Below are 57,671 nucleotides of genomic sequence, written 5' to 3'. Positions count from 1 at the left end.
ACAAGGGTCAAATCCTAAATCAAATAGCCACTAAGATGATGAAGGAAACTGAAGATCTTGTTCCGAATTGGCTTGTAGCTACACCAGACCCTAATGTTGCAGTAGGACACCTTTGTACTCCCTTTAAGGTTGAAATGGTAATAAGAGGTTATATGTCTGGTCATGCAGCTAGAGAATACAAGGCAGGTAAACGATTACTTTGTGGTGTGCCAATGCCTGAAGGAATGAAGGAAAATGACAAATTTCCTGAACCAATTATTACACCTGCAACTAAAGCAGAAAAAGGTGATCATGATGAAGATATATCACGAGAGGATATTTTAAAACGTGGTATTGTGTCTCAAGAAGATTATCAAGTGCTTGAAGATTATACAAGAAAGTTATTTCAACGAGGTACTGAAATTGCAGCAGAAAGAGGATTAATCTTAGTTGATACAAAATATGAATTTGGTAAAACAAAAGATGGTAAAATTGTGTTGATTGATGAAATCCATACTCCAGATTCATCTCGTTATTTCTATGCAGATGGTTATGAAGACCGACAGGATAGAGGAGAAGCTCAGAAACAATTATCTAAAGAATTTGTGCGTCAATGGTTAATTGCCAATGGATTTCAAGGATTAGAAGGACAGTCGGTACCTTTTATGTCCGATGAATATATTGAAACTGTTAGTGATAGATATATTGAACTTTATGAAAATATAACTGGTGATACTTTTGAAAGAGGAGATATATCTGATATTCAAGGTAGGATAGAGGCAAACGTCCTTGCATATCTAGAAAAGTAATTTTTAGATATAATTATTTTTTAAGGTATTTAGATGATGTTCAACATGATAGGCTGTCCACATTATTAATTCTCGCACAGGCATTTTACCCATAAGAGGATGAGGTAAAACGACATTATCTAAGTTTTTATCACTTATTTTTTTGGTCTTGTACTGTAGCTTTTTATTTTCAGTTTGAAGCCTGTTAACTATATAATGTTTGTCTGCCAAATTGGGTATTTTCATGTTTTGAGACCTTTTGAATGTTTTGCCTTTTGATTGCTCAAGTCTTTCATGGTAACGATTCACTATGGCGTCGTATTCTCTAACAGGTCTATTCGCTTTTCCGAATCTATATTTTAAGAAAAACTTAGGTAAGCTTAAAGCATTGTTTAATGGTTTTATACTCTGTAAAAGGTGTAGTGCTTGTTGCCCTGCTGTCCACTTACCTTCAGGTCCTTCGGTCCATTTTTCATCAGGATGATTTTCTAGCCAAGTAATTAATTCAGAGTATTTGCTTTCTAATAACTCTATGATAGATTCTTTATCCATAAAGGGAAGGTTTGATAAAGAAAAGATAGAAAAAAATGAGCAGACTTAAAATCCTTATCGTGTTTTCAGATAATTAACCGACTTTATTCGTCAGCTTCTTTTTCTTGAACAACAATTTTGTCTTTTTTGAAAATTGGAATTAAATAGGATAGGTTAAAGTTAAATCCAGTACCAAATCTTCCGCTGTCGTACGTGCGATTAAAACCTGGAATATATAGGTTTTCAAAATTATTAGGTGCTGTTTCAGTAATTAGTCCTTTGAGCTGCACATTAAAACCAGCATAGAAGTTATTGAACATTTCTGCCTTTATACCAATTTGAATCTCTATCCATGTCGCAGTGAGACCCTTAAATTCTTCACTTTCATTTATTGAAACCTGTTCGTTCCAATATTGATTATTTATATTATAAACACCATAACTATTCAAAGTTTGACTAAATGTACTTGCTCCGCCTCTAAAACCTGCATAAATCATATTCTCCATGTCTAACCAATTCCTGTAGAAGTTAAGATCGATACCACCTTTAAAATAACTTCCTTTGGTAGTGTTATTTAAAACTTCATTCTCAATTGTACGCTCTTCATTTCCAATTTCCCCAGCTAGGTATATGCGTTTTGTTAAACGATAATCACCCATTACCTCAAACCCTGTATAATTATCATCAACAAATGTTCTGACAATTTTACTTATATCGGCACCTAATCGAAGACCATACTTTTGCTTATAAATAAGCGTGTCTTTAACTGTTTCTGTTTCTTCGCTTTGGGCTGTTGCAACTAATGAAAACAACAGCATAACTAAAACGAATCTAATGGTAGATGCGAACATGAACTGTGTCTTCATCTTGTACTGTTGATTCAACGATTTCAATATTACTTATCCATAAATCACTATCGGCTTCTACATTTAAAGAAAGTCCAATAAATTGACTCTTATATCCACATGCCCTAGATACATAGACATATTCTGTTGTATATGAAATTTCTATTATATCTATGTTTGAATTTGTAGCATCATCTTCATCCAATCTCAAATTGGTATCTTTTTCTAAAATGAACCTACTCGTATTGAGTTCATTCTCATTACCTATTAATAATGGTAATGTTATTTCATTTGTATTTGTATTGAATACTAAGGTCTCATGTACACTGGTCTCAGGATCAGTTACTAAACCTTCACCATAAACTGAAAGTCTAGACACACTTTTAAGATCATCCGTATTAACCACATCATAAAACTCAACAACTAACCTTGGAGTCGTGGAGGTTGTTGCTGCGCAAATATCATCGCGTTCACATGCAAATAGAAGAGTGGCTATACTAAGTATTAAAAATTTTATTCTATTCATATTTATTTTTCAAACAATACCACTGTTTCTATGTGAGCAGTATGAGGAAATTGATCCACTAAGCTTAGCTTTTTAATTTTATAACCTGCTAACATTAACTGCTCCGTATCTCTAGCTTGTGTTGCTGGATTGCAAGATACATAAACCAAACGTTCTGCGTTGAGGTTTATTATTTTTTTAAGGGTCTTAGGAGCAATTCCGGCACGTGCAGGATCTAATATGATGGTCCTTATTTTATTATAGTATTCTGGATGCTCTGTTAAAAATTTACCAACATCTGCCGCAAAGAATTTTAGGTCATCAATTTTGTTCCGTTTTGCGTTTTCTTTTGCATCTTCAATTGCTGATGCAACAATGTCTACTCCAACGATTTGAGCATTATGGGCTTTACTTGCCAATATCTGCCCAATTGTCCCAGTACCACAGAATAAATCTAAAACAATATTGTTATCAATGGAAGCTTTGTTTTCTAGGGCATAGTCAATTACCTTAGAGTATAATTTTTCGGCACATTTTGGGTTGGTTTGAAAAAAGCTTTTCATACTTATTTCAAAGTTGAGTCCAAGAAGTTCCTCAACTATTTTATCATCTCCATATACTAAATTAATTGATCCTGAAGTCGCAATAGTTCTATCACCAATTTCATCATTTATGGTATGGAATAAACCAGCAACTCTCTCTTCAAAAATTTCTACTAAATATTTGGCGAATTCGTCTAAATGAAATTGATCTAAACCATTGGATGTTGTAACTAGATTAAAAAGAAGTCTATTGGTTTTATAGGATTTTCTAACCACAAAATACCGAAAGAAACCTTCTTTTTTTGGGCCATGCCATGGTGGTAAACCGCTTTTCTGGCAATACTCTCGAATATTTTTTAGATTGTCTTCAACTTGTTTGTCAAAGAGTCCCGAATCTTTATTTAAGTTTTCACCGCACCACCAAAGTCCTCTTCTTTTAAAGCCTAGAGTAAACTCATCTACATCGGTTTTCAATTCTCTATCGTATCCAATAGCCGAAAACCCATATTCCATTTTATTTCTATAATGAAAAGTGTTGGGTGAGCTTACAAATTCATCTAGCTTTTCCTCAATATCTGCAACCTTCCCAATACGTTTAAAAAGCTCTAATGTGCTTTGCTTTTTATATTGATGTTGTTTCTCAATGGGTAATTGAATATATGGTGCACCAGGAATGTCTTGGTAAGGCACTTCAATTTCGTCTTCCGACGATTTTAAAATTTCAAGAAGTTTACCTTCTGCATATTTTTTGCTCGATTTTTTTATCTGTGCCTTTACTAATTGGCCAGGAAGGGTATTAGGAACGAATACTACAAATTCTCCATGTTCATTACGAATGCGTCCAATCCCTTTTCCGCCAAAGGCGTAATCTTCAATTGAAATTTCAATGATTTGTCCACGTTTTACAAATTTGTTGCGCTCTCTTCTTGGCATTCATCAGAAAATTAGAGTGCAAATATAGTGGCATTTTAGACTATCTTTAAATAGTTTAAAACAAAATTGAACCTTTTCTATTTTACCTCGTCTTTAGAGTATGAGAGTTAATAATATTCATAAGCGTACTATAAATCAGCCAAAGGAGAGATTATCAGTCTTGATTAGAACATTAGCGACAGAAAATGATTTGATCTGGCCTACTAGGAATTGGCCTTCAATGAGATTTAAAGAAGGCTTTAAAATTGGAGCAAAGGGAGGTCATGGAATCATTAAGTATGAAATTATTAAATTGAAAGATGGTGAAAGTATTCGCTTTAAATTTATAAAACCAGAGGGTTTTATTGGCTATCATCAGTTGCATTTGGTTGGTCTTTCTGAAATAAAAACTGAAATAGTTCACGAAATAAAAATGCGTACAACATTTAAAGCCACATTCTTCTGGTTATTTATTATTCGCTGGTTACATAATGCTTTAATTGAAGAGGCATTTGATAATGTAGAAAATCATTTTAGTGTACAACAAAAGAATCCTCAGTATAATTATTGGGTTAAATTCTTGAGAAGAGCTTATAATAGAAAACCAACTAATGTTAAACTTGTTTAATTGAAGGCAGATCAATATACCGATGAATTTTTAGTTAAGGCTTTTAAAGCAGGTGATGGCATGGCTTTAGCAACTTTAGTTAAACGTTGGCATAAATTGTTTTGTAAAAAGGCGTATTGGTTGGTTAGGGACAAGGATGTTGCAAAGGACATTGCACAAGATAGTTGGACAATTATCATAGATAAAATAGACAAATTAAAAGAACCAAAGCATTTTAAATATTGGGCATATAGAATAATTTGTAATAAATCTACAGATTGGTTAAGGGCACAAACAAGAAAAAAGAGAAATAAGGCGGAATATGAAATAGTAACACAAAACAATTCTATAGAAACTCCTGATAACAATAATTTAAAACAAGTATTACTCAAGGAAATAGAGGAGTTGCCAGAAGGACAGAAAAAGGTAATTAGGCTTTTTTATATAGAATCATATAGCTTAAAACAAATAAGCGAAATACTTGACATTTCAACTGGAACGACCAAGTCAAGATTGTTTCACGCAAGAGAAAAATTAAAAAAATCTTTAAAACATAGAAATTATGAAAACTAATATGGAAGACATTGATAAATTAATCAAAGACACTCTTACAGAAGAAGAAGCTAAGTTTTATGATGAATTAGATGAGCAGAACTTTTTACAAATGGTATTTGGAATTTTTTCAGGTAAAAACAGCTGGATAGTTTATTTGATGAGTATTGTTCAGGTTGTATTTTTTGGACTATTTATTTATTGTGCCATTCAATTTTTTAATGTTGAAGCAACAAATGAACTCATTAAATGGGGAGTTTTTGGGACTTTGTGTTTAATGGCATCAAGTATGTTAAAGCTATTCTCATGGATGCAAATGGACAAAAAAGCAATTATTAGAGAGATAAAAAGGTTAGAACTGCAGGTATCTTCGTTAAGTAGCAAAATATCAGAATAGGATTTTAATTCAACAGGAATATTTATTAATTTGCACACTCCTAGGGATGATTTCTTTCCCACGCTGAATTTTCGGAACTTCTTCGAAAGGATAAAGGTAGATAAGGAATGGTTATTTTTTAATTTAAAAAACGATTTAAAATGGCTGTTTTAGACCACATTTCATCGCAAGAGGCGATGGCACTAGAAAACAAGTATGGAGCTCAGAATTATCATCCGTTACCAGTAGTACTTAGTAAAGGAGAAGGTGTTTTTGTTTGGGATGTAGAAGGAAAAAAGTATTACGACTTTTTATCTGCATATTCTTCATTAAACCAAGGGCACTGTCACCCAAAGATTGTAAATGCAATGACAGAACAGGCGCAACGCCTTACATTAACTTCAAGAGCGTTTTACAACGATATGCTTGGGCGTTATGAAAAGTACGCTACAGAGTACTTTAAATTTGATAAAATGTTACCAATGAACTCAGGAGCAGAAGCTGTAGAAACAGCTATAAAGGTCTGTAGAAAATGGGCTTATGAGGTAAAGGGTATTGATTTAAACAAGGCTGAAATTATTGTATGCAAAAATAATTTCCATGGCAGAACTACAACTATTATATCATTTTCAAACGATCCAGTAGCACGTCAACATTTTGGACCTTATACAGATGGTTTCATTAAAGTTGAGTATGATAATTTAAAGGAATTAGAGCAAGTACTTAGTTCTAATGAAAATGTTGCAGGTTTTTTAGTTGAACCAATACAAGGTGAAGCTGGTGTTTATGTGCCTAGTGATAATTATTTAAAAGAAGCCAAGGCTTTGTGTGATAAGTATAATGTCCTCTTCATTGCTGATGAGGTACAAACTGGTATTGCTAGAACAGGTAGATTATTAGCTACTTGTGGAAATTGCACTTGCAAAAACAAAGACTGCTCAGGGACACCTGATGTTAAACCAGATATTCTTGTTTTAGGAAAAGCACTTAGTGGTGGTTTATACCCTGTATCTGCTGTTATGGCGAATAATGATATTATGAATGTTATACAACCTGGTAACCATGGCAGTACATTTGGTGGTAATCCTATTGCTGCTGCAGTTGCTATAGCTGCTCTAGAAGTTGTAAAAGAAGAAAATTTAGCAGAAAATGCAGATTACCTTGGAAATCTTTTTAGAGCCGAAATGAATAAATACATTAAAGGTAGTAATATAGTCAGTTCAATTCGTGGTAAAGGATTGCTTAATGCGATTATAATTAATGATGATGAAGATAGTGATACAGCATGGAATATATGCTTAAAGTTGAGAGATAATGGTCTATTGGCCAAACCTACTCATGGTAATATGATTCGTTTTGCACCACCACTAATAATGACTGAAGATCAGTTGTTAGAATGCGTTTCGATTATTATAAAATCATTAAAAGAATTTGAATAAGAATTCATTTAAGAATGAACCAAAAAAAAGCGACCAAATGGTCGCTTTTTTTATTTATTTGAAATTCTTATTGATTTTGCATTTCTTCCATTCTTTCCATTAGCATTTCTGGATCTTGTAAGGCTTCCCAACCAACTTGACCGATAAACCATAACATGTAAGCCGCAAATAAAACACCAAGAACTACACCAATAATACCCATTATTTTTCCAGCTTTAACGTTTCCGTAGCCAAGATAATTTTCTGGATTTTCTTTATACAATTTTTCAGATTTTGCAGCTATTATAATCGCTACTATTCCAAAAATAATTCCTGGTAATCCGTAACAACAACAACCTACTATTGATAAAATACCCATAACAAGGGCTAGTGTTGCATTAGGTAACATTTGTTTTTCCATGAGAGTTGATTTTTTTTAAGGTTAAAATGTTTTGATTAGAAAACTTATTACAATAATACTAATATTTAAAATAAAAAGACCGAGTAATATTTTATGGCCGTTCTTAAAATGAAATTTTAAATGGATCAGCAAAAAGGTAAACATGGCAATCAACGTGTAAATCGCTGGATACATGTATAGTGCAGCAACAAATTCGCCTTCAAGAATAAGGGCAATTGACCGTTGCATGCCACAACCCATACAGTCTACATTAAACGTTTTTTTCCACATGCAAGGAAGCATGTATTCATCTATTCCTTTTATTACAAAAAGCATCATGCTAATTTAAGAATTGAAAAATACTTTTAGGTAATTGATTAATAAAAAGTACGTTATCTTATTTTTGTAGCTCTTAATTCTGTAGTAAGATGAACATTTCTAGAATAGTTAATTTATTGGCAATAATTATTGGTGGAGCCATAGCGCTTTATGCTCAGGCCGAAGAAAAACAAGACACGTATTTGTTAATTGGAGGTATCGTTTTATTAATGTTTGGTATTTATAGAACTTCAAGAAATATACCAAGTAAATTTGATAAGCAGGAAGACGAATCTTTTATTAAATCTGAAGATGAAGATTAGTATAGGTGATAGTGTTGAAACTATTGACGATAACATAAAAGGTGTTGTGACTAATGTTTCAGGTTCAGTAGTTACTATTGAAGATGAGGATGGATTTGAAATACAATTTGAAGCTCATGAACTAATTGTCACGGCAACCGATAAAAAGTTAAGACAAGCTGTAATAAATACAGACTTTGATACTGTCAAAAAAGAGAAAGAATCAATAAAGAGAAGACATCAGCCTACGACAAAACCAAAACAAAGACATGCACCAAAGATTGTTGTGGATCTGCATATCCATCATTTAACGGACTCTACAAAGGGCATGACTAATTTTGATATGCTGAATTTGCAAATTGATACAGCCAGAAGGCGATTAGAACATGCAATCACTAACAGAATACCTAAGTTGGTTTTTATTCATGGCGTTGGTGAAGGCGTATTGCGACAAGAATTAGAAACACTTTTCAGACGCTACAATAATGTACAGTTTTATGACGCAGATTATAAAACCTATGGTTTAGGTGCAACTGAGATAAGGATATTTCAGAATATAAATCCTTAATTAATCGTTCTCAATAGTTATATTTTCAATAGGACTTACGTAGCTACCAAGATTAATTATTGTAGCATCAATAATGTCTAGACCAATATCTTCCAAAACAAAAAAGCTTGTTGTTGTTCTGGTGTATGTGTTATCGATAAACCCTGAATCAGGGAAAGCTTCCATAGCTGTTGGGTGATTATAGCGAAACCTGACTACATTGATGCCTTCTTCGTTTGGCACAAAATCATTTAATGGATTCTGATCTTCAGTTGGGTCTTCAAGACGCGTTAAAACACCGTCGTTATCATCATCAGTATCTAAATAATCTGGTTGGTCTTCACCATCTGTATTCCTTGGATTTGTAAATGGATTATTATCACCATCATCATTATCGTCTTCGTTAATGGTTTTTACATTGTCATTATCGTCATCTTCATCTAAATAATTTGGAATTCCATCACCATCAAAATCATCATTTGTAGGATCGCCATCACCATCTAAATCTTCATCCTCTGTTGGTATACCATCATTATCATCATCTACAATTGTAACTGTTACATTAACATTACCACCATCTGTTTCGTAGTAATCTATAACTACTAAACTAGGATCACTCAATTCATCACATAAAACATTATCTCCAATTACATTGCTATATGTTCTATAGTTAAATCTGATACCTGTAGCAGAACCTATTTCTACTGTATGAGGTTCATTTTCAGGAGTCTCATCAGTGAACAAATAATCATAAGCTGGTTTTGGCAGTGATAATATCAAAGCTTCGTTAGGATCTTCACGTGTATCGAATAGTAAATAAAAATTTTCAAAGTTATCACATCGATCTAATTCCTCGTCAAATTCTAATTGTACATTAATAATGTCACCATCATCGCATGAGGATAAGAAGACTAATAAAATAAAAGCAAAAAAACGACGTGTCATAGAATCAATTTTCAACAAAAATAACGGATTTGTGAAATTATAACGCTGAAGTATTTAAATAATTTTATTTACAATATTTTTGCACCATGAAGTCAGTATATTTAGATAATGCAGCAACAACCGCACTGCGACCGCAAGTAATTGATAGGATGACTGAAGTTTTAAAAGAAAACTTCGGTAATGCTTCATCTACACATAGTTTTGGCCGTTCTTCTAAAGCCCTTTTGGAGCAGTGCAGAAAAAACATTGCAAGCTACTTTAATGTATCTGCAGGTGAAATTGTATTTACCTCTGGTGGTACCGAAGCAGATAATTTAGCATTACGAAGTGCAGTAAGGGATCTAGGTGTTAAGGAAATAATCATTTCTAGAATTGAGCATCATGCCGTTTTACATACTGCAGAACAGCTTCATAACGAGTATGGTGTAAGTATTTATTTTGTTGAAGTTGATATTAATGGTTTTATCAATTACGTCCATTTAGAGGAGTTATTAAAAAGAAGTGAGAAGGCATTAGTAAGTCTTATGCATATTAATAACGAAATTGGAAATATATTGGATATCGAAAAGGTGGCAAATTTATGTGAATCCTATGGTGCACTATTTCATTCAGATACTGTTCAATCGATTGGACATTTTAAATTAGATCTAGATAAAATCCCTGTAGGTTTTCTTGCTGCAAGCGCACATAAATTTCATGGCCCAAAAGGTGTTGGATTCTGTTTTATTAGAAAAGAATCTGGCCTAAAACCATTGATTTTTGGTGGAGAGCAGGAGAGAGGTTATAGAGCTGGTACAGAGTCTATCCATAATATTGTTGGCATGGATGAAGCTTTAAGGCAAGCGTACAAAAACTTAGAAAAGGAACATAAATATGTCCTAGGTTTAAAATCATATTTTATAGAAAGACTTCAGCACATAATACCAAGTATAGGTTTTAATGGAGGATGTGACGATTTACAAAATAGCACATATACACTTGTAAACATATGTTTGCCAATTGCACCAGAGAAAGCACCCATGTTACAGTTTCAATTAGATTTAAAAGGAATAGCCTGTTCTAAGGGTAGTGCATGCCAAAGTGGTAGTAGTCAACAATCACATGTTTTAACAGCTATCTTAAATGCAGATGATTTAGTGAAACCTTCCGTTAGATTCTCGTTTAGCATTTTTAATACAAAGGAGGAATTAGATTATGTAATTGATGTATTGAATGAATTTGTCAATTCCTAAAATCTAGCTGAAAGCCTTAGGTTAAAAACACGAGGTGTTAGGAAATTAGGTATTGCAAACTGACGTTTGCTGTAAACGTCTCTCACCCATGTGTTGGTAATTGTATTTTGGTTGTTGAACATATTGTAAATTTCAAAACCAATCGAGAATTCCTTAAATGCTTTTTTCCAATTACTTCTATACCTTCTTTCAGGATTTACGATTTCGTATGAAATACCTAAATCAGCACGACGGTAGTCTCTAAGTCTAATTTGAAAATCATAAGGATCAGCATAACTCGGAGATCCACCTGGAACGCCTGTATTATATACTAAGTTTAAATACATTTTCAAATCTGGCATGTTAGGTACATAATCTTGAAATAAAGCACCAAATTTTAATCTTTGATCGGTTGGTCTTGCTATATAACCTCGATTATCAATATTCTCTTCGGTTTTTAAATAACCAAAACTAAACCATGATTCTGTACCAGGTACAAATTCCCCATTTAGTCTCATATCTAATCCATAGGCATAGGCCTCTGCATTATTTTTGGCTCTATAACGTATTCTCACATTCTCCAAGGTATAAGGATTTACATCTGTCATCCCTTTATAATAGGCTTCAGTAACTAGCTTGAAAGGTCTGTCCCACATCTCAAAACTATATTCGTTACCAACAACAATATGAAATGATTTCTGTGCTTTCACATCGGGTTGTACAACACCAGATGAATCTCTTAACTCCCTATAAAATGGTGGTTGGTAGTATAGTCCTCCTGCTATTCTGAAGAGCATGTCTTTATCCCAGTTTGGTTTAATTGCAAATTGAGCTCGAGGGCTAAAAACTGTTTGTGTGTTTGATTCTATCGCCTCACCGCTTACTGTCCAATTATGTGCTCTTATACCTGCATTGTAGAAAACTTCATTTTCGCCCCAAGTTGTGCGTTTACTGTATTGAGCAAAGGCTTGAATTCTCTGAATTTTCACTCTATTGAGCGCTCTAATATTTTCAAAAGCGGTTAATGGTCCTGAAAATGATTCGTAAGGCTGTAAGTTTGGTTGACTAAAATTAGGTGGTCTTATGGAGAATCCAGCTGAGTCAATCACCTCATATTCAACAAGTCGATCGCGAATATCTTCATCTGTATACTTAATTGACCACTCCAAAGTACTTTCTTCGTCAACGCTGTAATCTCCACGATGTTCAACATTAACAATAAAAGCATCTAATTCATTCCGTGCATGTGTTAACTGAGAACCAATTCCTTCACTAAATTCAACTTCACCTAAATCATCATCTCCAATATTGGTATTTACTTCACCTAATCTGTATTGAGCAAAAATATCGAAGAATTCTTGTTCAACTGTATGGTAGGCAGAACCAATAAGTTTTAGTGTGAGATCATCATTTACAAAATAATTGGCTTTAAATGCTCCAAAATATGTCTGGTATTCATCCTCTTCCTGTCCATCATAAAACACCAAAAGGGCTACAGGTTCTTCTAAAGTGCCAAAATTGGTCTGTCTATTTTCTGGTTGAAAGTTATACTTGTTTAATGAAATATTTCCTAAGAAATTAAGATGAAACTTATCTGAAAAACGATATGTAAGGTAAGTTTGTGCGTCTGCAAAAACAGGTTCAACATTTCCTTCAGTTTCAAGATTGTTTAAGATTAAACTATTGTCTCTATACCTAACACCAGCAATTCCAGAAAATTTCCCATCTTTAGAAACCGTCTCGCCAGCTATACTTCCGCCGAGCAAACTGAGATCAGCCCTAATTCCAAAATCCACGGGATTACGATACGTTATGTCTAAAACTGAAGAGAGTTTATCACCGTACTTTGATTGAAAACCTCCTGCAGAAAAATCTACATTTGCCACTAGATCTGTATTAACAAAACTTAAACCTTCTTGGTTACCAGACCTAATTAAAAATGGTCGGTAAACTTCAATTTCATTAACATAAACTAAGTTTTCATCAAAATTTCCACCTCTCACTGAATACTGAGTACTCAATTCGTTTGATATGTTTACACCTGGTAAAGTCTTAAGTATGTTTTCTACTCCAGGCTGAGCACCTTTTATAGTTCTAATAACCTTTGGGGCAATTGTTGTAACACCATTTACTTTTTGCCTTGTACTGCTGGTCAATACAACAGTCGCTATTTGCTCAGCTTCTAGCTTCATAACAGGATTAAACTCAACTTCCTGTCCATTTTTTAAATTAAATACCTGAAGAACGCGTTTGTGACTAATATGTGTAAATTCTACCGATACTTCTTGACCAGAAGGTATCTTTAATTCGTAAAATCCGTTAACATTCGTAGCAGTTCCTTCTCCGGTACTTGCTTTAATATTTACTTCGCTTATAGGGTAATTATTCTCATCTAATATTACACCTCTAATAGTGGCTGATTGTGAGAAGGACAAAAGACCTATGAAGAGGGTGAAAAATGTTATTAACTGTAAGCGTTTCAATTAGATTAATTTATTTCCTAAAAAATGTTGCCTCAAATGTAGAACTATTTCCAACATTATCCGTAACAATTATTTTTAAATCATTCTTAGTATCCTTTACTACATTATCATTAAAATCATGTATTAGAGAATTTGTTTTGTAATCGTATTCCATTAGGATCCATTTGCCATTAACTGTTGCTCTGTATTTACTAATACCAGATAATTTATCATCAATTTTAACCTTTAGATAACGGTATTTGCTTAACCATTTTTTGTGCTGAAAATTCACCGGTTTAATAGTTGGTGCTATTGTATCCATCGCTAGGGTGTAGGTGCCAAAAACCTTACTACCAGCACTTAGCGTGTTCCCTTTTCTCGTTGTGTAAACGTAGCTGGGCTTTTTGTAATACCCATATAATCTGGCAATAAATAACTTATCCTGATGTTGATTTTTATAGTTACTTATATCATAATTGATATAGAAGTTCTTTTGAAGCGGAATTTTGTCCTCATGCAATTGAAGCGTGTCTGAATTTACACTAAAATCTATCCATACATCATCATATACTGTGTTTTCATAAAAATTCACCTTAACATTACCAGAATTTAAAACGGTACTTTTATCACTAAAGACCAATGACTTTCCACTAATATTTTCTCCTGTTTTTGTTATTGACTTAATGCGTTTACCATTAATTGGGATATTAACCCATGTTTCATTCTGTTTATAATCTCTGATCCTTATTTTATAAACTGATGATGTACTGTCTTCTATTTTTACAAATCCATTGTCATAAGCATCCTTATACAAGCTAAGTGGATTGTTTGGTTCAATAAAAAGTTTTTGTATTCTAGACTTTTTGGTTTTCCAATATTCATAATCAATTAAACGCTTTATGTGTTTAGTTTCACTAAAGCTGAAGCGTTTAAAATCTATCTCAAGGCTTTTGTTGCCATTAAAAAAGGTTTGTATGTTGCTAACGCCGTTATTGTTCGGAGCCAGATCTTGTTTATCATAGGTTGTAACTCCAAAACCAATGTCTCCTTGAGCAGTAATTTTTTCAACTTCGTAATCACCATTTTTCTTAGGTATTAGTCTCAATGGTACGCGCTCATTTTTACCATTAATCAAAGCATCCTTATTTTTCGGATAAGCATAAACTCCAATTACAAAGGGCGCTTTGGTATCTTTAACATCAATACCAAAAAGCATTGGATTCATTGGTCTTTCCTGATTGTCTCTAATTTCAAAATGAAGGTGTGGCCCACCTGAACCACCTGTATTGCCTGAATAAGCAATTATCTCATTGGCATCTACTGGCAACTCTTCAGGTCCGGGAAATACTTCAACCTCATAGCTTTCCTTTTGATATTGGCACATTTTGATGTATTCTTCTAATCGCTTTGAAAACTTTTGCAAATGCCCATAAACAGTAGTATATCCGTTAGGGTGGGTTATATAAAGTGCTTTTCCGTAACCAAAATGGGATATTTTAATACGACTTACGTATCCCTCGGCAGAGGCATATACTTTTAGACCCTGTTTGCGTTGTGTCTTAATGTCTAAACCACCATGAAAGTGTGAAGATCTTAATTCTGCAAAGGTGCCTGAAAGTACAAGTGTAATATCTAGAGGGTTGTTAAAATAATCTTGAGGGTACTCTGATTGCGAATACAAGGAAGTGCTCAAAAAAAGTAGAATCAGAAGTTTTTTCATTAATTATTTCAATAGTAGCTAAATTATTAATTTGAATAAGAATTGCAAACTCAAAAACACTAATATTTTTCTTAACGTTTTTATTTATTGATTGTTATTGTAAGCAAAAATAATTGTAAAAGAATTGTGTTTTTACATTTGGTATGTTAACTTTGTTTAAATAGTATTGAATTACTTTAATGAGTAAAATTGAAGACATTGTTGATGCCTTAGAGAATAAAATCAGTAAGGTTTTGCACAAGCAAGAAGTTTTAAAGCAAACCAATGCAAAACTAACTGAAAGATTGGAACAGCATCAACAAAAACTCTTAGAACAACAGGAGGAAATAGCTTCTTGGAACGAGAAATACGAAACGCTCAAAATAGCAAATTCAATGCTTGGTGGTGACGAAAATAAACGAGATACAAAGCTCAAAATAAATGCACTTATTAGAGATATTGACCATTGTATAAGTCAACTCTCAGAATAAAGTTGTAAATTAGACTAAATGTCAGATCAATTAAAAATTAAGCTGTCTATTGCAAATAGGGTTTATCCATTAACTATAAATCCTAAGCAAGAAGAAGGTTTGAGAAAAGCTACGAAGAAAATTGAAGCTATGATTGGTCAGTTTGAGCAGAATTACTCTGTAAGAGATAAGCAAGATGTATTAGCAATGTGTGCTTTGCAGTTTGCAGCTCAAGTAGAGCAAAAGTCAATAGATAAAGAGTATGTGAATGAAGAAGTTCAGCATAAGTTAGAAGCTTTGAATGAACTTTTAAACGAGCATATTTAACTCGTACGTTCTTTAAAATACAAAAGGTTACTGCCTACATTAGTTATATTTTTTGATAAACTCAACGTTAATTCTTTAAAAAGGGTGAGTTGAAGTTGTAAAATCGTGCTGTTAGTGCTAAACGTGTTTGGTATCTTAGACAGATTTTTGATCAGCTTGTTAGCCCTAAACTTGTTTTTAAGGAGTTTATACAGAATCCAAAACTGATGTAGGCTTTTTTTATACACTAATACTAAACAACAAACATGGACACTAACACAATTTTATATATTGTTGGAGGCGTAGTTTTAGGATTTATAATAGGTTTAATAATTACCAAATCAATGGGTAAAGGAAAAGCGTCTAAATTAATCAAGGATGCTGAAAATGAATCTAAATCAATACTTAAACAAGCCAAAACTGATGCCGAAGCACTGAAGAAGGATAAAATATTACAGGCAAAAGAGAAATTCATTGAGCTTAAGGCAGAGCATGAGAAGGTAATTTTGTCGAGAGACAAAAAAATGGCAGAAGCCGAAAAGCGCATTAGAGATAAAGAATCTCAAATATCAAATGAATTATCTAAGGCCAAAAAATCAAATCAGTCATTAGAAAGTAAAATAAAGGATTACGACTTCAGACTAGAATTTTTAGAGAAAAAGAAAGTTGAAGTTGAAAAAGCTCATAAAAGCCAAATAAAGCAATTAGAGGTAATTTCTCAACTATCTGCTGAAGAAGCTAAGGAACAGCTTGTTGAGTCCTTGAAAGAAGAAGCTAAAACTGATGCAATGGCTTTTGTACAAGATAGACTGGAAGAGGCAAAGCTTACAGCTCAGCAAGAAGCTAAGAAAATCATAATAAATACAATACAGAGAATTGGAACTGAAGAAGCAATTGATAATTGTGTATCAGTTTTTAATATTGAATCTGATGATGTAAAAGGTAGGATAATCGGTCGAGAGGGTAGAAATATTAGAGCAATAGAATCCGCCACTGGAGTAGAAATTATTGTTGATGACACACCAGAAGCAATTATATTGTCATGTTTTGATTCAGTTAGGCGAGAAATTGCTAGACTATCCCTTCACAAATTAGTTACAGATGGAAGAATTCATCCAGCTCGAATTGAAGAAGTGGTTAGAAAAACTCAAAAACAAATTGAGCAAGAAATCATTGAGGTAGGTAAACGAACGGTTATAGATTTGGGTATTCATGGTTTACATCCTGAATTAATCAAGATGGTCGGTCGTATGAAATACCGTTCTTCTTATGGTCAAAACTTATTACAACACTCACGTGAGGTTGCAAAACTTTGTGGAGTCATGGCAGCTGAATTAGGATTGAATCCTAAATTGGCAAAACGTGCAGGATTGCTTCACGATATTGGCAAAGTACCTTCATCTGAAGCGGATATTGAAACTCCACACGCTATATTAGGTATGCAGTGGGCTGAGAAATACGGTGAAAAACCAGATGTGTGCAATGCAATTGGGGCACACCATGATGAAATTGAAATGACCACATTACTTTCGCCAATTATTCAAGTCTGTGATGCTATTTCTGGTGCAAGACCAGGTGCAAGACGACAAGTATTAGATTCTTATATCCAAAGACTCAAGGATTTGGAGGACGTCGCATTTGGATTTACCGGTGTTAAGAAAGCTTATGCTATTCAAGCTGGTAGAGAGCTAAGGGTAATTGTTGAAAGTGAAAAAGTTTCAGACGATAAAGCCGCAAGTTTGTCATTTGAGATTTCGCAAAAAATCCAAACCGATATGACTTATCCTGGGCAAGTTAAGGTTACTGTAATAAGAGAAACAAGAGCAGTTAATATTGCCAAATAATAATAAGATTTTATACAAAATAAAAGCGTTCAATTTTATGAACGCTTTTTTATTTTCTGGGATGAAATTTATTTAAGACATCGCTTAAATGCGATCGATCTACATGCATGTAAATCTCTGTTGTAGTGATACTCTCATGGCCCAACATCATTTGTATAGCTCTTAAATCTGCTCCATTTTCTAATAGATGTGTAGCAAAAGAATGTCTAAAGGTGTGAGGAGAAACATTCTTTTTTAACCCTGATTTTTCAACTAATTTTTTGATAATAGTAAAGACCATTGCTCGCGTAAGTTTCTTCCCCTTGTAGTTTAAAAACAACACATCTTTAGAATCTGGTTGAACTTGTATTTGATTTCTAATGTTTCTCCAGATGTTTATGAATTTCTGTGTGTTTACGCCAATTGGAACGAAGCGTTGTTTATCTCCCTTGCCAGTTACTTTAATAAACCCTTCGTCAAAAAATAAATCAGAGATTTTCAATTCAATTAATTCACTTACTCGAAGTCCACAACTGTATAGCGTTTCAATTATAGCTCTGTTACGTTCGCCAAGATTAATGCCCTGATATTGGTAGCTTAAGTCAATAGTATTAATCAACAAATCAATATCCTCAACTGAAAGCGTATCTGGTAGTTTTCTGCCAATTTTTGGTGATTCTATTAAGTCAAGTGGATTTGTTGTTCTATAATTTTCAAAGATTAGATAGTCAAAGAAATTACGTAGTCCCGAGATAAGTCTCGCTTGTGATCTAGGATTAATAGATTTTGATATGAAATAAATAAACTCTTTTATTGTGTCATTATCTATCGTTATTGGGTTTTTGGATATTGAATTATCATTAAGATAGTTTGTCAACTTTTTTATATCATAACTATAATTCTCTATTGAGTTTTGAGATAACCCTCGTTCAATTTTGAGATAGTGTTGGTAATCAATTAGTGCATTTTGCCATTTCATTATTTAAAAATAAAAAAAACACTTTACCAATAACGCAAAGTGTTTTTTAATTTATTAAAAGAATTTTATTCTAAAAGAAATCATTCTTAAAATTTGCATTAGGATAATTCTCTGTGAAAATATCTATGAGATCAATTACCCACCATACACCTAATCCACCAAGTGTTAAGATGAATAAAATATTCCAGCCAATAGGGCTTTTTAGGTACCATCTGTGTGCGGCTAATCCACCTAAGAAGAACCACAAAATAATAGCAATACCCTTACTTTGTTGCGAAGCTCTAGCTAATGGAGTAGTCATTTCAACAGAATCTGTAATTTCAGTATCTGCTGCAGATTGCTCACTTGTTACTGGTGCTTTTGCACGTTTTACCGGAAAGGAGGCGTAAGCAGAACTAATTGTTAGCATTAAAACTAATGCTGATAAGAATAATTTAATTTTCATAAAAATTGGTTTAAGTTTGTTTAAAGCTATAAAAAAATTCTCACAAATAAAATTGGTTTTTATATTCATAGAGAAATTATGTTTATAGGATTATGCTGTTAACACTGATTTATCTATTAAAAATTTATTCATGAAATACTACCTATTTTCTTTTTTAACGATAATGTTTTTTTACCAAGTTTCTGGTCAAAACAGTAATAAGTTTATGGGTGTCATAAAAATTCAAGATACGCTGATTATCACTTATAAAGTGGATTTTGAAGAGTCAAATGGTATAATTTCTGGTTATAGCTTAACTGATTTTGGTGGTGAGCATGAGACAAAGTCTAGAATTGAGGGAAAATATGATAACGTAAGAAACTTATTGTCTTTTAAGGAGGTGGAACTTATTTATACAAAGTCAACATTTTCAGAGGAAGATTTCTGCAACATACATTTAGAGCCGATAAAATTTAAGATTGGCAGTAACAAACTAATGGGTTCATTTAAAGGTTTATTTAATGATGGGACTGAATGTATTAGTGGAGAGATAGCGATGAATTCTGTTGAACGGATAGACAAGAGAGTATCAAAATTCACAAAACAAATTGAAAAATCTAATCGTGTACCTGATAGTTTAAAACTTAAGTTGAAAAACACAAAATTACTCGATACGATTAATCTGAATGTTTTAAAGAAAAATGAAACTACTTCCATAATAACAAGGGCAAAAACCTTAAGAGTAGCGGTTTATGATGGAGGCCAGATTGATGATGATATAATCACTATTAAAAAAAATGGGAAAACGATATTGTCTAAATATCGTATTACGAGTGAAAGAAAAATTATAGAAGTAAATATGGATGCCCAAAAAGTACAGTTGACAATTCACTCTGACTCAGAAGGATCGATTGGCTCCAACACTGCAATTGTTGAATTTGTGGATGGTATTAATACCATTAAAACAATGACAAACCTCAAAATGGGAGAAATAACTCGCATAGATTTAATCAAAAAGTAAATTGTCTTTTTTTGATTAGACTTTTAATATTCCTAACAATTAATAAATTCTATTATTAACATAGGCTGAATGAACACCTTTTTTATCATTTCACAACTTTAAAACACCTAATTGGCTTGTTAGTAAAGCATTAAAGTTTCTAATACTGACCAATATCATTTCATCTGATTTTTACTGATTATAGTTTTGCAATTGTAATCATAAAATCAAATAATTATGAGAAAGCTATTTTTATTTATGGTAATGGCGTTTTTCGGAACGGCCATCTTGCAAGCTCAAGTAAAATTTGGGGCAAAGGCAGGTGTTAATTTTGCATCTATCACTGGGGAAGACACGGATGATCTTGACGGAATAACATCTTTTCATATTGGTGCAATGGTTGAAATCCCTGTTTCTGAGAAATTTTCAGTGCAACCGGAATTGTTATATTCTGCTCAAGGAGCTACAACGAGTGAGGATGGAATGGATTTAGACTTTAAGGTTAATTATATTAATGTACCTATAATGGCAAAATATTTTGTAGCAGAAGGTCTTAGTTTGGAAGCAGGACCACAATTAGGTTTTTTGATAGATGCTGAAATAGAAGGAGGAGACGTATCAATTGATATTAAAGATCAGGTTAATAGTTTTGATTTTGGTGTTAATTTTGGTCTTGGGTACAAATTAGATAGTGGATTAAATTTTGGAGCAAGATATAATCTTGGTCTCTCAGATGGTAATGATGATCCAGAGTTCTTTGAGTCAGAAGAGGCTTTTAAAAATGGCGTGTTCCAATTTTCAATTGGTTATTTTTTCTAGTGAAATAAAGTGGTAATTGAACAAGCCGGGATTATTAATCCCGGCTTTTTTATAACATATTTTATGTTAAGTTTTTTTAAGAAAAGGATTACATTTGACAAATTAATAATTTCAAACAAATCTTATTTATGAAAACTTTTTCTACGCTGTTTATTTTACTTTTTACAATATGTTTTTTGGATGCTCAAAATGAAAAAGGTGATTTTACATTAGCACCTCAATTAGGTGTAAACTTTGCAACTTATTATGCCGGTTCTTCAGATGTGACTTACGATTCGAGAACGTCTTTAGCTGTAGGTGTAGTTGGTGAATATTATATAAATGACAGATGGAGTTTTAGATCTGGAATTCAGTTTGATCCAATGGGTGTCAAAGATGGTGGTGGTAACATTGACAAATTAAATTATTTGACCATTCCATTAAATGCTAATTGGCATTTTGGCTCTACAAGAAAGTGGTATTTAAACTTTGGTCCGGCAGTTTCTCTATTATTAAGTGCTGAGGGTGATTTATCAGATGGATCTACTATTGATCTGAAAGACGCTGTACCAGGCACGGATTTTGGGTTTATTGCCGGTATTGGGTATAAATTTCAAATTTCTGAAAATTTTCAATTATTCATTGATTATCAAGGATTCGGTGGTTTTACCAACCTTGATGAATTGGGTAATCTTCCATTTGATATTCGTAACTCAAGAAGTTCTTTTAATGTTGGTGGTGTATTTATGTTATAACACCTCAATTAAAACTTTAACTAAACCAAAGCTGATCTGCTTTGGTTTTTTTATACCCTTATTTTAATATCTTTACTTCATGAAGAAACTGATAATAATAAATGGGCCAAATTTAAACTTGCTTGGCAAACGTGAGCCAGAAATATATGGCTCTCAAACATTTGAGGACTATTTTGAAAATTTAGAATCTAAGTATAACGATATTAGTTTAGAGTATTATCAGTCTAATATTGAAGGTGAGCTAATAGATAAATTACAGGAGGTTGGTTTTAGCTATGACGGAATTATTTTAAATGCGGCAGCCTATACACATACTTCCGTTGGAATTGGCGATGCAATAAAAGGTATTGAAACCCCAGTAGTGGAAGTACATATATCCAATACTTTTTCTCGTGAAGAGTTTAGGCACCAGTCTTATATTTCTCCAAATGCCAAAGGTGTAATATTGGGTTTTGGCTTAAAAAGTTACGATCTAGCAATTGAAAGTTTTAATTAGTTGTACATGAATAAGTTTATTCTTTCCATATTCTTTTTGATATTCTGTTTAAATTCTGGTCAAGCACAGACAGAGTTTGGAGTTAAGGGTGGTGTAAATATTACCTTCTTTAAGGTAGATGAAATCAACTTTGGTGAATATCCTGATACAGAAATAGGATTCTACGGTGGTTTTTTTGCTGATTTTGAAATTGATGCTAACCTACATGTTCAGCCCGAATTATTGTATATAGGCATAAGTGACTTTCAATTCTTAAATGCTCCAGTTTATTTAAAGTATGATGTCAACAACGATTTTCACGTACTGATTGGACCTAGTTTAAATTACTTTTTTGATTTCTTTTCGAATAAATTTAAGGTACGTGCAGACTTAAGTTTGGCTTATGATTTATCTTCAAACCTCGATTTGCATATGAAATATACTTTAGGCTTTGAAGAACTTTCACCAAATGTTTTGTTTCTAGGTGTTGGTTATAGGTTATAAAAAAAGCGATTCATTAGAACCGCTTTTAATTGTTTTATATAGATAATTACAAGTGTATCACTTCATCGTAAGCATCCGCAACAGCTTCCATAACAGCTTCACTCATTGTTGGGTGAGGATGAACCGCTTTTAGAACTTCATGACCTGTAGTTTCTAATTTTCTTCCTAATACAGCTTCAGCAATCATATCTGTAACACCAGCTCCAATCATATGACATCCGAGCCATTCACCATATTTGGCATCAAAAATCACTTTAACAAATCCTTCTTTGTTTCCGCCAGCACTTGCTTTTCCAGATGCAGAAAAAGGAAATTTACCAACTTTGATATCATAACCGTGCTCTTTTGCTTGTGCTTCGGTTAATCCTACACTTGCGATTTCTGGAGAACAATAGGTGCAACCTGGAACATTTCCGTAGTCTAAGGCTTCAACATGATGTCCCGCAATTTTCTCAACACAAAGAATGCCTTCTGCTGAAGCTACGTGAGCCAAAGCTTGTCCTGGTGTTACATCACCAATGGCATAGTAACCAGGTATATTGGTTTGATAATAATCATTAACCAGTATTTTGTCTCTATCTACAGCTATACCTACATCTTCGAGTCCTATATTTTCGATATTAGATTTTATCCCTACAGCAGATAATACGATGTCAGCTTCTAATACTTCTTCGCCTTTTTTAGTCTTAACCGTTGCCTTTACGCCTTTGCCAGATGTATCAACAGAAGTAACTTCGGCGGAAGTCATAATTTTAATTCCAGATTTTTTAAAGCTACGTTCTAACTGTTTAGATACTTCATCATCCTCAACAGGAACAATTTTTGGCAAATATTCTACAATGGTTACCTCTGTACCCATTGAATTATAGAAATATGCAAACTCAACACCAATAGCACCAGAACCAACAACTATCATTTTCTTAGGCTGTTTGTCTAAGGTCATTGCTTGTCTGTAACCAATTACTTTTTTTCCGTCTTGCGGTAAACTTGGCAATTCGCGAGAACGTGCTCCAGTTGCAATTATAATGTGGTCAGCTGAATATTCCGTTTCGTCAACGTCAATTTTTTTACCTGGCTTTAATTTTCCAAATCCTTCAATGACGTCAATCTTATTCTTTTTCATTAAGAATTTCACACCATTACTCATACCATCAGCAACACCACGACTACGCTTTACAACAGCATCAAAATCATGTTTTGCATCTTTTACGTTTAAACCATAATCTTCAGCATGTTTAAGATATTCAAATACCTGCGCAGATTTTAGAAGAGCCTTTGTAGGGATACATCCCCAATTTAAACAAACACCTCCTAAACTTTCTTTTTCTACTACAGCAGTTTTGAAGCCTAATTGAGATGCTCTTATCGCTGTCACATAACCACCTGGACCACTTCCTAGTACTATTACGTCGTATTTACTCATGAGTAATTTTTTAGTTGAAATTTAAGGGTACGAATTTACGAAACGAAAATGTAATATTAAAGGTCTTCAGTAAAATGTCTTTGACCTTTATCTTTTGCAAATTTTTCTTGGTTATATGTTTTAGATTCCCCTTTAGGTATAGACAACGATTTCCAATCTTTACTTTTAACAAGTTTACCTATATATACAATCTGACCTATATGATAAGCATAGTGCATCATTTGACGGTTTAAGGCTTCGGTGACTGTATGACCTTGATTTCTAATATAAACAATATGATTTAAGTCATTATTATTAATTGAATCGAGTGCGTTAAAAAGACAGCTCCAGCCTTTGTTCCATGAATTAAACAGATCTTCCTTGTTTGAATAGGTGTCAATGAATTCCTTATCACGTTGACGCCATTCTTTTTCTCCGTCTTCTGTTAAAAAGTTTGTCCAACGACTTAGCATATTGCCAACAAGATGTTTCACAATAATTGATATTGAATTTGAATCATGAGCGAACTCAATTTTTAGTTCTTCAAATGACAGTTGCTCAAAAGTTTTATCTCCTAGGCTTTTATAATACTCAAATTGTTTACTTACGCTATCTAAATAACTAATCATCTTTTTTTTCTGAAGGAACAAAATTTAAGGCAGCACCATTAATGCAATGTCTTTGACCAGTTGTATTTCGAGGACCGTCATTAAAAACATGACCCAAATGCCCACCACACGTAGCACAATGTTCTTCTGTACGTGCATAACCAATGTTGTAATCTGTTGAAAAAGCAACATTCCCTTTTATTTCTCTATCAAAACTTGGCCAACCAGACCCAGAATCAAATTTATGTTCACTTTTAAACAATGGAGTATCGCATGCCGCACAATGATAAATACCATCTTCATAATTCTTGTTCAATGGACTTGAAAATGCCCGTTCTGTGCCAGCTTTCCTTAAAACGTAATATTGCTTATCCGTCAGCTGTTTTTTCCATTCGGCATCGGTCTTGGCAACAGGATAAGTTTCTTTTTGTTTTGTTTCTTTTTTTTGAGCGGAACCATCACAACTATAAAAAATTGCGGCTAAGGTTAAAATCAATATCTTTTTCATGCTATAAAAATATAAAATAAGCTAGTTAAAATGGTCGCAATTAAAGTTAAAAGCTTACTAAACCGTTTTCGGTTATTTTATTGTTAAGAATTACATTTTTTTTGATTATCTTAATTAACTCTTTTGTTCTTTTGTAGTTCAATTTAATCATTCAATAGATTTTTTAATGAAAGTATTGTTTTTAACTCGAGAATTTCCACCTTATGTTTATGGAGGTGCCGGAGTACATGTTGAATATTTGGCTAAGGAATTAGCTCAATTAATGCAAGTTGATGTTAGGGCATTTGGAGACCAAAAAATCGGCAACTCAAACCTTAATGTAAAAGGTTATCCATTTGAAGACGGACTGTTTGCAGATAGTGATGCCAAGTTAAAATCTATTTTTAAAACGTTAAGCACAGGTTTACACATGAATGCGGATATGATTGATGCGGATGTAGTGCATTGTCATACTTGGTACTCTCACTTTGCTGGAATTATGGCAAAATTATGTTATGGTACACCACTAGTTGTAACAACACATTCTTTAGAACCACTTAGACCATGGAAGAGAGAGCAGTTGGGGAGAGGTTACGACGCTTCGTCATGGATTGAAAAAACCGCTATTGAGATGGCTGATTGTTTAATTGCCGTGTCTGAAGAAACAAAAGAAGATGTTATTAAGCACTTTGATGTAGATGAAAATAAAATTGAAGTAGTTTATAATGGTATTGACTTAAAGGAATATGTTGTTGTTAAAGAAACTAATGTTTTAGAATCATATGGTATAGATCAATCCAAGCCTTATGTGTTGTTTGTAGGTAGGATCACTAGACAAAAAGGAATTATTCATTTGGTAAATGCCATAAAATATATAGATCCAGATACTCAAATAGTATTATGTGCAGGTGCTCCAGATACCGAAGAAATTGCGAAGGAAATGGAGGGTGCTGTTGCGGAGGCATCAAAATCTAGAAGTAATATCTTTTGGATTGATAAAATGTTGGATAAGAAAGATGTGATACAGTTATATTCTCATGCTTCTGTATTTTGTTGTCCTTCTATTTATGAACCATTTGGGATAATAAATATTGAGGCTATGGCTTGTGAAACGGCAGTTGTAGCAAGTGCAGTGGGTGGAATAAAAGAAGTGGTAGTAGAAGGCGAAACAGGTTTATTAGTAAATTTAGAACAACAAAAAGTTGCACCTTTTGAACCTGTTAACCCGGATAAATTCTCAAGAGATTTAGCTGATGGAGTTAACAAATTAATTAATGATAAAGATCTGAGAGATAAAATGGCCATGAAGGGAAGAAAAAGAGTAGAAGACTTTTTTGACTGGAAAGCCATTGCAAAACAAACTAAATCAATATATAAATCTATAATACAAGACAAATGATAAATGACAAAGTCTTAAGCATAATTTTGGGAGGAGGACAAGGGTCTAGACTATACCCTTTAACGGAGAATAGGTCAAAACCTGCGGTGCCAATTGCAGGAAAATACCGTTTGGTGGATATTCCTATTTCAAACTGTATCAATTCCAGTATAAAACGGATGTATGTTTTAACTCAGTTTAATTCTGCGTCCTTAAATAAGCATATAAAAAACACTTACCATTTTAGCTTTTTTAGTTCTGCATTTGTCGATGTATTGGCGGCAGAGCAAACTATACATAGTGATAAATGGTTTCAAGGCACTGCAGATGCGGTGCGCCAAAGCATGCATCATTTTTTAGCTCATGATTTTGAGTATGCTTTAATATTATCTGGTGATCAATTGTATCAAATGGATTTTAATGAAATGATTGAAGCACATGAAAAAAGTGGCGCAGAGATTTCTATTGCAACATATCCTGTTAATGCAAAAGATGCAACGTCTTTTGGTATATTAAAGACTGATGAAGATAGTATTATCAAGTCTTTTATTGAAAAACCTAAGTCAGATTTATTACCAGATTGGACGTCACAGGTAAGTAAGCAAATGCAAGACGAAGGCCGTCATTATTTAGCGTCTATGGGTATTTATATTTTTAATAAAAACCTTCTAGTAGAACTAATGAATGAACCAAACAAAGTAGATTTTGGAAAAGAAATCATTCCAGGTGCAATAGCAAATCATAAAACCTTAAGTTATCAATATGAAGGTTATTGGACCGATATAGGAAATATCGATTCATTTTTTGAAGCTAATTTAGGATTAACGGATGAAATTCCAGAGTTTAATTTATTTGATAATAATCAAAGAATATATACGCATGCTAGAGTTTTACCTACTTCAAAAATATCAGGAACGCTCTGTGATAAAACAGTAATTGCAGATGGGTGTATAATACATGCCGCTAAAATAGAACGTTCCGTAATCGGAATCCGTTCAAGAATAGGAGCGGAGTCTACAGTAAATAATTGTTACATGATGGGTAATGATTATTATGAAACGCTCGAAGAAGTTGAGACAAATAAGATTAAAACTCTTATGGGTATAGGAGAACGTTGCTTTATTAAAAATGTAATCCTAGACAAAAATTGCAGAATTGGTGATGATGTTAGAATTAATGGAGGTCCGAAACTCAAGGATAAAGAAACTAAAAATTACCTTATTAAAGATGGTATTGTAGTGGTAAAAAAGGATGCAATTATTCCTTCTGGTACCATTATTCAATAGTAATTACACCTTGAATTATAAATAGTTATACAATTCAAACGTTATAGTTTAATATGCTATATTTTATCTTTTTATTTGTCGATAATGTATAGTACTTTCGTTATATAAATAACAATCAACCAGCATTATGCAAAATCAAAAACGTGTTGTCATAGACGCAGTTTCACCACAATTAAATTGTGGGGAATTTTTTATAAAACGTATTATAAATGAAATTGTTAATGTAGGTGCTCATGTATTAGTTGACGGACACGATGTCATTGCGTCATCTGTTCTTTATAAACACGAGAATGAGCGCAGATGGAGAGAGGCAAGAATGCACCATGTTGAGAATGACGAGTGGAAAGCATCTTTTCAAGTTGAGAAACAAGGTTTCTATTCTTATAAAGTTCAGGGATGGGTGGATCATCCATTAAACTGGCAACATGGAATTGAAAGGAAAATTGATGACAACCAGCATGTTAAATCTGAATTATTAGAAGGGGTTACATATTTAAAGCCATTATTAAAAAAGGTTTCTAAAGAAGATCAAGAATACCTCAAATATTGTATTGATTGTTTTAACAATGATGCTCATTACGACGATGCTATAAAGGAAGCAATATCGAATAAACTTCATGGCATTTTTGTTAAATATCCAGATAAGTTTCACGCAAATGAGTCAGATGAACTTAAGGTTTATGTAGATAGGAAAAAAGCATTGTTTAGTACATGGTATGAATTCTTTCCAAGATCATCTTCTGAAGTAGTTGGTCAGCATGGTACATTTAAAGATTGTGAAAGACTGTTGCCAAGAGTTGCAGAGATGGGCTTTGATACGTTGTATTTCCCACCAGTTCATCCTATAGGTGAGGTAAATCGTAAAGGCCGAAATAACACAACTGAAGCTAATGATGATGATGCAGGATCTGCTTGGGGAATAGGATCAAAACATGGTGGCCATAAAGATTTGCATCCGCAGTTAGGAAAACTTAGCGATTTTAAAAGATTAATCAAAAAGGCTAAGGAGCTCAATATTGAAATAGCTATGGACTATGCATTGCAGGCTGCTCCAGATCATCCTTGGGTAAAGTCTAATCCAGATTGGTTTAAATGGCGACCTGATGGTACCGTTCAATATGCTGAGAATCCACCTAAAAAATACCAAGACATATTACCTATTTTTTGGGAAGGTAAAGAGTATAAATCGCTCTGGAATGAGTGTTTGGATATTCTTCTATATTGGATTGATTGTGGTATTAATATCTTTAGGGTTGATAACCCACATACAAAACCTTATTATTTTTGGAATTGGGCAATATCAGAGGTGAAAAAGAAGCACCCAGACGTTATTTTCTTAGCGGAGGCTTTTACAAAACCAAAGGTAATGCAACAATTAGCTAAACAAGGCTATACACAATCATATACATATTTTACGTGGAGGAACAATAAGCATGAGTTAATTGAGTATATGACAGAATTGACTCAGACGGATCAACGTGAATATATGCGACCTAATTTTTGGCCAAATACACCTGATATCAACCCATATCATTTGCAAGGAGCTAATGAATCAAAATACATCCAGCGCTATGTGCTTGCAGCGACTTTAAGTTCTAATATTGGGATTTATGGACCTGTATTTGAACAACAGTTGGATGAGGCTATACCAGGTAAGGAAGAATATTATATGTCTGAAAAATTTGAAGTAAAGCATTATGATTGGAATGTTCAAAACAAACTTACATCCATTATTTCTAAGGTAAATGCTATTCGTCATGAGCATGAGGCACTGCAGCAGACAAATAATATTAAATTTTGCCATATAGAGAATGATAATCTTTTGGGTTTCTATAAATGGAACGATTCAAAAACAGATGAACTTCTTATTATTATAAGTCTAGATCAATACTACGCACAACAAGGTACAGTGCAACTACCATTGCATGAACTTGGCGTTCATTCAGGACATCAAATTACTGTAAGTGATTTGGTAACAGGAAGTAGTTATAATTGGTATAGTGAATGGAATTTTATAGAGTTGCATCCAACATTGCCATTTCATATATTTAAGATAAATAAGTAGTAATGTCTAAAAAGAAATCCACAACCGTTAATCTTAAGACACCGTACAATTTTAATGTACAGTGGGAGCAAATAATGGAGAATGAGGGTTTCATCAAAATATTTCTCTCTGACGTACTTGAAAATTATATAGTAAAGCAAAGATGGTATGGTGGTAAATCTAGTAAGTTAAAATATATTGAGCTTGCTGAGTATTTTCGTATCCAGCAAAATGAAGAAGTATATTATGGTTTAATACTAGAGGTAAATTTTTATGAGGCATTTTTTCAGCATTATTTTTTACCAATTGCCTTTGTTTCAGACGAAAGTTTTGCAAAGGACGATCGCATACTTCCTATTAGTATCCAAAATCAAGAAGGATTTATTATTGATGCGGTTAATCTAGAAGCCTTCAGAAAGGTTGTTTTTGAGCGTATCTTAACTGCAGTACCAAAAGATAGAACGCGTGTTCAGTATAAAAAGAGCTCAATATTTAAGGATTGCGAATATGAATCATCTCGATTCATGGGAATGGAACAGAGCAATACATCTATAATTTATAATGAAAAGTATGTTTTAAAGTTCTTTAGAAGAATTTACGCAGACCGTAATCCAGATTATGAAATGAGTCGTTTTCTTTCTGAAAAGAAAGATTTTAAAAATACACCGGCCTATTTAGGTTGTGTGCAAATAAAAGATCTTGAAAACACCAATATTACTATTGCATTAATGAATGAAATGGTACCTAATGAGGGTGATGCTTGGGAATATATGCTTAAGGAACTACATAAGGTCTTTTTAAATTTAGAATACAAGAATATAAAGATAGATCGCTTACCACATACTGAAATGTTTGAGCGATTGGACATAAGAGATATTCCACCGCAAATTATCGATTGGGCTGGACTTAATGTGTTCACAAAGATTCAGACATTGGCTAAGCGTACGGCAGAAATGCATATAGCATTGGGTTCTGAATTTGAAGATACCTCATTCACACCAACACGTTTTAATGGTGATTATACGGTTTGGTTAAAAAACAGGTTGTTATATCAATTTCAGAATCGATTAAATGCTGTAGAGAACAACCTTCATAAGTTAGAAGGATTGGCGCTTGAATTAGCTAATGAGTTTCTTGAAAAGAAAAATGAAATTAGAAAACGCTTTGTAAAGTTTGATTGGACTAAGTTAAAAGGTGAACGTTTAAGGGTTCACGGCGATTATCATTTAGGACAGATCTTGATAAAGGATGACGATTTCTACATTTTAGATTTTGAAGGAGAACCAGAGAGTACCATTAGAGATCGTAAAGTAAAACAGCCACCATTAAAAGATGTTGCAGGCTTATTTAGATCGTTTCATTATGCAATATATGCGACAATATTCAACAATATAGATAATTACAAACAAAGTCAAGAAGCACTCTTTGAAGCTGGGGAAATATTATATCAATATTTTATTGGATTGTTTTTAGGTACTTATGTACAAGAAATACAAGATGCAAATATCAATATAGGCTACCAACAAGAACGCATCTTTTTACTCAAATACTCATTGCTTGAAAAAGCAGTTTATGAATTGGGTTACGAACTTAATTCACGCCCAAGATGGGCAGTGATTCCACTTAAAGGAATTTCAAATATCATCAACCACTAATTTTATGGCAGAAGTAATTGCACACAGCTTATTCACTGATTTTGATATAGATTTATTTAAATCGGGCAAACACTATCGCTTATACGAAAAATTTGGTTCGCATATCACTACTGTAAATGGTGTAAAAGGAACCTATTTTGCAGTTTGGGCACCAAGTGCAAAAATGGTATCGGTAGTAGGAGACTTTAATTATTGGTTAGAAGGAGACCACAAACTTAATGTACGTTGGGACGGTAGTGGAATTTGGGAAGGCTTTATCCCAAAAGTAGGTAAAGGAAATGTATACAAGTATAAAATTCACAGTCATCATAACGATATTAAAACAGAAAAAGCAGATCCATATGCAAGACGCTGCGAGCATCCACCAAATACAGCTTCAATAGTTTGGGATGACAACTATAAGTGGAAGGATACTAAATGGATGAAAAAGCGTAAGGATCACAATGCACTAGATGCGCCTTATTCGGTTTACGAAGTTCATTTGGGTTCATGGAAAAAACAGATTGAAGAAAATAGATTTCTTTCTTATAAAGAATTATCTGATGACCTAGTGAAATATGTAAAGGAAATGAACTTTACACATGTAGAATTGATGCCTGTTATGGAATATCCTTATGATCCATCTTGGGGTTATCAACTTACAGGTTATTTTGCACCTACGTCTCGATTTGGATATCCTGAAGAATTTAAATTACTAGTTGATAAACTGCACCAAAATGACATTGGGATTATTTTAGATTGGGTACCATCACACTTTCCAGAAGATGCTCATGGACTTGGTTTCTTTGATGGTTCAGCATTATACGAACATCCGGATAAGAGAAAAGGGTACCATCCAGACTGGAAGAGTTTAATTTTTAATTATGGTCGTAATGAAGTTAAATCTTTTCTAATCAGTAATGCAATTTTTTGGTTAGATCAATATCATGCTGATGGTTTACGCGTTGATGCTGTAGCCTCTATGTTATTTTTAGATTACAGTAGAGAAGACGGAGAGTGGGAACCTAATATGTTTGGTGGTAGGGAGAATTTAGAAGCCATTTCATTTATGAGGGAAATGAACGAAGCTGTTTACTCTACTTTTCCTGATGTACAGACTATTGCAGAAGAATCTACTTCGTTTCCTATGGTTTCCAAACCAACCTTTATTGGAGGATTGGGTTTTGGAATGAAATGGATGATGGGTTGGATGCACGATACCTTACAGTATTTTGCTAAAGAACCTATTTATAGAAAACATCACCAAAATGATTTAACCTTTAGTATGACCTATGCATTTACCGAGAACTTTATGTTACCATTAAGTCATGATGAGGTGGTTTATGGAAAGCGATCCATATTAGGTCGCATGCCAGGAGATGAATGGCAAAGATTTGCTAATTTGAGATTGCTGTACTCGTATATGTTTACACATCCAGGAACGAACTTATTATTTCAAGGTGCTGAATTTGGTCAGAGTGAAGAATGGAATTTTCAACAAAGTCTAGATTGGCATTTGCTTCAATATGCGCCTCATAAAGGTGTGCAGGCATTGATAAAGGATTTAAATACACTTTATAAAAATGAACCTGCACTTTACGAAAAGCAATTTTCAGGTGAAGGATTTGAATGGATTGATTATAACGATTCGGAGAATTCGGTCTTAGTATACATTAGAAAAGGAAACGATGAATCAAATGACTTAGTCATCGCATGTAATATGACGCCCGTACCTAGGGAAAATTATAAAATGGGAGTACCAAGAAAAGGCAAACTAAAAGAAATATTTAATAGCAACCTTAAAAAGTATTTTGGTAGTGGTGAATACAAGAATAAAGTGCAATCTACAAAACCAGAATCTTGGCAATTCAGGGATAATTCAATAGATGTAAATATTCCACCCTTAGGCGCAGTAGTTTTAAAATACACTAGTTAAAATCGTATTTTTTTGACAGAAAAATTGCGAGATAAATAAAATAACTAACCGAAAACGTTATAGTTAACAATTCTGTATAATTAGACTCTTATACACTTTCTTAAGTTCTATTTTTTCCGTTTTTTTACGTGCTTTTTGAATAAAATCATGCTATGATTACAAATACAGAATTAGAAAATAAAGGGAATCAGTTCCCTTCAAAAATAATAGGCTTTGAAAAGGATGTTGATAAATTATATTTCTCAACAGATAATGATGTTATTCTTCAGTTAACAGTAGTTAGAGATAGTCTGCTCAGATTCAGATATACAACAGTAGGTAATTTTGATAATGATTTTTCGTATGCAATTACTAAATACGCTAGTACGGGTTATAATAAACTAGAAATTGAGGAAAACGAAGATTGTTATATTGTAATAACCTCAAAATTACGTTGTGAAATTTCTAAAGAAAGCCTGAGGATATCATTATTCGATGTTAAGGATGGTGTACTTATAAATGAAGATGAAATTGGATTTCACTGGGAGGAAAGTTATCAATATGGAGGTAACATTGTTAAAATGAGTAAAGTCTCAAATGATGGCGAAAGCTATTACGGACTTGGAGACAAACCAAATCATTTAAATCTTAAGGGAAAACGCTATAATAATTGGGTAACTGATTCTTATGCTTATGGTAAGGATACAGACCCTATTTATAAGGCTATTCCTTTTTACACAGGTCTTCATCATGACAAGGCCTATGGTATTTTCTTTGATAATACTTTTAAAACGTCCTTTGATTTTGCGCAAGAAAGACGAAATGTCACAAGCTTTTGGGCACAAGGAGGGGAAATGAACTATTACTTTTTCTATGGCCCAAAAATGAGCGATGTCGTAGAGAGTTATACTGACTTGACAGGAAAACCACATGAGTTACCTCCATTATGGGCACTTGGTTTTCATCAATGTAAATGGAGTTATTACCCTGAGAGTAAAGTAAAAGAAATTACTTCTACGTTTAGAAAACTTGAAATTCCTTGCGATGCTATTTATTTAGATATTGATTATATGGATGGTTTCCGTTGTTTTACATGGAACAAGGAATATTTTCCAGATCCAAAGGGAATGGTGAAAGAGCTTAAAGAACAGGGCTTTAAAACCGTTGCTATAATTGATCCGGGAATTAAAATAGATAAGGACTATTCTGTATTTAAAGAGGCTCTAGAAAAAGATTATTTCTGTAAGCGTGCGGATGGACCGTATATGAAAGGTAAAGTTTGGCCAGGTGAATGTTATTTCCCTGATTTTACAAATCCAGAAGTAAGAGATTGGTGGTCTGGTCTGTTTAAAGAACTAATTGAGGAAATAGGTATTAAAGGAGTTTGGAATGATATGAACGAACCTGCGGTCATGGAGGTTCCTAATAAAACATTCCCAGATGACGTTCGTCACGACTATGATGGCAATCCTTGTAGTCATAGAAAGGCTCACAATGTATATGGTATGCAGATGGCAAGAGCCACTTACCAAGGATTAAAAAAATATAGCTACCCTAAGCGTCCATTTGTTATTACAAGGGCGGCATATTCTGGTACCCAGCGATATACGTCTACTTGGACAGGTGATAATGTAGCCACGTGGGAGCATTTGTGGATTGCTAATATCCAAGCTCAACGATTAGCCATGTCTGGCTTCTCATTTGCAGGTAGCGATATAGGAGGTTTTGCTGAGCAACCACAAGGTGAACTTTTTACGCGTTGGATTCAACTTGGAGTATTTCACCCATTTTTTAGAGTACATTCATCGGGAGATCATGGCGATCAAGAACCATGGGCATTTGATGAGGATGTAACTGATATTGTTAGAAAATTTATTGAAATTAGATATCAGTTATTACCATATCTGTACACTGCATTTTATAATTATGCAGACCATGGAACACCAATATTAAAATCTTTGGTACTCTATGATCAAGAAGATGTACACACCCATTATAGAACTGATGAATTTATTTTTGGCGAGCAAATATTGGCTTGTCCTGTTTTAGAACCAAATGCTAAGGGACGCAGAATGTATGTGCCTCGAGGAAATTGGTATGACTACTGGACCGATGAGATTGTAAAAGGAGGTAAAGAAATGTGGGTTGACTCTGATATTGATAGTATGCCAATCTTTATTAAAGAAGGTACAGTCATTCCTAAATATCCAATACAACAATATGTAGGTGAAAAGAACATAGACGAAATAACATTAGAAATCTATTATAAGAAAGGTAAAGAATCTAGTGAGTTGTATAGCGACGCTAATGATGGTTTTGATTACAAAAAGGGAAGATATAGTCTTAGAACCTTTAAATTAACAGGTAGAACAAAAGAACTTATTATTAATCAGCACAAGGAGGGTAAATTTATTACGCCATACGAAACCTTTAAAATAAAAGTTCATGGTCTACCATTTGAAATTGGTGAAATTCAGATAGATAATGAAAAAATCCCATTGAATCATTTAGTGTCCAATGGAACAAGCTCCTTTGTTGTGGATAAGAATTTCTCAGAGTTGCATATAATTAGTAAATAAATAAGTGACCAAATCATAATTTTCGGGTCAAATTGATGAATTCATTTTTGTAAATTAGTATTCATTATAAAAACCATTAGCTATGCGACTTAAAAAAATATTACTTACAGTTGGTGTTATTGCTGTGATTGCATCATGCGCAACCAATCCATTCACTGGAAAAAAAACGATGGCATTTGTGTCAAATGACCAATTATTCCCATCAGCCTTTGCTCAGTATAGTCAAGTATTAAGTGAAAACAAGGTAATCACGGGTACATCTGATGCCGATATGATAACTAGAGTTGGTCAAAGAATTGCCGTTGCTGCAGAACGCTGGTTAAATGCTAATGGCTACCAAGGATATTTAGACGATTACAAATGGGAATATAAGTTAATCGAATCAGAACAAGTAAATGCTTGGTGTATGCCAGGTGGTAAAATTGCCTTTTACACTGGGATTTTGCCAATTGCCCAAAACGAAACTGGTGTTGCTGCCATAATGGGCCATGAAGTTGCGCACGCTTTAGCTAATCATGGACAACAAAGAATGAGCTCAGGTATACTCCAACAGGCTGGAGGTGTGGCTGTTGCGGTTGCTACCGGAAACGAAAGCCCTGAAAAACAACAAATGTGGATGCAGGCTTATGGACTAGGTTCTACTATTGGCGGTGTTTTACCTTTTAGTAGAGGGCATGAGACTGAAGCTGATAAGATAGGTTTATATTTAATGGCAATGGCTGGTTACAATCCAGATGAAGCAGCCGAGTTATGGAAGCGTATGAAAGCAAATAGTGGAGGTCAAGCACCACCAGAGTTTTTAAGCACACATCCAAGTAATGATACGAGAATTCAAAATTTACAAGCATTAGCACCTAAAGCTAAAGCAGAAGCTAGAAAATTTGGTGTAACCTCATTTAGACCTATAAATTAAGATAGATTTCATATTATTTGATTACATTAGAAGCTGTTCCTCGGAACAGCTTTTTTAATACATATATATGAGCAATCTTAAGAAAGGAAGTAAAAAATTATTGCATGCTTGGGCATTTTATGATTGGGCAAATTCGGTTTATCCTTTGGTGATTTCATCAGCAGTATTCCCTATATTTTATGGAGCACTAACCATTATTAAAGACGAAGAAACTGGCAGAATATTAGATGATACTGTCACTTTTCTAGGATATGAGTTTAATAATGATTCCCTAATTAGTTATGTAACAGCTTTCAGTTTCCTAATTGTTTCATTTCTATCTCCAATTCTTTCAGGTATTTCAGATTATGTCGGTAACAAAGAATCATTTATGAAGTTCTTTTGTTATTTAGGTGCTTTGTCTTGTATTGGTTTGTATTGGTTTTCTTTGGAGAATATAGTTTTTGGAATGCTTTGTTACGTGTTTGGTTTAGTAGGATTTTGGGGAAGTCTTGTATTTTATAATTCATATTTACCAGATATTGCTTATCCCGAACAGCAAGATAAGGTTAGTGCAAAAGGCTTTTCCTTAGGTTATATAGGCAGTGTGATTTTACTCCTTTTAAACCTTGTTATGATATTAAAATACGAATGGTTTGGTTTTGAAAGTGAAGGGCAACCAACTAGGATAGCTTTTATTTTGGTTGGAGTATGGTGGATATTATTTGCACAGTATACTTTTAAATATCTACCAACCGGAACGCATGAAGGTCATAAGGTCACTAAAACTGTATTAATGTCTGGCTTCAATGAATTAAAGAAAATATGGATTGCTCTAAAGTCTAACAAAATTTTAAAACGATACTTGTCTGCTTTTTTCATCTATAGTATGGCAGTTCAAACTATAATGATAGCCGCAACATATTTTGCTGTAGAAGAATTAGACTGGGGAAAGCAAGATTCTACAACAGGGTTGATTATTAGTATACTTTTAATACAATTAATTGCAGTGGTTGGTGCCAATTATACTGCGAAATTATCCAAAAAGATTGGGAATATTAAAGCCTTGATTTGGGTAATATGTATTTGGATTCTTATTTGTGGTTTTGCTTATTTTGTAACTACACCTACTCATTTTTATATTACCGCTGCTTCGGTTGGTTTAGTAATGGGTGGCATTCAAGCTTTATCTAGATCAACATACAGTAAATTAATACCTCTAGGTACTGAGGATACGGCATCCTATTTTAGTTTTTATGATGTTGCCGAGAAAATAGGTATAGTAATAGGTATGTTTATGTACGGTTTTGTTGCAAGTATAACTGGTAGTATGAGGTATTCAATATTGTTTTTAATTACCTTTTTTGTAATAGGATTAGCTATTCTTAGTACTATTAAGAATGTTTATATTGTCGAAGAGTAATCTGTACCATATTTATTTATAAAAATATTCTTAATTTTATCATGCTATGATAAGGAGAATATTAATACTGTTTTCGTTCATGTGGCTATTTATGGCAATTACTTGTGATAATGAACCATATGAAGGAGATGTTGTTGTCGATGAAATTGACAATTGCCTAAGCGCTACTGAATTAACTGCTCAAGCCTTAGTTGACTTCGCCAATACTGATGTTGATAGTTATAATTTATTATGCCAAGCTTACCGAGATGCGCTTGAAGATCAGATTGAATTTTGTGGTGATGAAAACGGAGATTTACAATATATAATTGAGGGATTAGGCGACTGTGTAATTGATGATAATACAAATACTACAGAATGCGAAATGGCAGCAGAAGCATCAGCAATTGCTCTAGAGAATTTAGAGGATGCTATTACTGTAGAGTACACGGCAGCATGTATAGCATATCGTGAAGCGCTTGAAAATCAAATTTTTAATTGTGGAGATGATGGTACTTTGTTAAATCTAATTTTGGAATTAGGAAACTGTGAACCTGAAATATTTAATGTGGTTGGTGATTGGAAGCTTATAGTCTGGCAATCTGATATTCCGAGGGATATTGATAATGATGGAATAGAAACTAGTGATTATTTAACAGAGATTGATTGCTTTAACAATGAAACCGCTTCATTTAATTCTGATGGTACAGGGACATTGTATTACAGAGAATCCATGGAAGTAGAGGTTAGCTCTCCAACAAATGATCCTACTGATCTTGAATATAGTATAGAATGTTTTGAGGATATTAGAACATTTGGATTTACTTGGACACAAGAAGGTGATTCAATTACCGTTACATTAGACAGCGATGGAACTGTATTGGATTTTTTTAGAAATGGAGATGTAATATTCATAGCTATGAGAGACTTTTTTGTAGCAACAAGTACGAGCTCAAATGTTGATGATATTGTTCAGGACATTATTTGGGCGTACGTACAGTTTTAATAAAAAAACCACGATTATTAAATCGCGGCTTTTCTTTTTTGGTTGGACTTTTTTAATTGCTAATATCTCCAGAACCAGAGACTTTAGTGTCTTTACTCGTAGGTTTACCACTATATGAAATATCTCCAGAACCGGAAACTCTCGCTTTTAATTTTCCATTGCAAACTACACTAATATCACCTGAACCAGAAACTGCAGCATTTACGTTTGTACTTTCTAATCTACTACCATCAAAATCTCCAGATCCGGCAACTTTAGTATCTAAATTGTTGGTGCTTCCTTTTAAAACTATATCTCCCGATCCTGCTAAACTACTATCTGTTGATCCGGTAGAAATATTTAATACTACATCACCAGAACCAGCCAATGCAACTTTAAAGTCATCTACATTAATAGTACCTTCATTATTGACGTCTCCTGAGCCTGCAAGAGATACAAAGGATATATCCTTATAAGGAATTGTTATTATTATAGTTTTAGTTGGTTTTAAGTTAATTCCATCTTTAACCTTTACAACAAGTTTATTGTCTTTTACCTCAGTCTTTATGTATTCCATAAGATTTGAGTCTCCTTTGATAGAAATTTCACCTTCATTACCAGGTACAAGTTTAAAATCCATTGGGCCTGCAGCCTTAAGACCATCATAAGAGCTCGTTGATCTGGTTATGGTTGTTATCTCTCCATTACCTTTGATTTTTTTCCATTTTCCCCATTGCGCACAGGATAGAGTGGTGCTAAGTAATAGTGCAACTAATGCAATTGATTTAATAGGTTTCATAATTTGTCTTTAATTGGTTTATAATTTTTTGAATGTTACGCTTCCGTATTCAGATTCTATTTTCACGTTATTACCAGAATTTTGTTTGCCACTATATCCACTATAGTATTTCTCTGATCCATCGACTACTTTATTTACGAAGTTAAAATCATCACCACCGCGTAAAGAAGCATATTCTAGGTCGATATCAAAATCAAAATTGTAACCCGAATCGTAGCCTATAGTAATCCCAACAAAGTCAGAATTAATCATAACATTATTGGCGTTAGATGCCAGTCTTTCGATTTTAATAGCACCATAATCTGCTTTTAAGCTAACATTTTTGTAAACTGTTCCTAGTCTCAAGGTTAAATAGTCTGCATTACCCTCTATATTGTTTACATTGTCAACTTTCAAGGATCCATAATCACAATTGTATTTTATGTTCTCAGAAATCTCAATTACTGATTTTGTGTAATCGGCATTAAGTTCAATATTCTTTGTTTTTGCAATTGTAAAGCCACTATAATCTGCTGATATTTTACCACTATTAATGTATTCGAAATAACTGTTATTGGTGTAATCGAAATTTATAACATTGTTTTCTGCCATCAATTCTTTAGTGGTGATTTTACCATAATCGCAGTTAATTTCAGCACGTCCTTCTAGCTTGTCTAAGTTGATAGAACCGTAGTCATTGTTAAGCTTAACGTTATTAGTCATAGGTAATTTAACACGGTAGTTCACTTCAACTTTTAGTCTATTGTTATTTCCCCAATTCCACCAAGATTTATTCTTTTTACCAAAAAGAGTTTCAGCGGATACCCACTCACTTGAAGAGGAAAACTTAACGTCGATATCATTTAATCGATCTTGTACTTTCTCACTGTTATTACCAGTTACTTTTATGGTAATATCAAATTCAATTCTATTTTCATCCCATGTAACAATGTCGATGTTTCCATAGCTATTATTAATTTTTAATGTCGCATCAGAATTTACATTAAATGATTTTTGTATTTGCTTTTCTTTTGTTGATTTAGCTATTTCTGGGCTTATGTTGTTCCCAAAAACAGTTAAGGGCATTAAAAGTAGCGCAAATGCTAATTTAAATTGTATTAGTGTTTTCATCATTGTTGGATTTTAGTTGTTTTACATTCTCTATTTGTTCAAGAACAGTCTTTAGGATATCAATTCTATTTTGAAAATTTGCAATCATTGCATAAATAACTCGCTGATCTTCATTACTCTCTGTTAGGTCGATTTTTAAATTTTGATATTCATCATCTAAAAGCTGAAGCTGTTTTAACGCATCATCAATAATTTGCTCAGTTAAAGGCGTTCGTTCCTTGTTTATTTTTTTAAGCTCATTATCAATTGTAGTGGTAAAGAAATCTTGTGTATTAGATAACTCTGGCGAAACACTAGCTAAATCCATTAATTCTGGATCGTTAGGAAGTGCAACAAATACGCTTAGGCAAATTATAATCGAGGCAGCAATTGCCATAAGCGGTTTCCATTTTAAATAAAAGATAGATGTTGTCTCCTTTTCTAGTTGACCTCTGTCATTTAACTTGTCTAGAAATCGTTGCTGATGACCTAATTTAGGCACCTCAGTGTCGAATTTGCCTTTTAATTCATCAAATAACTCATTTATAGGGTCCTTTTGCATAATTCTAATTTTTGTTAAACCGACTGCGTTAATTTTTTTCTTAGGCTTTCTTTGGCCCTAGAAATCATTGTTCTGCAGTTTGCATATGAGATATTCATAATCTCACAGATTTCTTCATAGTCATAGCCTTCAATAAGATGTAATGATAATCCTAGGCTGTAATTGGGTTTTAAGGATTTCATTGCTGTCATTATTTCTTTTACTTTTTGACTATTTTGATTACTTTCTTCTATACCAATGTTGTCTTCTACCTTATACATTATGTTATCTAAAGGAACTTCTTTTTGTCTAGTCGATTTATTGTAGTAAGCTATACTATTATTAACTACAATTCGTTTTAACCATGCGCCAAAAAGTTGAGAATCCTCAAGAGTTTTCAGTTTTGTAAAAGCGGTTAAGAAAGACTCTTGCATTATGTCCTCAGCTTTATAAGAATCCTTTACAATTCTTATTGCTGTATTATACATTGCCTTGTTATATCTGTTGTAAACTTCCAACTGTGCACGTTGGTTTCCAGAATTACACTGCAATAGTAACTGTTCGATATCTTGATTGGTTGATGTCAAAAAAACAATTGCTTTGGTATATAGATGATACTAATCATTCAGTGTTACAGTTTAACTAAAAAAAGTTTTAATATTTATAAAGGTAATGGCACAACAATTGAATTTATATAGTTGTGAATAACTTTGAATATCCCGTAATTGCTTGATATTCAACATAAAGTTAATTATTAATATCTTTAATAAAATGCTGTTCTCTATTTTTTAATGACAGAATGGCTTATAAATAATATGAAAAAATCAAATTTTTTAAGTCTTGACAGTTTGTCATTTCAGGATTTTGATGAAAACTCAGAATTAATTCCTTTAATGACTCCTGAGGATGAAGAACTTATAAATAAAGAATCATTACCCGAATCTTTACCAATTTTGCCACTCCGGAATACTGTTTTATTTCCTGGAGTAGTAATCCCAATTACTGCTGGACGTGATACATCAATAAAGTTAATTAATGATGCAAATAATGCTGGTAAGGTAATCGGTGTTGTTGCACAAAAGGATGAAGCTGTAGAAAATCCTTCAGCAAAGGATATTTATAAGACAGGTACCGTGGCGAGAATATTAAAGGTCCTTAAAATGCCAGATGGTAACACTACGGTTATTATTCAAGGTAAAAAAAGGTTTCAGATTAATGAGATTATATCAGAAAAGCCTTATTTGTCCGCAACAATATCAGATCTGCCTCAAACAAAACCTTCAAGCGATAATAAAGAATTTGCTGCGATTATAGATTCCATTAAAGACTTATCTTTAGAAATTATAAAGGAAAGTCCAAATATTCCTACAGAAGCAACATTTGCCATTAAGAATATAGAAAGTAGTTCATTCTTAGTCAATTTTGTGTCTTCTAACATGAATCTCAAAGTTGCTGAAAAACAAAAACTCCTAGAAATAAATGATCTTCAAGAACGTGCTTTAGAGACTTTACGTTTCATGAATATTGAATATCAGAAGTTGGAGCTTAAAAATGATATTCAAAGTAAGGTTCAGAGCGATATGAATCAACAGCAACGTGAATATTTTTTACATCAACAACTTAAAACTATACAAGAAGAATTAGGTGGTGCAGCTTCGTCTGGACAAGAAATTGAAGAGATGAAGGCTCGAGCCAAAGATAAGAAGTGGGATGATAAGGTGAAAACCCACTTTGATAAGGAATTGGCCAAAATGCAGAGAATGAATCCTCAGGTTGCTGAGTATTCTATTCAAAGAAATTATTTAGATCTATTTTTAGATTTACCTTGGAATGAATATAGTAATGACCAATTCGATTTAAAACGTGCAAAACAAATCTTGGATCGCGATCATTTTGGTTTAGATGATGTGAAGAAACGTATCATAGAATACTTGGCTGTTCTGAAGTTGCGTAACGATATGAAATCTCCAATTTTATGTCTTTATGGACCTCCAGGTGTAGGAAAGACGTCGTTGGGTAAGTCAATTGCTGAAGCATTAGGCAGAGAATATGTGAGGATATCTTTAGGAGGATTACGTGATGAAGCTGAAATTAGGGGTCATAGAAAAACTTATATAGGAGCTATGCCTGGAAGAATCATTCAGAGCTTAAAAAAAGCAGGTACTTCAAATCCTGTCTTTGTTCTGGATGAAATTGATAAATTATCATCAGGTCATCAGGGCGACCCATCATCGGCAATGTTAGAGGTTTTAGACCCAGAGCAAAACAATGAATTTTATGATAATTTTCTAGAAATGGGCTTTGACCTTTCAAAAGTAATGTTCATTGCCACTTCAAATAGCTTAAATACCATTCAACCAGCATTAAGGGATAGAATGGAAATAATTAATGTCACTGGTTATACTATAGAGGAGAAGGTAGAAATCGCTAAACGCCATCTTTTACCTAAGCAATTGGAAGAGCACGGTTTAGATTCTAGCGCATTAAAAATTGCAAAACCGCAATTGGAAAAAATTGTTGAAGGATATACACGAGAATCAGGAGTAAGAGGATTAGAAAAGCAGATTGCAAAAATGGTACGCTATGCGGCCAAGAATATTGCAATGGAAGAGACTTACGATGTAAAGGTATCTAATGAAGACGTTATAGAAGTTCTCGGAAGCCCAAGGTTAGAAAGAGATAAATACGAAAATAACAATGTTGCAGGCGTTGTTACTGGACTTGCTTGGACACGAGTTGGTGGCGATATATTATTTATCGAATCTATTTTGTCCAAAGGAAAAGGAAGCTTAACAATTACGGGTAACTTAGGAAAAGTGATGAAAGAGTCTGCGACCATAGCAATGGAATATATTAAGGCCAACGCAGATAAATTAAACGTTAATCCAGAAGTGTTTGATAAGTATAATGTTCATATCCATGTACCTGAAGGAGCAACACCTAAAGATGGTCCTAGTGCTGGCGTGTCAATGTTAACATCTTTAGTATCTTTGTTTACGCAACAAAAAGTAAAGAAGAGTTTGGCAATGACTGGTGAGATTACCTTACGAGGAAAAGTTTTACCTGTAGGTGGAATTAAGGAAAAAATATTAGCTGCTAAACGAGCAAGAATAAAAGAAATTTTACTTTGCGAGGATAATAAACGTGATATTGATGAAATTAAACCTGAATATTTAAAAGGTTTAACCTTTCATTACGTAAAGGAAATGAGTGATGTCATTGATATTGCGATTACAAATCAAAAGGTTAGAAATGCTAAAAAGTTGTAAACTATATATTGCATTATCAGTCTTCATTCTAAATGTATTTTTATCATTTGGTCAAGAGGTTGAGTATAAGGATGTATTATTAGACGGTAAACCGGCTAAACTTAACGTTGCAACAGGAGAAATTACTCTTGTAAAGCCAAAGGAGGTATTAAAGGTCAAAGACTCTAGTGCACAAAAACAAGATTTTCAAAAAGATTTTCATATTGTAAATGAAGGAGAAACCTTATTAGATATTTCAGAAAAGTATGGTGTACCCATTAATGTCCTTAAAAAGGCCAATGGCTTAGAAACTACACTCATTGACGCTGGAGAAAAAGTAAGGATAAGAAATTTTGATGATTATAATCCTCCAACCAGTAAACCAATATCAAGAGGCGTTCATAATTTTAATTCAGATTTCCATACAGTTAAAAATGGTGAAACCTTATATGGTATTGCCAAGCGTTATGAGATTGATCTAATTACTCTAAAGCAAGAGAATAACTTAAATTCAAACACCATTAATGAAGGTCAAAAGCTTCAAATTAGAAATTTTGACCTTTCAAAGGATATAAATTCAACCCAAGTCTGGGTTGTAAAAGTAGGTGATACATTGTGGAGCATAGCATCTAAAACTGGAACAACCGTGAGTAAGCTTAAACGTATTAATGGTCTTCAAGGCGATGTAATTAAAGTAGGACAAAAACTAGTTTTAAAATAGAATTCCATTCATCCAAAAAATAAAAAATACATACTCTCGTTTTAAGATAGATTTAGTTATTTTGCAAAATCTATGATGAAAGGGATTTCTAGCTTGTTATTGATGCTTTTTGCATTGCCATTATTTGGCCAATTAGGTGGTGAATCTACTTATCAATTTCTAAATTTAGTATCCTCTCCAAGACAGGCCGCATTAGGTGGTAAAATCATAACAAATTTTGACCATGACGTTACAGAAGCGTTATATAATCCTGCGTCTATTAACGGCGCCATGAGTAATCAGTTAGCAGTTAACTACTCAAGTTATCTTGGAGGAATAAGCTATGGGACAGCGGCATATGCCTATACTTGGGACAGGCACGTTCAAACCTTTCATTTTGGGGTGACCTATATTAACTATGGCAGTTTTGATGGTTACGATGTTAATGGTGTATCTACTGGGACATTTAATGGTAATGAAGCTGCAATATCATTGGGTTACAATTACAATATACCGTTTACGGATTTTTACGTAGGCGCAAACCTTAAGATTATTACCTCTTTATTGGAACAATATAATTCAATTGGTGGCGCGGTTGATTTAGGTGTTATGTATATAAATGAAGATTTAGATTTTCATGCAGCTCTAACTGTAAGGAACTTAGGTACTCAATTCACAACATATGCTGGTCAAAATGAACCACTACCTTTTGAGGTTAATTTTGGTATGTCTCAAACATTGGAGAATGTACCATTAAGATGGCACCTTACATTAGAGAATTTGCAAGAATGGCCTATAGGTGTTGCTAACCCCTCAAGAGCAACCACTGATTTAGATGGAAATCAGACTCAAGAAGAAGTGAGTTTTTTTAATAATGCACTAAGGCATTTAATTTTGGGAGCAGAATTATTCCCGGAAGGCGGCTTTAATTTAAGATTAGGTTATAACTTTAGAAGGTCTGAAGAATTAAGAATAGTTGACCAAAGAAACTTTTCTGGTATTTCTGTTGGAGTTGGCATACAACTAAATAAAATGAGATTTAGCTATACTCATGCAAGATATACTAGTGCTTCAAATACCAGTTTTTTTGGATTACAGATAGATTTAGAATAATGAATAAAATAGTTATTGCCATAGATGGATTTTCCTCTACAGGAAAAAGTACAATTGCAAAGCGTTTGGCTAATCAACTAAATTATATTTATGTTGATACTGGTGCAATGTATAGGGCCGTAACTTATTTTGCATTAAAAAATGATTTCATCAAAAACAAGAAGTTAGATTCTGAGGCACTTATTAGTAGCTTAGAGGCTATTAATATATCATTCAAGTTTAATGATGAACTTGGTTTCGCTGAGGTCTATCTAAATGGTGAAAATATAGAATCAGAAATTCGCACATTAGAAGTTTCAAGTTATGTAAGTCCTGTTGCCACTCTTTCTGAAGTCAGAAGAAAATTAGTAGAACAGCAACAGCTTATGGGAAAAGGGAAGGGGATTGTGATGGACGGAAGAGACATTGGTACGGTAGTCTTTCCGGATGCAGAGCTGAAAATATTTATGACGGCTTCAGCTGAGACAAGAGCTAAGAGAAGGTTTAAAGAACTTTTAGAGCGTGGCCATAACTTGAGTTATGATGAAGTTTTAGAAAATGTCACAACACGAGATAGAATAGATTCAACTAGAGAAGATTCACCTTTAGTTATTGCTGATGACGCTATTGAGATTGATAATTCTGATCTTACCATAGAAGAACAAGTTGAAACTATTTTAAAACTTGTAAACAAGGCCATAAAAAAAGACCTTACTTAGTAAGGCCTTTGATAAATTTGTTATTTCGATTATAAATTCGGTATAATCAATTCTTGATCTGGATAAATCAAATCAGGATTTTTTAATATATCAGAATTAGCTGCGAATATTTCTTTATACTTCATTGCATCACCATAATAGTGCTTAGCAATCTTTCCTAAAGTCTCACCTGAAGCAACCGTATGCCTTGCATAAACAGTTTCATCTGCAACTTTAATGTCTGCCATAATATCACTTGGGCTATCTCCACCAATTTCCTTGATTTTATCCCAAAGAAGATTCTTTTCATATTGTGTTGATGCAGTACCCCAAACTTTTAGTTTACCGTCAGATTCTTCAACCTTTCCGTCTTGAATATTTAATTGTTGTCCTAAGTCTAATACATCTTGGTATTTTGCCTTTACCATAATTATAAGATTTTTATTTGTTAATAGTTCTGTAAATATATCAATTTAATTACCAAAAAATAAGTTCTTTAGCATCAAATTGATGTTCTATTTTTAAGACACAGTTAAATTAATTACGTCACAAAAAACAGCGTTTTTTTGGTCAGAAAATAAAAACCGATTATTGTGGAATTTTTATAATTGGATTATATTTGAAGTAATTCCAGCTATCAGAAAAATTGAAGATATGAAAAAGCCTATTTACACATTAATTATACTTAGTTTATTGTTAACAGCCTGTTCCTTTGGTGATGATGATGGAGGTAACCAAGAACTACCTTTTGAGGTTACTATCATACCAGATATAACGGTACAGGTAGATGAAGTTCTAAATAGACCACCAGGTTCTGATATTACAGATTTGGTTGATTTTGGTCAACCAAGCGGAGTATCTACATCCGATTTTACTTTAGAGGTTCAATTTGGTCAACGCATAATTTTTGATCAACCTACATCTGGATTAGGTTTAAATCAAGGAATTTTATATTCTAGACTCGCATTTTTTGAGGAAAACCCTGCTGATCCAGGTGTTTTTGATGTGCCAGTTGATACATTAGATTTGTATGGTTCTCTATTTGATAAGTCAGTTGCAGATCCTGGATCAGGTAATGCAGTTGAATTTCCAGGAGATAATAATAGAAGTTTATCTAGTTTTTTAAACCTAGAAGTTATTGGTCAAGACAATACCGAAGAACTAGAATATAAATACGAAATTGAAGTTGCTATATATGATGATGAGACTGTAGTTGGTTATTATGTGATTGATCCTAAACTAATTGTTAGAGCTAACAATTAAATAATAAACACAAAATTTTATATAAAGCCTTAAAAGTAAATTAGATACGCGCTTTTAAGGCTTTTTATTTCTATTTTTTCGAACTATTTAAATAAATCGCTAGTGGTTTTGTAAAAGTCTGATTTTATTGTACTTTTGCAGACCTTTTTGGTGGACAATTGGAGAGTAAAAAAGGAAATAAGACAAACAAAAATAACTTCTGTAGCTTTTCCACCATTCTTTCAAAAGATACAGAATACAAATTTTAATCAGCACAATGGCTGAAAAGAAAACAAAAAAAGCTGAAGTTGAAGCAACTGAAGCTACTACAGTTGAAGCTCCAGTAGTCTCTGAAGCTCAAGCAAATCCAGAAAAATTCTTAAAGGAGTTCGATTGGCACAATTACGAAGAAGGAATTGAGCAAGTTGCGGACAAAAAGTTAGAAGAATTTGAAAAATTAGTATCAGAAAACTTTGTAGACACTTTAGATGATGAAGTTGTTGAAGGAGAAGTAATACACATTACAGATAGAGATGCTATTATTGACATCAACGCAAAGTCAGAAGGTGTAATCTCTCTTAATGAGTTCCGTTACAATCCAGATTTAAAAGTTGGTGATAAAGTTGAGGTATTAATTGACGTGCGTGAAGATGCAACCGGTCAATTGGTATTGTCTCACAGAAAAGCTCGTGTAATTAAAGCATGGGATAGAGTTAATAACGCACATGATACTGGTGAAATCGTAAACGGTTTTGTAAAATGCAGAACTAAAGGTGGTATGATCGTTGACGTTTTTGGTATTGAAGCTTTCTTGCCAGGCTCTCAAATAGATGTTAAGCCAATTAGAGATTATGATCAGTATGTAAATAAAACTATGGAATTCAAGGTGGTTAAAATTAACCATGAGTTCAAAAACATAGTTGTTTCTCATAAGGCACTTATTGAGGCTGATATTGAAGAACAAAAGAAAGAAATCATTGGTCAGTTAGAAAAAGGTCAAGTATTAGAAGGTGTTGTTAAAAACATTACTTCTTACGGTGTATTTATCGATTTAGGTGGTGTAGATGGTTTAATCCATATTACAGATCTATCTTGGTCTAGAATTAACCATCCGAATGAAATTGTAGAATTAGACCAAAAACTTAATGTTGTAATCTTAGATTTTGATGAAAACAAATCAAGAATTCAATTAGGTCTTAAGCAATTATCTAAGCATCCTTGGGAAGCTTTAGGTGAAGAAGTAAAAGTTGGTGACAAAGTAAAAGGAAAAGTAGTAGTAATTGCAGATTACGGTGCTTTTGTTGAGGTTGCTGAAGGAGTAGAAGGATTAGTTCACGTAAGTGAAATGTCTTGGTCAACTCATTTACGTTCTGCACAAGATTTTGTTGCTGTAGGTGATGAAATAGATGCGGTTATCTTAACCTTAGATAGAGAAGATAGAAAAATGTCTCTTGGTATTAAGCAATTAACACCAGATCCTTGGACTGATATTACTTCTAAATATCCTGTAGGTTCTAAGCATTCAGGTATAGTACGTAACTTTACGAATTTTGGAGTATTTGTTGAATTAGAAGAAGGTATCGACGGATTGATTTATATCTCTGATTTATCTTGGACTAAGAAAATTAAGCACCCATCAGAATTCTGTAACGTAGGTGATAAGTTAGACGTTGTGGTATTAGAGTTAGACGTTGAAGGACGTAAATTATCTCTTGGACACAAGCAAACAACTGAAAATCCTTGGGATAAATATGAAAAAGAATTCGCTTTAGGAACTTCTCATAATGCAGCGGTGACTGAAATCGTTGATAAAGGTGCAACTGTTAAGTTTAATGAAGACATTGTTGCCTTTATACCATCTCGTCATTTAGAGAAAGAAGACGGTTCTAAACTTAAGAAAGGTGAAGAAGCTGAATTTAAGATTATAGAATTCAATAAAGAATTCAAGCGTGTTGTAGCTTCTCATACAGCAGTATTTAGAGAAGAAGAAGCTAAGATCGTAAAGAAAGCTGTGAAAAGAGCTGAGGCTCAAGCAGCAGAAGCTAAGCCTACATTAGGTGATGCAAACGATGCTTTACAAGCACTTAAAGATAAAATGGACGGGAAGAAATAATTCTCTCATTATATTTTAAAAAAAGCCTTTCATTATGAAAGGCTTTTTTTTGTTAGGAAAAGTTTCTTTTGAACCTAGTTGAATAATTCCTTATAATATTGGTCAGCCATACGGTGGCTCGAAAATTCTGGTAATACATCTTCAATACCATTGAAAACTATTTCTTGCCATTTCTTTGGCTTATCATAATATGTTGGTATTACCTTTTTCTCCAGTATTTCATAAAGATTTTCAGCATCCAAACGATCTTGTTCATGTACCGGAATCCTATGGTCTTGTTCTGGTAAAACAAAACTGTTCTTATTGTTTTTTTCAAATTCAGGAATCCATCCATCATTTATTGAAACATTAACAGAGCCATTCATAGCGGCTGTCATGCCGCTTGTTCCAGAAGCTTCACGCGTAATTCGAGGCGTGTTAAGCCACACGTCAGACCCTTCTTTTAACCTTCTAGACAAGTCCATTTCGTACCCTGTTAATACTGCAAGATTTGGCTTGTATTTAGAATAGTTTACCAACTTGTTAAATATTTCAATTCCATAATTATCATGTGGATATGGTTTACCTGCCCAAATAATTTGAATGGGATATTTTTTATTAGAAATTAAACGTTCAAAACGTTCTATATCATAGAGTAAGAGGTCAGCTCGTTTATATCCAGCAAATCGTCTTGCCCAAACAAATGTTAAAACCTTTGGGTCAAAAATCCTTTCAGTTTGATTTAGCACCTCCTCGAAAAGATTCGATTTTAATTCTAATTTTCGCTTATTAAAAGCACTGTCTTTTTTGTTTTCCCAAACTTTTTTGAGCTTAAGATCCTGCCAAAAATTTTGGTTCTGTGCATTTGTAATTGGTATAATCTTACAAGTATTCTTATAGCCTTTCCACATGTCCTGTGATACCTTGGCATGAAGTTTTGACACTGCATTGGCTTTTTTAGCCATACGTAGAGATGAAACCGTATAGTTAATATTTCCGTTATTAACGGATTCCATTTCTAATTCTTCAGCAGATAATGTACGTCCAAAGAAACCACATTGATTCAAATAATTTGCATCACGTTCCTCGTTACCTGCCTTTTCAGGCGTATGTGTTGTAAATACAAAATTGTTCTTTTTAACACCCTTGTCTCTTAAATAATAAAAGGCAGGTAGGGCATGACCTTCATTAAGATGGTAAGTATCGGCTCCACCAAGAGCTTCAACAACCTTAGCGCCACCAATGCCAAGTACAATACTTTGAGATATTCGAGTATCCTCATTAGCATCATATAGATTATTGGTTATTGTACGAGATAAATAGTCATTACCTTCTACGTCGGTGCTTAATAGATAAATAGGAACACTTCCAAATATTTCTGGTTTTAATACGAAAGCCCTGACTTTAACATTTGGATTGTCGTGTAATTTAATTGACACCTCTATTCCCGTATCTTCAAGAAAGTTATAGGTCTTTTCAACAAAATCTGGCTTTAAGGTCTTGTCCTTATTTCTAGATTGGTCATAATATCCATATTTCCAAAGCATACCAACTCCAATAACATTTTGTTTTAATTCATAGGCAGACCGCATATGCGAACCTGCCAAAAAGCCTAAACCTCCTGAGTAAATTTTTAAGCCTTGGTGAATACCAAATTCCATACTAAAATAGGCTACCTTTTTCTCATATTTTTTGTTTGGTTTATAGGGATGGTACCACTTGTTATAGTCGCTGTTCATGAAAATTCTAATTTAATTTTAGGTGCGTAAAGATAGTCATTAGTATACCATACTTTGTGTGATAAATGTCATTAAAATCAACATATTTGAAGAATTATGAAAGTCTTAATTTCATATCTCCTTTTATGCAGATTCTTTAATTTGATTCTCAAATTATTTAACTTAACTTTGCAACCCAGCATTGATTGGATAAAATATGAGTCAAAAAGTTTTACTTAACTCTAAAGAAGTCAGCATTACACTCCACCGATTGGCTTGCCAACTCATTGAAAACCATGATGATTTTACTGATACAGTTCTTATAGGAATTCAACCAAGAGGGAAGTTTTTGGCAAACCGCTTGGCAAAAATGCTTAAAGAAGATTATAAGATTAAAAATGTAGAAATTGGTCACCTCGATATTACATTTTTCCGTGATGACTTTAGAAGAGGCGAAAAACCACTTGAAGCCAATACTACCGAAATAGATTTTATAGTAGAAAACAAGAATGTGGTGTTTATTGACGACGTGCTTTATACTGGTAGAAGTATAAGATCTGCATTGACCGCAATTCAATCTTTTGGGAGACCTAATAATATTGAATTACTAACGCTAATTGATAGAAGATTTAGCCGTCATTTACCAATACAGCCTAATTATAAAGGACGACAAGTAGATGCAATCGATGATCAAAAGGTAAAAGTGAATTGGGTAGAAAATGAAGGAGAAGATGCAGTGTATTTGATAAATAAATAAAAGTGACTGCAAAAAGTAGATATATATGAGTGAATTAAGTGTTAACCACTTATTAGGAATTAAGTATCTCAAAAAGGAGGATATAGAACTGATTTTTGAAACAGCAGATCAGTTTAAAGAAGTCATTAATAGACCAATTAAAAAAGTTCCTTCACTAAGAGACATTACCATAGCAAATTTATTTTTCGAAAACTCAACTCGAACAAAATTGTCTTTTGAACTTGCTGAAAAGAGATTATCTGCAGATGTAATCAATTTTTCCGCTTCACAATCATCAGTTAAAAAAGGAGAAACTTTGGTGGATACGGTTAATAACATTTTATCAATGAAGGTTGATATGGTTGTTATGAGACATCCAAATCCTGGCGCTGGTGTTTTTTTGTCAAAGCATGTTAACGCAAGTATTATTAATGCTGGAGATGGTGCTCATGAACACCCAACACAGGCCTTATTAGATTCATATTCAATAAGAGAAAAGCTAGAAACGGTAAAAGGAAAAAATGTTGTTATTGTTGGTGATATTTTACACAGTAGAGTGGCGTTATCTAATATTTATGCCTTGCAACTTCAAGGTGCCAACGTCATGGTTTGTGGCCCTAAAACATTAATTCCTAAATATATTAAAGAACTTGGCGTAATTGTTGAAACGAATTTAAGAAAGGCATTAGAATGGTGTGATGTGGCCAATATGCTTAGAGTACAAAATGAACGAATGGATATCAGCTATTTTCCATCAACTAGAGAATATACCCAGCAATTTGGTGTAAATAAAGATATATTGAATAGTTTAAATAAGGATATAGTAATAATGCACCCAGGACCAATAAATCGTGGAGTAGAGATAACCAGTGATGTGGCAGATTCTAAGCAAGCTATAATTTTAGACCAGGTAGAGAATGGTGTCGCAATTAGAATGGCAGTTATATATTTATTAGCATCAAAAATTAAGCAATAAGATATGATAATCGATAGAGACGGTAACGTAACTATTATAACACAAGAAAAAGCTTCGGTAAAAACACTTGTAAACAATATTGAACAGGGTTATGATAAGTTCAAAAATTATCATTTAATTGTTAATCTTACAAGTATTGAAAAAATTCAATTAGAAGATATTATTGAGTTTCTGCGCTTAAGCAATAAACATAGAGGTGATAAAAAATCATTTGTTATTGTTACCGATATGGTTGATTTAGATGAGATGCCCGATGAAATAGTTGTGGTACCAACTACACAAGAAGCATACGATATTATTGAGATGGAAGACATTGAGCGAGATTTAGGATTTTAATAAATGAAACTCACCATATTAGGCTGTCACAGTGCTACACCAAGGACCAATACAAACCCAACTTCTCAAGTGCTGGAAATTAAAAACCACATGTTTCTTATTGATTGTGGTGAAGGTACTCAGGTGGAGCTAAGGCGACATAAGATTAAGTTTTCCAGGATTAAGCATATTTTTGTTTCTCATCTTCATGGAGATCATTATTTTGGTTTAGTTGGTTTAATAAGTACGTTTAGACTTTTAACTCGTGAAACTGAGCTTCATATTTATGCTCCAAAAGGATTAAAAGAAGTAATTACACTGCAAATGAAACTTTCGGATTCTTGGACTAACTACCCTTTGATTTTTCATGAGCTGGATTCCAAAAAATCGGAATTAATTTTTGAGGATGACAAGGTAGAAGTACATACCGTTCCGTTAGATCATCGTGTATACACCAATGGCTTTTTATTTAAGGAAAAACCTGATGAGCGTAAATTAGACATGAAGGCTGTATTAAAAGCCAATATAAATATGGCTTATTTCAGAAAATTAAAACAAGGTGCGGATGTTGTTAATGATGATGGAGAGCTAATTAAAAATGAAACTGTAACACTAGACCCAAGGCCAACAAAAAGTTATGCCTATTGCAGTGATACAAAGTATAGTGAAGAAATAATTCCGATTATTAAAAAGGCTGATGTTTTATATCATGAATCAACGTTTTTGAATAAGAATGAAGACTTATGTGAGGTAACTAAGCATAGCACAGCAAAACAAGCTGCGACAATTGCTAAAAAGGCATCAGTAAAAACTTTGGTCCTAGGACACTACTCAACAAGATATAACGGATACGGCTTATTTAAGAAAGAGGCTCAGGAGGTTTTTGAGAATGTCTTGCTTGCCAAAGATGGAGTTTCCTTTGAGTTTTAGTTAAAGCTTTATTTTACTTTAAAACTATTATTCGCATATATGGAAGCTATAATCACTCCCAAAACAATAATCGTACAATTCACTAAATAAATATAGTGTGCTTTAATATCTAAATTAGCTAGAATTATACAAAGCACTAGTGTTGTTAATCCTATTACAATTAAAACAGTCATGAGAAATTTAGATAGGCTTTTAATGTCAATTTTGGCTTTTTCTTCTGCACTTAAAGAGTTATAACCCGCTATTAAATTAGGGTTTCGATTAATAAGGAGAGCACATACTATGAGAATAGTACTTAATATAAATTGACCAATAAACATTTGTTTAATTTAGCCTTAAAAATAATCAATTTACTAATTGAAATAAAAATTTGAATTATCTTAGTAATACTATGGAAAAAGACTTAGGTGATTACAGAAAATCTTACGAAAAAGGGGAATTATTACTTGAAAATGTACCTGAAAACCCTCTAGAACTTTTTAGGGATTGGTTTATAGAAGTGGATACTCATTTTAATATTGACGAAGCAAATGCCATGACCATTTCTACAATTGGTTTAGATGGATACCCAAAGAGTAGAGTAGTACTACTTAAAAAATACACATATGAAGGGTTCATTTTTTATACTAATTATGAAAGTGAAAAAGGAAAAGCCATTAAATCCAACCCTAATGTGTGCTTATCCTTTTTTTGGCATTCAGCAGAGCGTCAAATAATAATTAAAGGTAAAGCAGAAAAGATATCGGAAAATTTAAGTGATGGTTATTTTGAATCTCGTCCAAGGGGTAGCCAATTAGGTGCCATAGTATCAAACCAAAGTGAACCAATAGCCAATAGAAATATACTGGACGAAAAACTAAAAATTCTAGAAAAGAAGTACGAGGGTAAAGAAATAGAACGACCTGATTTTTGGGGTGGTTATATTGTTAGACCGATAGAATTAGAATTTTGGCAAGGCAGGCCAAACCGACTTCATGATAGGATTAGATACAAACTTCAAGAGGACTACAATTGGAAGGTTGAACGTCTCTGTCCTTAAGTTTTAATAATCGATTAACGGCAAAAAAAATCGCTGTAAAACATAAAAAATTAGATTTTGGATGCATTTCATCGATGTTTTGCAATAAAATTCGATGAAATACATGTTTTTAATCGATTTTAACATTTGTTTAACGGAAATTACCTAAGTAGGCTTATAAATTAGTAATCCCAAACTAAAATAACCTACTTATGAAAGTATCTAGAATCTTGCCTGCCCTGGCTCTGATTATATTTTTAGGCTTAACATCATGTTCTACAGAGAGCGTGGCAGAAGATAGTATTAATTCCATTGAGGTACCAGTTGCACCAGTAGCAAAGCAGATTGAAATTGAGATCATGGAGTTGATAAATCAGCATAGAATCTTGGAAGGATTAAATCCATTAAATGATCATAGAACAGTTAAAGCGGTTGCTTATACGCATACTGATTATATGATAGAGGTGGATAACGTATCTCACGATAACTTTTTTCAAAGAAAGCAAAGTTTACAAGCTAATGCTTCTGCTGCAATAGTATCAGAAAATGTAGCATATGGTTTTAGTAATGCAGAATCAGTAGTTGGAGCTTGGTTAAATAGCCCAAGTCATAAAGATAATATTGAAGGCGATTTTACAGATTTTGATATCTCAGCCGAACAAAACAATGAGGGTAAGTGGTACTTTACCAATATCTTCATAAAGCGTTAAGCCGCTCAAAAAGTTGATTAATAGCAAGATTTAAGCCACAGAAATGTGGCTTTTTTTTATGCCTATTATTTAGTTAATGAATGATTGTAAAATAATTTTTTAATACTTTATAAATTCTAATGCTTTATAATTTAGGTTTAATCCTTCAGTAAGTACTACCATGTAGCTTTGTTTAATCATGTACACTCTATTTAGGATAGGTTAATTAAGAGATGTTTCCAACTACTTAAGTTAGATGGAAGGCTTAGTCTTTTCATGAATAGTTAAGTATGTCTATTCATCAAGCAGTGTTTGATGTTATCCTAAAAAAAAGAGCAAGTATATAACTTGCTCTTCTTAACATAATTTGAGGGTTGAATTATTCTTTTATAATATAGAAGTAAGATCGTCTGTTCATTTGATGTTCTTCCTCTGTACAATCAACTTTATTAGCACATTTATTTAACAGTTGAGTTTCACCATATCCTATGGCACTTTCTATTTTATCTTTGCTGATACCTCTAGAAATTATATAATCTCTTGTGGCCTTTGCGCGTCTATCCGAAAGTTTCATATTATATCGGTCTCCACCACGACTATCCGTGTGAGATTCAATTTTAATGACCATTTCAGGGTGTTTTCTCAAGACATCAACAATATTTTCCAATTCGTATTGAGCATCGGTTCTAATATTCCATTTATC

59 protein-coding genes and 1 other RNA gene (1 of these 60 running past the window's edge) are annotated in these 57,671 nt (G+C 33.3%); 38 read left to right on the top strand and 22 right to left on the bottom strand.

What is annotated here, in order from left to right; genetic code table 11:
• Nucleotides 1-788: the 3' portion of a phosphoribosylaminoimidazolesuccinocarboxamide synthase gene (locus LBV24_RS11620; protein ID WP_224478833.1), read on the top strand. 163 nt of this gene lie to the left of the window's left edge; the window shows 788 of its 951 coding nt (coding positions 164-951); its start codon lies off the left edge, out of view; it ends in the stop codon at nucleotides 786-788.
• A gap of 3 nt (nucleotides 789-791) precedes the next feature.
• Here the strand turns inward: LBV24_RS11620 and LBV24_RS11615 are convergent, their stop codons facing one another.
• The 4 genes from LBV24_RS11615 to rlmD all read right to left on the bottom strand — a co-directional run bounded on the left by LBV24_RS11615 (nucleotide 792) and on the right by rlmD (nucleotide 4,123).
• Nucleotides 792-1,319, bottom strand: coding sequence for a DinB family protein (locus tag LBV24_RS11615; RefSeq protein WP_224478832.1), 528 nt, complete (start codon nucleotides 1,317-1,319; stop codon nucleotides 792-794).
• Between the two features lie 83 nt (nucleotides 1,320-1,402).
• Nucleotides 1,403-2,164, bottom strand: coding sequence for a DUF6048 family protein (locus LBV24_RS11610; protein ID WP_224478831.1), 762 nt, complete (start codon nucleotides 2,162-2,164; stop codon nucleotides 1,403-1,405).
• Nucleotides 2,130-2,669 carry a DUF6452 family protein gene (locus tag LBV24_RS11605; RefSeq protein ID WP_224478830.1) on the bottom strand — a complete coding sequence of 180 codons (540 nt, stop codon included), beginning with the start codon at nucleotides 2,667-2,669 and terminating at the stop codon, nucleotides 2,130-2,132. Before LBV24_RS11605 ends, LBV24_RS11610 begins: the two co-directional genes overlap by 35 nt.
• A gap of 2 nt (nucleotides 2,670-2,671) precedes the next feature.
• The gene (rlmD, locus tag LBV24_RS11600; protein WP_224478829.1) at nucleotides 2,672-4,123 is read right to left on the bottom strand and encodes a 23S rRNA (uracil(1939)-C(5))-methyltransferase RlmD; all 1,452 of its coding nucleotides are present in this window, start codon (nucleotides 4,121-4,123) and stop codon (nucleotides 2,672-2,674) included.
• A gap of 100 nt (nucleotides 4,124-4,223) precedes the next feature.
• Between rlmD and LBV24_RS11595 the strand changes: the two genes are divergently transcribed.
• From LBV24_RS11595 to rocD, 4 genes are all read left to right on the top strand, one after another.
• The gene (locus LBV24_RS11595; protein WP_224478828.1) at nucleotides 4,224-4,730 is read left to right on the top strand and encodes a hypothetical protein; all 507 of its coding nucleotides are present in this window, start codon (nucleotides 4,224-4,226) and stop codon (nucleotides 4,728-4,730) included.
• A complete protein-coding gene (locus LBV24_RS11590; protein ID WP_224478827.1) occupies nucleotides 4,731-5,282 on the top strand; it encodes an RNA polymerase sigma factor in 552 nt (183 codons plus the stop codon).
• The gene (locus tag LBV24_RS11585; RefSeq protein WP_224478826.1) at nucleotides 5,272-5,658 is read left to right on the top strand and encodes a DUF6768 family protein; all 387 of its coding nucleotides are present in this window, start codon (nucleotides 5,272-5,274) and stop codon (nucleotides 5,656-5,658) included. The genes LBV24_RS11590 and LBV24_RS11585 overlap by 11 nt, the downstream gene beginning before the upstream one ends.
• A 140-nt stretch (nucleotides 5,659-5,798) precedes the next feature.
• Complete coding sequence (gene rocD, locus LBV24_RS11580) at nucleotides 5,799-7,076, top strand: ornithine--oxo-acid transaminase (protein ID WP_224478825.1); 1,278 nt, start codon at nucleotides 5,799-5,801, stop codon at nucleotides 7,074-7,076.
• A 67-nt stretch (nucleotides 7,077-7,143) separates the two neighbouring features.
• Here rocD and LBV24_RS11575 read toward each other — a convergent pair whose 3' ends face one another.
• A complete protein-coding gene (locus LBV24_RS11575; RefSeq protein WP_224478824.1) occupies nucleotides 7,144-7,476 on the bottom strand; it encodes a CCC motif membrane protein in 333 nt (110 codons plus the stop codon).
• Nucleotides 7,477-7,497: 21 nt separating this feature from the next.
• Nucleotides 7,498-7,791 (bottom strand): DUF2752 domain-containing protein, encoded by a 294-nt coding sequence (locus LBV24_RS11570; protein ID WP_224478823.1) that lies wholly within the window; start codon nucleotides 7,789-7,791, stop codon nucleotides 7,498-7,500.
• Nucleotides 7,792-7,883: 92 nt separating this feature from the next.
• Here LBV24_RS11570 and LBV24_RS11565 point away from each other — a divergent pair, with 92 nt between their 5' ends.
• Complete coding sequence (locus tag LBV24_RS11565) at nucleotides 7,884-8,096, top strand: hypothetical protein (RefSeq protein ID WP_224478822.1); 213 nt, start codon at nucleotides 7,884-7,886, stop codon at nucleotides 8,094-8,096.
• Nucleotides 8,086-8,643, top strand: a complete 558-nt coding sequence (locus LBV24_RS11560; RefSeq protein WP_224478821.1) for a Smr/MutS family protein — start codon at nucleotides 8,086-8,088, stop codon at nucleotides 8,641-8,643. Before LBV24_RS11565 ends, LBV24_RS11560 begins: the two co-directional genes overlap by 11 nt.
• Here LBV24_RS11560 and LBV24_RS11555 read toward each other — a convergent pair whose 3' ends face one another.
• Complete coding sequence (locus LBV24_RS11555; RefSeq protein WP_224478820.1) at nucleotides 8,644-9,567, bottom strand: hypothetical protein; 924 nt, start codon at nucleotides 9,565-9,567, stop codon at nucleotides 8,644-8,646.
• An 86-nt stretch (nucleotides 9,568-9,653) separates the two neighbouring features.
• On the opposite strand from LBV24_RS11555, the gene LBV24_RS11550 reads away from it, so the two are divergent.
• Complete coding sequence (locus LBV24_RS11550; RefSeq protein ID WP_224478819.1) at nucleotides 9,654-10,799, top strand: cysteine desulfurase family protein; 1,146 nt, start codon at nucleotides 9,654-9,656, stop codon at nucleotides 10,797-10,799.
• On the opposite strand, the gene LBV24_RS11545 is transcribed toward LBV24_RS11550, so the two are convergent.
• Entirely contained in the window at nucleotides 10,796-13,261 is a 2,466-nt protein-coding gene (locus LBV24_RS11545; RefSeq protein WP_224478818.1) for a TonB-dependent receptor, read from the bottom strand. The genes LBV24_RS11550 and LBV24_RS11545 overlap by 4 nt on opposite strands.
• A 10-nt stretch (nucleotides 13,262-13,271) precedes the next feature.
• Complete coding sequence (locus LBV24_RS11540) at nucleotides 13,272-14,960, bottom strand: M23 family metallopeptidase (RefSeq protein ID WP_224478817.1); 1,689 nt, start codon at nucleotides 14,958-14,960, stop codon at nucleotides 13,272-13,274.
• 179 nt (nucleotides 14,961-15,139) lie between these two features.
• On the opposite strand from LBV24_RS11540, the gene LBV24_RS11535 reads away from it, so the two are divergent.
• From LBV24_RS11535 to rny, 4 genes are all read left to right on the top strand, one after another.
• Nucleotides 15,140-15,430 carry a hypothetical protein gene (locus LBV24_RS11535; protein WP_224478816.1) on the top strand — a complete coding sequence of 97 codons (291 nt, stop codon included), beginning with the start codon at nucleotides 15,140-15,142 and terminating at the stop codon, nucleotides 15,428-15,430.
• An 18-nt stretch (nucleotides 15,431-15,448) separates the two neighbouring features.
• On the top strand, nucleotides 15,449-15,736 hold the full coding sequence (locus LBV24_RS11530) for a cell division protein ZapA (protein ID WP_224478814.1): 288 nt from the start codon (nucleotides 15,449-15,451) through the stop codon (nucleotides 15,734-15,736).
• 59 nt (nucleotides 15,737-15,795) lie between these two features.
• A non-coding RNA gene (gene ssrS / locus LBV24_RS11525) (6S RNA) lies at nucleotides 15,796-15,924 on the top strand.
• Between the two features lie 57 nt (nucleotides 15,925-15,981).
• The gene (gene rny, locus LBV24_RS11520) at nucleotides 15,982-17,559 is read left to right on the top strand and encodes a ribonuclease Y (protein ID WP_224478813.1); all 1,578 of its coding nucleotides are present in this window, start codon (nucleotides 15,982-15,984) and stop codon (nucleotides 17,557-17,559) included.
• Between the two features lie 49 nt (nucleotides 17,560-17,608).
• Here the strand turns inward: rny and xerD are convergent, their stop codons facing one another.
• Together xerD and LBV24_RS11510 are read right to left on the bottom strand one after the other, a co-directional pair.
• Entirely contained in the window at nucleotides 17,609-18,517 is a 909-nt protein-coding gene (gene xerD / locus LBV24_RS11515) for a site-specific tyrosine recombinase XerD (protein ID WP_224478812.1), read from the bottom strand.
• 70 nt (nucleotides 18,518-18,587) lie between these two features.
• On the bottom strand, nucleotides 18,588-18,962 hold the full coding sequence (locus LBV24_RS11510) for a TM2 domain-containing protein (RefSeq protein WP_224478811.1): 375 nt from the start codon (nucleotides 18,960-18,962) through the stop codon (nucleotides 18,588-18,590).
• Nucleotides 18,963-19,092: 130 nt separating this feature from the next.
• Here LBV24_RS11510 and LBV24_RS11505 point away from each other — a divergent pair, with 130 nt between their 5' ends.
• The 5 genes from LBV24_RS11505 to LBV24_RS11485 all read left to right on the top strand — a co-directional run bounded on the left by LBV24_RS11505 (nucleotide 19,093) and on the right by LBV24_RS11485 (nucleotide 22,473).
• Entirely contained in the window at nucleotides 19,093-19,962 is an 870-nt protein-coding gene (locus LBV24_RS11505; protein WP_224478810.1) for a hypothetical protein, read from the top strand.
• Between the two features lie 216 nt (nucleotides 19,963-20,178).
• A complete protein-coding gene (locus tag LBV24_RS11500) occupies nucleotides 20,179-20,760 on the top strand; it encodes a porin family protein (RefSeq protein ID WP_224478809.1) in 582 nt (193 codons plus the stop codon).
• Between the two features lie 128 nt (nucleotides 20,761-20,888).
• Complete coding sequence (locus LBV24_RS11495; protein ID WP_224478808.1) at nucleotides 20,889-21,494, top strand: porin family protein; 606 nt, start codon at nucleotides 20,889-20,891, stop codon at nucleotides 21,492-21,494.
• Nucleotides 21,495-21,573: 79 nt separating this feature from the next.
• Nucleotides 21,574-21,990: a type II 3-dehydroquinate dehydratase gene (gene aroQ / locus LBV24_RS11490; RefSeq protein ID WP_224478807.1), complete on the top strand. Its 417-nt coding sequence runs from the start codon at nucleotides 21,574-21,576 to the stop codon at nucleotides 21,988-21,990.
• Between the two features lie 6 nt (nucleotides 21,991-21,996).
• On the top strand, nucleotides 21,997-22,473 hold the full coding sequence (locus tag LBV24_RS11485) for a PorT family protein (protein WP_224478806.1): 477 nt from the start codon (nucleotides 21,997-21,999) through the stop codon (nucleotides 22,471-22,473).
• Nucleotides 22,474-22,519: 46 nt separating this feature from the next.
• On the opposite strand, the gene lpdA is transcribed toward LBV24_RS11485, so the two are convergent.
• The 3 genes from lpdA to msrB are packed head-to-tail and all read right to left on the bottom strand — an operon-like array spanning nucleotide 22,520 to nucleotide 24,991.
• Nucleotides 22,520-23,896 carry a dihydrolipoyl dehydrogenase gene (gene lpdA / locus LBV24_RS11480; RefSeq protein WP_224478805.1) on the bottom strand — a complete coding sequence of 459 codons (1,377 nt, stop codon included), beginning with the start codon at nucleotides 23,894-23,896 and terminating at the stop codon, nucleotides 22,520-22,522.
• A 56-nt stretch (nucleotides 23,897-23,952) separates the two neighbouring features.
• Nucleotides 23,953-24,504 carry a DUF1572 family protein gene (locus LBV24_RS11475; protein WP_224478804.1) on the bottom strand — a complete coding sequence of 184 codons (552 nt, stop codon included), beginning with the start codon at nucleotides 24,502-24,504 and terminating at the stop codon, nucleotides 23,953-23,955.
• Nucleotides 24,497-24,991 carry a peptide-methionine (R)-S-oxide reductase MsrB gene (msrB, locus tag LBV24_RS11470; protein ID WP_224478802.1) on the bottom strand — a complete coding sequence of 165 codons (495 nt, stop codon included), beginning with the start codon at nucleotides 24,989-24,991 and terminating at the stop codon, nucleotides 24,497-24,499. The genes LBV24_RS11475 and msrB overlap by 8 nt, the downstream gene beginning before the upstream one ends.
• A gap of 166 nt (nucleotides 24,992-25,157) precedes the next feature.
• Between msrB and glgA the strand changes: the two genes are divergently transcribed.
• The 9 genes from glgA to LBV24_RS11425 all read left to right on the top strand — a co-directional run bounded on the left by glgA (nucleotide 25,158) and on the right by LBV24_RS11425 (nucleotide 39,106).
• On the top strand, nucleotides 25,158-26,369 hold the full coding sequence (gene glgA, locus LBV24_RS11465; RefSeq protein ID WP_224478801.1) for a glycogen synthase: 1,212 nt from the start codon (nucleotides 25,158-25,160) through the stop codon (nucleotides 26,367-26,369).
• Nucleotides 26,366-27,634 carry a glucose-1-phosphate adenylyltransferase gene (locus LBV24_RS11460; RefSeq protein WP_224478799.1) on the top strand — a complete coding sequence of 423 codons (1,269 nt, stop codon included), beginning with the start codon at nucleotides 26,366-26,368 and terminating at the stop codon, nucleotides 27,632-27,634. The genes glgA and LBV24_RS11460 overlap by 4 nt, the downstream gene beginning before the upstream one ends.
• Nucleotides 27,635-27,761: 127 nt before the next feature.
• Nucleotides 27,762-29,699 (top strand): alpha-1,4-glucan--maltose-1-phosphate maltosyltransferase, encoded by a 1,938-nt coding sequence (locus LBV24_RS11455; protein WP_224478797.1) that lies wholly within the window; start codon nucleotides 27,762-27,764, stop codon nucleotides 29,697-29,699.
• Between the two features lie 2 nt (nucleotides 29,700-29,701).
• Nucleotides 29,702-31,333 (top strand): trehalose synthase, encoded by a 1,632-nt coding sequence (locus LBV24_RS11450; RefSeq protein WP_224478796.1) that lies wholly within the window; start codon nucleotides 29,702-29,704, stop codon nucleotides 31,331-31,333.
• Nucleotides 31,334-31,337: 4 nt separating this feature from the next.
• On the top strand, nucleotides 31,338-33,248 hold the full coding sequence (glgB, locus tag LBV24_RS11445) for a 1,4-alpha-glucan branching protein GlgB (protein WP_224478795.1): 1,911 nt from the start codon (nucleotides 31,338-31,340) through the stop codon (nucleotides 33,246-33,248).
• Nucleotides 33,249-33,400: 152 nt separating this feature from the next.
• Nucleotides 33,401-35,806, top strand: a complete 2,406-nt coding sequence (locus LBV24_RS11440) for a glycoside hydrolase family 31 protein (protein WP_224478794.1) — start codon at nucleotides 33,401-33,403, stop codon at nucleotides 35,804-35,806.
• Between the two features lie 82 nt (nucleotides 35,807-35,888).
• A complete protein-coding gene (locus tag LBV24_RS11435) occupies nucleotides 35,889-36,719 on the top strand; it encodes a M48 family metallopeptidase (protein ID WP_224478793.1) in 831 nt (276 codons plus the stop codon).
• Between the two features lie 67 nt (nucleotides 36,720-36,786).
• On the top strand, nucleotides 36,787-38,121 hold the full coding sequence (locus tag LBV24_RS11430) for an MFS transporter (RefSeq protein WP_224478792.1): 1,335 nt from the start codon (nucleotides 36,787-36,789) through the stop codon (nucleotides 38,119-38,121).
• Nucleotides 38,122-38,167: 46 nt separating this feature from the next.
• Entirely contained in the window at nucleotides 38,168-39,106 is a 939-nt protein-coding gene (locus LBV24_RS11425) for a hypothetical protein (RefSeq protein ID WP_224478791.1), read from the top strand.
• A 52-nt stretch (nucleotides 39,107-39,158) separates the two neighbouring features.
• Here LBV24_RS11425 and LBV24_RS11420 read toward each other — a convergent pair whose 3' ends face one another.
• The 4 genes from LBV24_RS11420 to LBV24_RS11405 are packed head-to-tail and all read right to left on the bottom strand — an operon-like array spanning nucleotide 39,159 to nucleotide 42,101.
• The gene (locus tag LBV24_RS11420) at nucleotides 39,159-39,884 is read right to left on the bottom strand and encodes a head GIN domain-containing protein (RefSeq protein ID WP_224478790.1); all 726 of its coding nucleotides are present in this window, start codon (nucleotides 39,882-39,884) and stop codon (nucleotides 39,159-39,161) included.
• 18 nt (nucleotides 39,885-39,902) lie between these two features.
• Entirely contained in the window at nucleotides 39,903-40,994 is a 1,092-nt protein-coding gene (locus tag LBV24_RS11415) for a hypothetical protein (RefSeq protein WP_224478789.1), read from the bottom strand.
• Nucleotides 40,972-41,535 carry a hypothetical protein gene (locus LBV24_RS11410; protein WP_224478788.1) on the bottom strand — a complete coding sequence of 188 codons (564 nt, stop codon included), beginning with the start codon at nucleotides 41,533-41,535 and terminating at the stop codon, nucleotides 40,972-40,974. Before LBV24_RS11410 ends, LBV24_RS11415 begins: the two co-directional genes overlap by 23 nt.
• A 14-nt stretch (nucleotides 41,536-41,549) precedes the next feature.
• A complete protein-coding gene (locus LBV24_RS11405) occupies nucleotides 41,550-42,101 on the bottom strand; it encodes an RNA polymerase sigma factor (protein ID WP_224478787.1) in 552 nt (183 codons plus the stop codon).
• A gap of 228 nt (nucleotides 42,102-42,329) precedes the next feature.
• On the opposite strand from LBV24_RS11405, the gene lon reads away from it, so the two are divergent.
• From lon to cmk, 4 genes are all read left to right on the top strand, one after another.
• Nucleotides 42,330-44,783: an endopeptidase La gene (lon, locus tag LBV24_RS11400; RefSeq protein WP_224478786.1), complete on the top strand. Its 2,454-nt coding sequence runs from the start codon at nucleotides 42,330-42,332 to the stop codon at nucleotides 44,781-44,783.
• Nucleotides 44,767-45,483 (top strand): LysM peptidoglycan-binding domain-containing protein, encoded by a 717-nt coding sequence (locus LBV24_RS11395; protein WP_224478785.1) that lies wholly within the window; start codon nucleotides 44,767-44,769, stop codon nucleotides 45,481-45,483. The genes lon and LBV24_RS11395 overlap by 17 nt, the downstream gene beginning before the upstream one ends.
• Before the next feature lie 72 nt (nucleotides 45,484-45,555).
• Nucleotides 45,556-46,575, top strand: a complete 1,020-nt coding sequence (gene porQ, locus LBV24_RS11390) for a type IX secretion system protein PorQ (RefSeq protein WP_224478784.1) — start codon at nucleotides 45,556-45,558, stop codon at nucleotides 46,573-46,575.
• On the top strand, nucleotides 46,575-47,273 hold the full coding sequence (cmk, locus tag LBV24_RS11385) for a (d)CMP kinase (RefSeq protein ID WP_224478783.1): 699 nt from the start codon (nucleotides 46,575-46,577) through the stop codon (nucleotides 47,271-47,273). The genes porQ and cmk overlap by 1 nt, the downstream gene beginning before the upstream one ends.
• 29 nt (nucleotides 47,274-47,302) lie before the next feature.
• Here the strand turns inward: cmk and LBV24_RS11380 are convergent, their stop codons facing one another.
• Nucleotides 47,303-47,680: a LysM peptidoglycan-binding domain-containing protein gene (locus LBV24_RS11380; RefSeq protein ID WP_224478782.1), complete on the bottom strand. Its 378-nt coding sequence runs from the start codon at nucleotides 47,678-47,680 to the stop codon at nucleotides 47,303-47,305.
• A 226-nt stretch (nucleotides 47,681-47,906) separates the two neighbouring features.
• Between LBV24_RS11380 and LBV24_RS11375 the strand changes: the two genes are divergently transcribed.
• Nucleotides 47,907-48,515 (top strand): hypothetical protein, encoded by a 609-nt coding sequence (locus LBV24_RS11375; RefSeq protein WP_224478781.1) that lies wholly within the window; start codon nucleotides 47,907-47,909, stop codon nucleotides 48,513-48,515.
• 256 nt (nucleotides 48,516-48,771) lie between these two features.
• Entirely contained in the window at nucleotides 48,772-50,607 is a 1,836-nt protein-coding gene (gene rpsA / locus LBV24_RS11370) for a 30S ribosomal protein S1 (RefSeq protein ID WP_224478780.1), read from the top strand.
• 74 nt (nucleotides 50,608-50,681) lie between these two features.
• On the opposite strand, the gene glgP is transcribed toward rpsA, so the two are convergent.
• Nucleotides 50,682-52,325, bottom strand: coding sequence for an alpha-glucan family phosphorylase (glgP, locus tag LBV24_RS11365; protein ID WP_224478779.1), 1,644 nt, complete (start codon nucleotides 52,323-52,325; stop codon nucleotides 50,682-50,684).
• A gap of 196 nt (nucleotides 52,326-52,521) precedes the next feature.
• Here glgP and pyrR point away from each other — a divergent pair, with 196 nt between their 5' ends.
• Genes pyrR through LBV24_RS11345 form a run of 4 tightly spaced genes read left to right on the top strand, consistent with a single transcriptional unit; the run spans nucleotide 52,522 to nucleotide 55,261 of the window.
• A complete protein-coding gene (pyrR, locus tag LBV24_RS11360) occupies nucleotides 52,522-53,061 on the top strand; it encodes a bifunctional pyr operon transcriptional regulator/uracil phosphoribosyltransferase PyrR (protein WP_224478778.1) in 540 nt (179 codons plus the stop codon).
• 25 nt (nucleotides 53,062-53,086) lie between these two features.
• Nucleotides 53,087-54,016: an aspartate carbamoyltransferase catalytic subunit gene (locus LBV24_RS11355; RefSeq protein WP_224478777.1), complete on the top strand. Its 930-nt coding sequence runs from the start codon at nucleotides 53,087-53,089 to the stop codon at nucleotides 54,014-54,016.
• 3 nt (nucleotides 54,017-54,019) lie between these two features.
• Nucleotides 54,020-54,352, top strand: a complete 333-nt coding sequence (locus LBV24_RS11350) for a ribonuclease Z (protein ID WP_224478776.1) — start codon at nucleotides 54,020-54,022, stop codon at nucleotides 54,350-54,352.
• Nucleotides 54,353-54,355: 3 nt separating this feature from the next.
• Nucleotides 54,356-55,261, top strand: coding sequence for a ribonuclease Z (locus LBV24_RS11345; RefSeq protein ID WP_224478774.1), 906 nt, complete (start codon nucleotides 54,356-54,358; stop codon nucleotides 55,259-55,261).
• An 8-nt stretch (nucleotides 55,262-55,269) separates the two neighbouring features.
• On the opposite strand, the gene LBV24_RS15320 is transcribed toward LBV24_RS11345, so the two are convergent.
• Complete coding sequence (locus LBV24_RS15320) at nucleotides 55,270-55,581, bottom strand: DUF3784 domain-containing protein (protein ID WP_224478773.1); 312 nt, start codon at nucleotides 55,579-55,581, stop codon at nucleotides 55,270-55,272.
• 71 nt (nucleotides 55,582-55,652) lie between these two features.
• Between LBV24_RS15320 and pdxH the strand changes: the two genes are divergently transcribed.
• Together pdxH and LBV24_RS11330 are read left to right on the top strand one after the other, a co-directional pair.
• The gene (pdxH, locus tag LBV24_RS11335; protein WP_224478772.1) at nucleotides 55,653-56,300 is read left to right on the top strand and encodes a pyridoxamine 5'-phosphate oxidase; all 648 of its coding nucleotides are present in this window, start codon (nucleotides 55,653-55,655) and stop codon (nucleotides 56,298-56,300) included.
• A 191-nt stretch (nucleotides 56,301-56,491) separates the two neighbouring features.
• Entirely contained in the window at nucleotides 56,492-56,989 is a 498-nt protein-coding gene (locus tag LBV24_RS11330) for a CAP domain-containing protein (RefSeq protein WP_224478771.1), read from the top strand.
• A 358-nt stretch (nucleotides 56,990-57,347) separates the two neighbouring features.
• Here LBV24_RS11330 and LBV24_RS11325 read toward each other — a convergent pair.
• A partial coding sequence (locus LBV24_RS11325; RefSeq protein ID WP_224478770.1) for an OmpA family protein occupies nucleotides 57,348-57,671 on the bottom strand: 324 nt, incomplete at its 5' end.

It is taken from the genome of Winogradskyella vincentii (assembly GCF_020166345.1).
Classification (GTDB): Bacteria; Bacteroidota; Bacteroidia; order Flavobacteriales; family Flavobacteriaceae; genus Winogradskyella; species Winogradskyella vincentii.
The sequence above is the reverse complement of the archived record's forward strand: the minus strand, read 5'-3'. Positions and strand labels throughout refer to the sequence as shown.

Excerpts from the sequence above, each read along its gene's own strand:
- LBV24_RS11495 (WP_224478808.1), top strand. The coding sequence starts at position 20,889 with ATGAAAACTTTTTCTACGCTGTTTATTTTACTTTTTACAATATGTTTT.
- LBV24_RS11605 (WP_224478830.1), bottom strand. The coding sequence starts at position 2,669 with ATGAATAGAATAAAATTTTTAATACTTAGTATAGCCACTCTTCTATTT.
- LBV24_RS11425 (WP_224478791.1), top strand. The coding sequence starts at position 38,168 with ATGATAAGGAGAATATTAATACTGTTTTCGTTCATGTGGCTATTTATG.
- LBV24_RS11420 (WP_224478790.1), bottom strand. The coding sequence starts at position 39,884 with ATGAAACCTATTAAATCAATTGCATTAGTTGCACTATTACTTAGCACC.
- rlmD (WP_224478829.1), bottom strand. The coding sequence starts at position 4,123 with ATGCCAAGAAGAGAGCGCAACAAATTTGTAAAACGTGGACAAATCATT.
- rpsA (WP_224478780.1), top strand. The coding sequence starts at position 48,772 with ATGGCTGAAAAGAAAACAAAAAAAGCTGAAGTTGAAGCAACTGAAGCT.
- glgA (WP_224478801.1), top strand. The coding sequence starts at position 25,158 with ATGAAAGTATTGTTTTTAACTCGAGAATTTCCACCTTATGTTTATGGA.
- LBV24_RS11355 (WP_224478777.1), top strand. The coding sequence starts at position 53,087 with ATGAGTGAATTAAGTGTTAACCACTTATTAGGAATTAAGTATCTCAAA.
- LBV24_RS11485 (WP_224478806.1), top strand. The coding sequence starts at position 21,997 with ATGAATAAGTTTATTCTTTCCATATTCTTTTTGATATTCTGTTTAAAT.
- lpdA (WP_224478805.1), bottom strand. The coding sequence starts at position 23,896 with ATGAGTAAATACGACGTAATAGTACTAGGAAGTGGTCCAGGTGGTTAT.
- LBV24_RS11570 (WP_224478823.1), bottom strand. The coding sequence starts at position 7,791 with ATGCTTTTTGTAATAAAAGGAATAGATGAATACATGCTTCCTTGCATG.
- glgP (WP_224478779.1), bottom strand. The coding sequence starts at position 52,325 with ATGAACAGCGACTATAACAAGTGGTACCATCCCTATAAACCAAACAAA.
- LBV24_RS11455 (WP_224478797.1), top strand. The coding sequence starts at position 27,762 with ATGCAAAATCAAAAACGTGTTGTCATAGACGCAGTTTCACCACAATTA.
- LBV24_RS11430 (WP_224478792.1), top strand. The coding sequence starts at position 36,787 with ATGAGCAATCTTAAGAAAGGAAGTAAAAAATTATTGCATGCTTGGGCA.
- LBV24_RS11330 (WP_224478771.1), top strand. The coding sequence starts at position 56,492 with ATGAAAGTATCTAGAATCTTGCCTGCCCTGGCTCTGATTATATTTTTA.
- LBV24_RS11595 (WP_224478828.1), top strand. The coding sequence starts at position 4,224 with ATGAGAGTTAATAATATTCATAAGCGTACTATAAATCAGCCAAAGGAG.
- LBV24_RS11380 (WP_224478782.1), bottom strand. The coding sequence starts at position 47,680 with ATGGTAAAGGCAAAATACCAAGATGTATTAGACTTAGGACAACAATTA.
- LBV24_RS11345 (WP_224478774.1), top strand. The coding sequence starts at position 54,356 with ATGAAACTCACCATATTAGGCTGTCACAGTGCTACACCAAGGACCAAT.
- LBV24_RS11610 (WP_224478831.1), bottom strand. The coding sequence starts at position 2,164 with ATGAAGACACAGTTCATGTTCGCATCTACCATTAGATTCGTTTTAGTT.
- rny (WP_224478813.1), top strand. The coding sequence starts at position 15,982 with ATGGACACTAACACAATTTTATATATTGTTGGAGGCGTAGTTTTAGGA.
- LBV24_RS11460 (WP_224478799.1), top strand. The coding sequence starts at position 26,366 with ATGATAAATGACAAAGTCTTAAGCATAATTTTGGGAGGAGGACAAGGG.
- xerD (WP_224478812.1), bottom strand. The coding sequence starts at position 18,517 with ATGAAATGGCAAAATGCACTAATTGATTACCAACACTATCTCAAAATT.
- LBV24_RS11585 (WP_224478826.1), top strand. The coding sequence starts at position 5,272 with ATGAAAACTAATATGGAAGACATTGATAAATTAATCAAAGACACTCTT.
- LBV24_RS11375 (WP_224478781.1), top strand. The coding sequence starts at position 47,907 with ATGAAAAAGCCTATTTACACATTAATTATACTTAGTTTATTGTTAACA.
- LBV24_RS11615 (WP_224478832.1), bottom strand. The coding sequence starts at position 1,319 with ATGGATAAAGAATCTATCATAGAGTTATTAGAAAGCAAATACTCTGAA.
- LBV24_RS11560 (WP_224478821.1), top strand. The coding sequence starts at position 8,086 with ATGAAGATTAGTATAGGTGATAGTGTTGAAACTATTGACGATAACATA.
- pyrR (WP_224478778.1), top strand. The coding sequence starts at position 52,522 with ATGAGTCAAAAAGTTTTACTTAACTCTAAAGAAGTCAGCATTACACTC.
- aroQ (WP_224478807.1), top strand. The coding sequence starts at position 21,574 with ATGAAGAAACTGATAATAATAAATGGGCCAAATTTAAACTTGCTTGGC.
- LBV24_RS11350 (WP_224478776.1), top strand. The coding sequence starts at position 54,020 with ATGATAATCGATAGAGACGGTAACGTAACTATTATAACACAAGAAAAA.
- LBV24_RS11575 (WP_224478824.1), bottom strand. The coding sequence starts at position 7,476 with ATGGAAAAACAAATGTTACCTAATGCAACACTAGCCCTTGTTATGGGT.
- LBV24_RS11450 (WP_224478796.1), top strand. The coding sequence starts at position 29,702 with ATGTCTAAAAAGAAATCCACAACCGTTAATCTTAAGACACCGTACAAT.
- LBV24_RS11550 (WP_224478819.1), top strand. The coding sequence starts at position 9,654 with ATGAAGTCAGTATATTTAGATAATGCAGCAACAACCGCACTGCGACCG.
- cmk (WP_224478783.1), top strand. The coding sequence starts at position 46,575 with ATGAATAAAATAGTTATTGCCATAGATGGATTTTCCTCTACAGGAAAA.
- msrB (WP_224478802.1), bottom strand. The coding sequence starts at position 24,991 with ATGAAAAAGATATTGATTTTAACCTTAGCCGCAATTTTTTATAGTTGT.
- LBV24_RS11410 (WP_224478788.1), bottom strand. The coding sequence starts at position 41,535 with ATGCAAAAGGACCCTATAAATGAGTTATTTGATGAATTAAAAGGCAAA.
- LBV24_RS11555 (WP_224478820.1), bottom strand. The coding sequence starts at position 9,567 with ATGACACGTCGTTTTTTTGCTTTTATTTTATTAGTCTTCTTATCCTCA.
- LBV24_RS11505 (WP_224478810.1), top strand. The coding sequence starts at position 19,093 with ATGAAATACTACCTATTTTCTTTTTTAACGATAATGTTTTTTTACCAA.
- pdxH (WP_224478772.1), top strand. The coding sequence starts at position 55,653 with ATGGAAAAAGACTTAGGTGATTACAGAAAATCTTACGAAAAAGGGGAA.
- LBV24_RS11535 (WP_224478816.1), top strand. The coding sequence starts at position 15,140 with ATGAGTAAAATTGAAGACATTGTTGATGCCTTAGAGAATAAAATCAGT.
- LBV24_RS11565 (WP_224478822.1), top strand. The coding sequence starts at position 7,884 with ATGAACATTTCTAGAATAGTTAATTTATTGGCAATAATTATTGGTGGA.
- LBV24_RS11440 (WP_224478794.1), top strand. The coding sequence starts at position 33,401 with ATGATTACAAATACAGAATTAGAAAATAAAGGGAATCAGTTCCCTTCA.
- LBV24_RS11540 (WP_224478817.1), bottom strand. The coding sequence starts at position 14,960 with ATGAAAAAACTTCTGATTCTACTTTTTTTGAGCACTTCCTTGTATTCG.
- LBV24_RS11500 (WP_224478809.1), top strand. The coding sequence starts at position 20,179 with ATGAGAAAGCTATTTTTATTTATGGTAATGGCGTTTTTCGGAACGGCC.
- glgB (WP_224478795.1), top strand. The coding sequence starts at position 31,338 with ATGGCAGAAGTAATTGCACACAGCTTATTCACTGATTTTGATATAGAT.
- LBV24_RS11510 (WP_224478811.1), bottom strand. The coding sequence starts at position 18,962 with ATGAAAATTAAATTATTCTTATCAGCATTAGTTTTAATGCTAACAATT.
- LBV24_RS11395 (WP_224478785.1), top strand. The coding sequence starts at position 44,767 with ATGCTAAAAAGTTGTAAACTATATATTGCATTATCAGTCTTCATTCTA.
- LBV24_RS11530 (WP_224478814.1), top strand. The coding sequence starts at position 15,449 with ATGTCAGATCAATTAAAAATTAAGCTGTCTATTGCAAATAGGGTTTAT.
- LBV24_RS11475 (WP_224478804.1), bottom strand. The coding sequence starts at position 24,504 with ATGATTAGTTATTTAGATAGCGTAAGTAAACAATTTGAGTATTATAAA.
- lon (WP_224478786.1), top strand. The coding sequence starts at position 42,330 with ATGAAAAAATCAAATTTTTTAAGTCTTGACAGTTTGTCATTTCAGGAT.
- porQ (WP_224478784.1), top strand. The coding sequence starts at position 45,556 with ATGATGAAAGGGATTTCTAGCTTGTTATTGATGCTTTTTGCATTGCCA.
- rocD (WP_224478825.1), top strand. The coding sequence starts at position 5,799 with ATGGCTGTTTTAGACCACATTTCATCGCAAGAGGCGATGGCACTAGAA.
- LBV24_RS11415 (WP_224478789.1), bottom strand. The coding sequence starts at position 40,994 with ATGAAAACACTAATACAATTTAAATTAGCATTTGCGCTACTTTTAATG.
- LBV24_RS11435 (WP_224478793.1), top strand. The coding sequence starts at position 35,889 with ATGCGACTTAAAAAAATATTACTTACAGTTGGTGTTATTGCTGTGATT.
- LBV24_RS15320 (WP_224478773.1), bottom strand. The coding sequence starts at position 55,581 with ATGTTTATTGGTCAATTTATATTAAGTACTATTCTCATAGTATGTGCT.